Here is a 57,671-nt window from a genome sequence, read left to right as displayed (position 1 = left end):
GGCGCTTTGGCCGCAAAATTCGGCTGCCGCAGGGTACTGACGACAGCAGGGGTTCTCATGGCCCTGATGCTGCCGATTCTCTGCCTTGTGCCTTCTTTTTGGAGCGCGGTGCCGGCCTTGCTGTTTTTTGGCGCCGTGATGGGCAGCATCGATTCCGTGGTCAACATTCAGGCCGTCATCGTCGAGAAGGCTTCGGGACGCCGCCTTATGAGCGGCATGCACGCGCTCTGGAGCATCGGCGGCTTTGTCGGGGCCGGACTTTTCGGCGTCTGGGTCAGCATGCTAGGCCTCACGCCGATGGCTTCGACGCTCATCGCTTCGGGCATTATGATTCTCGTGACGGCCATCGCCGCGCGCCATCATCTCAACTTTGGCGGCGACCCGGGCGGCAAGCTGCTGGCCATGCCCCACGGCATCGTCGTCTTTGTCGGCATCATCGCCTGCATCGCTTTCCTCGTCGAAGGCGCTATGATGGACTGGGGCGGCGTCTTTTTGACGACGGTGCGCGGCTTTGACCTGTCGCTTGCGGGCACGGCCTTTACGGTCTTTTCCGCGGCGATGCTCATCATGCGCCTGTTCGGCGACCGTCTCGTGCAGCGTTTTGGCCAAAAAGTCATCATCATCGGCGGCTGCGCGCTGGCGTTTCTGGGCTTTCTGCTCGTCATTCTCACGCCGAATGCATTTTTGCTCTTTGCGGGCTTTTTCTGCATCGGCATCGGCAGTGCCAATGTCGTGCCTGTCTTCTACACGATGCTCGGCCGTCAGCATGATATGCCGATTAACCTCGCCGTGCCGGCTGTCAGCACGCTCGGCTACCTCGGCATCCTCGCAGGCCCTGCCGTCATCGGCTTTTTCGCGCATCAGACCAGCCTTTTGGCCGCGTTCTGCCTTTTGGCCGGCCTTGTCCTGCTCGAAGCCCTGATGGCCGCACTGACATTCCGGCGCATTTAAAATCAATATAGAAACGGCACAAAGCAGGCCATTGCTGAAGGTGGCCTGCTTTTTTTGCATAAAAGGCAGGATTTCTGCAGGAAAGAACGAATTGAAAGAACGAATTGTAATATATATGAATTTTATAATGAAAGAATGAAATCTTTGCCATGAGGTACGGTTTCTTTTATTTGGGGATGTTTAAGAGACTGCATGGCCTGTTTGGGGATGCGTTAACATGGATGAGATGGATAAAACAGAGGCAAAAGATAACATAGATAACATAGCAGAGAATCAGCAGGAAGAACAGAGAGCGGGGGAGACGCCCATGAACAGGCAGATTCATGAACGCGATGTCGAGGCAGAGTTCGAAGCCTTGCGCAAAAAATACGATTTAGTCCGGCTGGTGAATCCGGAGGAGTGCCATACCTTTCAGGTCGGCAAAGACCGTTCGTATCATTACGGGCCGAACTGTTACTCCGTCTGGCGCAGCACGAACCGCTGCCGCAACTGCACGAGCCTTCGGGCCCTGAAGACGGGCATGGAACTTCGCAAGACCGAAATTAAGGACGGGGACCTTTACTACATCATCTCGCGGCTCATTGAGATTCTGCGCGAGGACGGCGCGGTTTTTCCGTGTGTCATCGAGATGCTGCGCATCGAGAAGGGAAAGGGCATGACCAAGGACAATCACCATGCTGTGCTGCATGAGGGCATTGACGCCCAATCGTTTGCCGAGGCCCTGCGCACCTTGATGCAGAATCTGCCGACCGGCATGATCTGGTTTAATCTCGAGCACGAGTGCATTTACGCGAACAGCGAGGCCTTCCGCCTGTTTGGCGTGCAGGATGATTTGGAGAAGCTCGGCAAAATTCTGCGCGAATGGTTCCAGCAGGGGACGTTTTCTTCTTCGGATGCGGCGACCTGGATTCAAAAGTACGGCGGCAAGCCGGATGCCGCTGTCTTTCAAATCTGCCGGTATCCGCTCAACGATGCCCAGGGAAAGGATATTGGCACGTACTTTCTCATCAGCGACTGCACGCAGGACCAGAAGAATATGGACCTCGAGCATTTTGGCACGATGCACGACGGACTCATGGGCATTTACAACAAATACGGTTTCTACCGTCAGGCCCGCAAGAATCTCGAGCAGTATCCGGACGAAAAATACCTGATGGTCTGCTCGAATTTCGGTGATTTCAAGCTCTTGAACGGCCTTTACGGCATGACAAAGGGCAATGAGCTTTTGATGCGCGTGGGCGCGATGCTGCGCAAGCACTATGGAGGCGACACGCGCACGGCGTACGGCCGCATCCGCGCGGACCGCTTTGCCATGATGGTGCCGGATAAACTCTTTGACCCCGATGCTTTCCTGAAGGAAATTGAAAATATCGTGCACGGCCAGCGGGAAATCCGCTTTGACCTGCAGATTACCATCGGCATCTGCCGGATTGAAGATGCGCTGACGCCGATTTCCGTGCTCTGCGACCGGGCATTTCTCGCCGCGAGTATGCTGAAGGGGCAGGAGAGCAACGGCTATGTCTGGTATTCGGAGAATATGATGTCGAACAGGATTCGCGACCGCGCCATCCTGAGCCGCTTTGAAGATGCATTGAAGAACGACGAGGTGCAGATTTTCCTGCAGGCACAGGTCGACGCGAAGACGCACCGCGTGCTTGGGGCTGAGGCCCTGTCGCGCTGGCTCCGCGGGGACGGCCGCATCATTCCGCCGAATCTCTTCGTGCCGATTCTCGAAGAACACGGCAAAATCTGGCAGCTCGACTACTATGTCTGGCGCGAGGCCTGCCGCCTTTTGAAGTCCTGGCAGCATACGGAACTGGCGGACCGCTATATTTCCGTCAATATCTCGGTCAAGGATATGTATTATCTGGACCTTTATGGGATTTTCACGGACCTCGTCGAGGAATACGAGATTCCGCCTGAGAAACTCGAGCTTGAAATCACGGAGACGGTCTTCATGGACAAGCCGAAAGAGGCGATTTCCCTGATACGCCGTCTCAAGGAATACGGCTTTGTCATCGCCATCGATGATTTTGGCAGCGGCTATTCGAGCCTGAGCTTTTTAAAGGACATTCAGGCCGATATTTTAAAGATTGATATGGGCTTTCTGCACAAGACGGAGCATCAGGAGCGCAGCCGCATCATTTTAAAATCCGTCATTGCGCTGGCCAGCGAGCTCGGCATGCCGACAGTCGTCGAAGGCGTGGAGACGGAGCAGCAGGTCCGTGACCTCACGGCGATTGGCTGCGATATTTTTCAGGGCTTTTATTTCTCACAGCCCATTCCCGTTGCGGAATACATCGAACGCTTCCAAGACGGCACGGCCGATGTTTCTCAGGCAGGAAAATCCCTTTCTGCCGGCATATAATATGTAAATTTTGAAGTCCTGAAGGCCCTATGGCTTTCAGGGCTTCAGTCTTTTTTCACAGAAGGCGTGTATATATAATAGAAGAATGATTATCTTGGGGAGTGATTGTGATGCGGGTTTTGCTGGCAGAGGACGACAAGCGTCTCGGAAAGCTTATCCAGTATATGTTGGAACAGAATGGCATTCAGGTCGAATGGGTGACGAACGGCAGCGATATTTACGAATACGCGATGTACACGGATTACGACATCCTGATTCTCGATTGGATGATGCCGGGCGAGACGGGCGTCGAGGCCTGCAGCCGCCTGCGCAAGAACGGCTACGAAAAGGCCATTCTGATGCTGACGGCGCGCGATTCCGTCGAGGACCGCGTGACGGGACTCGACGCCGGTGCCGACGATTATCTCGTCAAGCCGTTTGAATTTGCGGAGCTCATGGCCCGCCTGCGCGCCCTCGGCCGCCGCAGCACGCAGAAAATCCAGCAGGATGTCGTGGAAGTCGGCGAATTCACGCTGAACCGCACGGCCAAGGTCCTGAAAAAGAAGGACAAGGTCATCCAGCTCTCGCCGCGCGAATTCCAGATTTTTGACCTGCTCGCGCAGAATATCGGCATCGTCGTGCCGCGCGACATCATCCTCGACCGTATCTGGGGCCTCGAGTCGGATGTCAGCTCGAACAACATCGATTCGTACATGAAGATCCTGCGCAAAAAGCTCGACCTCGGCGACGGCGGCACGGTCATCAAGACGGTGCGCGGCGTCGGCTATAAACTGGAGGCCAAGAGCTGATGGCGCAGAATATCTTCGGCAGCAGCCGGCGCAAACTGACTATCCTGTACTCGATCGTCATGATCATTTTCCTCGTGGTCCTGCTTTTTGCGATGCATAAGACGATGGAATGGTCCATCACGTCGGAGCAGGCCCGCGAACTTCAGGATACGGCCAGCAATGTCGCAGAGGCACAGGAGTATTTCAACCAGCATCCGGAAATCGTGCTCGACGATACGATTGCCTACAAGAGCACGAATGACCGCCTGTTTTTCTATGTCTTTGACGAGGACGGGCGGCTCCTGAACTTTGCCCGCGCATCGTTTCGCATCGAGCCCTTTATCCTCGACACGATTGCGCAGAACAAGGTGACGCCGGGCGAGGTCACGGTCTACAGCAAGCAGGGCACGGAAAACACGCGCAAGGCGCGCATCATGATGACGGCACAGCAGGTCCGCGACGATGAGGGCAATGCCACGCAGACTGTCTATGTCGGCAAGGATGTCACGGCCATGTACAACGGCATGGAAAAGGCGACGTATGCCCTGGCATTCCTCGGGGCCGTCGCCCTGCTCATCGCGATGGTCGTCGGCCACATTTTGTCAGGCAAGGCCATGATTCCCTTAAAACAGGCTTACGAAAAGCAGCGGCAGTTTGCGGCCGATGCCTCGCATGAGCTCAGGACGCCTTTAGCTGTTGTCATGGCTTCGGCCGACCTTTTGCAGAACGACCCCTCTATCCAGTCGCCGTTTTTAAAGCAGGTCATTGAGGACGTGCGCGATGAGGTCAAGAAGATGACAAAGCTCGTCAGTGACCTCTTAGTCGTGGCGCGCAGCGACAACAAGGCACTGAAGCTCAAGCCGCAGAAATTCAACCTCTCATCGCTCATCGAGCAGACGGCAAGGCTCATGCAGCCTCTGGCCGACCAGAAGAAGATTGACCTGCAGGCCGCGCGTCTGCCTAAGGTCGAGATTCAGGCCGATGAGCAGAAAATCCGTCAGCTCGTGCTGATTCTCGTCGACAACGCCGTCAAGTACACGCCGGAGGGCGGCAAGGTACGCGTGCGCTATGAAAACACGGAAAAGGGCAAGGTCCGTTTTGCCGTCAGCGATACGGGCATCGGCATCGCCAAAGAAGACCAGGCCCGCGTCTTTGACCGCTTCTACCGCGTCGACAAGGCCCGTTCGCGCGAAATGGGCGGCAACGGCCTCGGCCTCGCCATCGCGCAGGAAATCGTCCACCTGCACAAGGGACGCATCTGGATTCAGAGCGAACTCGGCAAGGGCACGACCTTCTTTGTGGAACTGCGCACAAAAATGAAATAAGCACGAAATCCGCATAAATATAAGAAAAATCCTGTCAGAAAAAGATTTCCGGCAGGATTTTTTTCATTGCAGCACGAAATAGAGAAATTGGAAAACGTTGCAAAAAAGATGATTCTGATTCATCAAGGGGAGTGTTTATGATGAAACATGCAAACTTCGATGGACGGTTGGACGGAATCATGGTACGTGCAGCAGTCCGCCTTCATGAACGCATGGCTTTTGCCTTTGCGCGCGGCGTGCTCGGAGATTATCTGCGCAGGATCGGCCTCGCGTCTGAGCTCGGCCTCGGCCGCCAGCACAATGCGAATCTCTCAGAAATCGAAGACAGGGCCCTTATGCTGCTCGCGGAGAAGCTTCGCCGTGCCCGCAAAACCGGCACCTTGAAGAGCCAGCTGCAGAAGTTCAATATGAGCGAACTCCTGCAGGCCGGCGCGGGCCGTTCTCCCCGCAGGGAGTGGGCCGACATGCGCAAAACCGCAAAATCGGCAGAAACGACAGAAACAAGAGAAACAGCAGAAGCGGAAACGCGCGGCAAGGTCATTCGAGGACCTTTTATGGTCAGCAAATGAACAGGGCCTAAAAAGTACAACAATGGAAGCAGTCTTGTAATTTATGGCGGGATTCGCTATAATAATGTGGTTATAAAAATTAGATTAATTCGAGGTGTAACACCATTGCATATCGTACTGATTGAACCGGAAATCCCTGGCAACACGGGCAATATCGCGCGTCTCTGTGCCGGCACGGGCATCGAGCTCCATCTCGTAAGGCCGCTCGGCTTTTCGACGGATGACAAGCACTTAAAGCGCGCCGGCCTTGACTACTGGCCGCTCGTGAAGGTCCATTACCATGATAATTTTGAAGAGGTCCAGAAACTTTACGCCGGCCATAATTTTTATTATCTCTCGACGAAGGCCCCGCGTTCGTATACGGAAGTCTCGTATACGATGAATGACATGCTGGTCTTTGGCAAGGAATCCGCGGGCATCCCCGAGACCATTCTCAAGGCCAACTGGGACCGCTGCGTGCGCATTCCGATGATTGCACAGGCACGTTCGCTGAACCTCTCGAACTCCGTGGCCGTCGTGGCCTACGAGGCCATGCGCCAGCTCGACTTCGCGAACCTCGCAGAAGAGGGGCCGGGACTTCATATCTAGTCTTTTCCTCGGGGATACGCTATTATAATAGAAGGAAAAGGCTTTTGTTACAGAAAAAGATAGGATGACGATAGATGATCGATAAGAATTTTGTAGAAAAATGCAGGGCCTTTGTCGAGCCGAACCGCTTTCGTCTCGATGAGCCGATGAAGCTGCATACGACGTTCAAGATTGGCGGCCCGGCGGACTGCCTGATTTTCCCCGCTTCACTTGAGGAAACAGAGAAGGTGCTTGCGCTCGTGCACGAGTACAAGCTGCCGCTGACGATTCTCGGCAATGGCTCGAATGTGCTCGTACAGGACAAGGGCATCCGCGGTGTCGTCGTGAAATTTGCGCGCCCGATGGCCAAAATCCGCCACGAAGGAAACCGCATCATCGCGGGTGCCGGCGCACTTTTAAAGGACGTCTCGGAAGCTGCCGCCCAGAATGGCCTTACGGGCCTCGAATTCGCCTGCGGCATTCCGGGCAGCATCGGCGGTGCGATTTTCATGAACGCCGGCGCCTATGACGGTGAGATGAAGAATGTCGCCGACGTCGTGCGCACGGTCGACCGCGAGGGCAAGATCCACACGTACAGCCGCGATGAACTCGAACTCGGCTACCGCCACAGCCGCTTCCAGGACAACGGCGAGGCCATCGTCGAAGTCGAGCTGCTCTTAAAAGAGGGCGACATGAAGGCCATCCGCGCGAAGATGGACGACTTCACCGAGCGCCGCGAGAGCAAGCAGCCGCTCGAGATGCCGAGTGCGGGCAGCACGTTCAAGCGCCCGAAAGGCTATTTTGCCGGCACCCTGATTCAGGAAACGGGTCTCAAGGGCCTGCAGGTCGGCGGCGCGCAGGTCTCGACGAAACACGCGGGTTTTGTCGTCAACGCGACGGGCGAGGCCACGGCAGCCGACGTCCGCGGCCTCATTCACGAGGTCCAGCAGCGCGTCTACGCCAAGCACGGCGTCATGCTGCACCCGGAAGTCCGTATCATCGGTGAAGCCTGATATGGTTCTTATTCAGAAAATCTGATAGCCCAAGCACCTAGGCAACTGAGTGGCTGAGAAGTAAGGCCATTGGGGTATAGCCATAAGCGAAGCTTCAGCCTGCTGCGCGTAGCGTTGGCTATGTCCCAAGGGCACCTCGATACATAGAAAATTTCGGAGACTGCTGCGAATCTGACTTTCGCGGCAGTCTTTTTTTGACTTTTTTTATTGTGACAAGGAAAAATGCTTGACAGAGCCTGCAGGCTCCGCTATAATAACGTATGTCAAGCAAAAAGCCTTGGCACGATATTATGATTAAGGTGGGGCAGGATGGAGCAGCTTTTATATTTGTCGGCGCTGTTTGACTTTTACGGGGCGCTCTTGACAGAGAAGCAGCAGGAATGCCTCAAGATGCATCTCTTTGAGGATTTTTCCCTGTCGGAGATTGGCGAAGAACTCGGGATATCCCGTCAGGCCGTCTACGACAACATCCATCGCTCTGAAAAGGCCATGGAATCTTACGAAGAGAAGCTCGGGCTGGTCGCGCGGTATCAGCGGGAACGCGCCGTGCTGGCCGCTGCCTGCAAGAGCATTCAAGGACTCAGGACGGAAAAAAACAGCCAGACGGTTGACGATGTCCTCGCGCGCCTTGTGCCGCTTCTCGGCAGCAGCACCGCTCTGTCGCAGGGGAATTGAGAGATTCTCCTGCCGCAAAAGTCCAGCAGTAAGTTTCAGAAGTGGCCAGGAGGTATGATTTGTGATTTTTGAAAGCTTATCGGACAGGCTTCAGGCGACTTTCAAGAAACTTCGCGGCCATGGCAAGCTGACGGAGGACGATGTCAATGAAGCGATGCGCGATGTGCGCATGGCTCTGCTCGAAGCCGATGTCAACTTTAAAGTAGTCAAACAGTTCATCAAGACCGTCAAGGAACGCGCGATTGGTCAGGATGTCCTCGAGACGCTGACGCCGGCACAGGTCGTCATCAAGATTGTCGATGAAGAGCTCACGAAGCTCATGGGCGGCACACAGAGCCGCATCAACATGAGCCCGAAGCCTCCGACAATCATCATGATGGTGGGTCTGCAGGGCGCCGGCAAGACGACGTCTGCCGGCAAGCTCGGCCTGGCCCTCAAGAAACAGGGCAAGCGTCCGCTGCTCGTCGCCGCCGATATTTATCGTCCGGCCGCCATCACGCAGCTGCAGGTCCTCGGCAAACAATTAGACATCCCCGTCTTCTCGATGGAGCAGGGCACGGATGCCGTGACGATTGCGAAAAGCTCGATTGACTACTCGCAGTCGCATGCCTGCGATGTCGTCATCATCGATACGGCCGGCCGCCTGCAGATTGACGAAAAACTCATGCAGGAGCTTAAGGACATCAAGTCCGAGGTTCATCCGCATGAAATCCTGCTCGTCGTCGACGCGATGACCGGTCAGGAATCCGTCAATGTCGCACAGACGTTCAACGAGACGCTCGGCCTCGACGGCGTCGTCATGACGAAGCTCGACGGCGATGCCCGCGGCGGTGCCGCACTTTCCGTCAAAGCCGTCACCGGCGTACCGATTAAGTTCATCGGTCTTGGCGAGAAGCTCGAGCCGCTCGAGCCATTCCATCCAGACCGCATGGCCTCGCGCATCCTCGGCATGGGCGATGTCCTGTCGCTCGTCGAAAAGGCTCAGGCGACTTTCGACATGGAAGAAGCCAAGAAGATGGAGAAGAAGCTTCGCAAGGACGAGTTCACGCTCGATGACTTCCTCTCGCAGATGCAGCAGGTCAAGAAACTCGGCTCGCTCGACAACATCCTCGGCCTGATTCCGGGCATGGGCGGGCTCAAAAAGCAGCTTGCCGGTCAGGACATCGACCTCGACGGCAAGGAAATGCGCCAGATTGAGGCCATCATCAAGTCGATGACACCGAAAGAGCGCGCCAACATCAACATCATCAACGGCAGCCGCCGCAAACGCATCGCGATGGGCTCCGGCACGCGCGTGCAGGACGTTAACAAGCTTTTAAAGCAGTTCGGCGAAATGAAAAAGATGATGAAGAAAATGAAAAAGATGCAGAAGGGCAAGAAAGGCATGCCGAATCTCGGCGGCCTCGGTCTTCCGAAACTGCCGTTCATGCATTGATTTATAATTTTTATCCCATTTGAAAGGTGGTGAATTCACATGGCAGTAAAGATTCGTCTGAACCGTATGGGTGCAAAGAAGAATCCGTTCTATCGCATTGTTGTCGCTGACTCCCGCTCTCCGCGTGATGGTCGTTTCATCGAGGTTCTCGGTAACTACGATCCGTCCCAGAATCCGGCAGTCGTCAACGTTGACGAGGATAAGGTTCTCGATTGGATGAACAAAGGTGCTCAGCCGACCGATACCGTTAAGAATCTCCTCAGCAAACAGGGCCTTATGGCTAAGTTCGCTGAAGCAAAGAACGCTAAGAACTAAGAGAGGCTTGCAGCATGAAAGAACTTGTTGAAGTTATCGCAAAGTCCTTGGTAGATCATCCCGAAGATGTTCGCGTGGAAGAAAAACAGCAGGGCCGTGAGGTCGAACTTGACCTCCACGTGGCTGAGGATGATATGGGTAAGGTCATCGGCCGTCAGGGACGCATCGCGAAAGCCATGCGTACAGTTGTCAAGGCCGCAGCCACCCGGGAGAACAAAAAAGTCTCGGTTGAGATTATTTAAAGAGAAGCGGCATCGCCCCGCTGTACATAAGTACAGGAAAGAGGGCTTTGCCGCTTTTTATATGCTTACCTATTTATATAGCAGAAAAGAGGCAGATTATGAACACGATTTCGCTCAAGATGCCGGTGACGATCAAGGCAAAAGTCACGGAAAAGCTCAAAGAGAAAATGATCAAGGACCTCGATGAGGGCATCCAGCGCGCCGAGCTCGAGATTCAGCAGCTCCGCATTCAGGAAAAACGCGTCCTCGACGAGAACGGCCCGGCTAATCCGGACGAGCCGACGCCGCAGGAAATCCAGCGTTTAGGTGCCATTCAGCAGCATTTCGGTCAGGAGCAGCAGAAGCGCGCCGAGTACCGCGAGCAGGCTCTTGCCCAGAAGGAAAAGACGGAAAAACTCAAAATCGGTTCGGAAATCGTACAGGGCACGCTCGAGCGTCAGGTCGAGGTCAAAGTTGGCGACGACATGCGCGAGCTCATGAACGTGGAAGTGCTGGTGGAAGATGACAAGATTATCGCCATCCGCGGCTAATAACAGGGGCCTCAAAGCTTCGAAAAAGGGCCAGCAGCCGAAAATCGACATGAAAAACCGCGTGACGATTGGCAAAGTCGGTGCCGCCCACGGCATCCACGGCGAGATGCGCATCATCCCGCTGACGGATTTTACGGACCGCTTTGCCGGCATGAAGGAAGTCATGGTCGGCGATGAGCTGCTGCACATCGAGAGCTGCAAATACCACAAGCAGTTCGTCCTGCTGAAATTCCGCGAATATCCGGTGCGCGAGGACGCGATGCGCCTGACGGGCCGGCTGCTGACGGTCGACCGCAGCGAGGCTGCTCCCTTGGAAGAGGGCGAGTTCTACACGTTTGACATCATCGGCCTGAAGGTCCTCGATGAAAGCGGCGAAGAGCTCGGCACGGTCGAAAATGTCCTGCGCACGGGCAGCAACGACGTCTATCAGGCACGCCGCACGGACGGCAGCGAGCTTTTGATTCCGGCACTCAAGGCCGTGGTCAAAAAAATCGATGTCAAGGGCGGTATTATGGTCGTAACGATTCCGGAGGAGGCGGACGATGCGCATTGACATGGTCACGCTTTTCCCCGAGATGTTTGCAGGCCCCTTTGGCGACAGCATCACGAAACGCGCGGTCGAAAACGGCATCCTCGACATCCACTTCACGAATTTCCGCGATTTTTCCTTTGACAAGCACAAACACGTCGATGACTCGCCGTTTGGCGGCGGGGCCGGCATGGTTTTAAAGCCCGAGCCGATGTACCGCGCTGTGCGCGATGTGCTGGCAAGGACCGAGGAATTTACGGGGAACCGCCGCGTGCTGATCATGGACCCGTCGGGGCCGGTCTTCACGCAGGAAAAGGCGAAGGAACTTGCAAAGTATGACCAGCTCGTCTTTATCTGCGGCCATTACGAGGGCTTTGACGCGCGGATTTATCCGCTTGCGGACGAGGCCATCTCGATTGGCGACTTCGTGCTGACGGGCGGCGAGCTGCCGGCCATGGTCATCACGGACGCCGTCTCGCGCATGCTGCCGGGCGTTCTCGGCGATGAGGATTCCGCACCGACTGACTCGTTCTACGACGGCCTTTTGGAGTTCCCCCAGTACACGCGGCCGCGCGAATTTGAGGGCATGGCCGTGCCTGAGGTGCTGCTCTCCGGCGACCACGCGAAAATCCGCGAATGGCGCCGTAAAGAGTCCCTGCGCATGACGAAAGAAAAGCGTCCGGACCTGCTTGAGAAAAAGGAACTCAGCGAAAAAGACAAAGAATTCCTGCGCGGTTTATAAGGGATTCTGTAACATAGAATTTACTTGTTCAGGCAGGTAAAATTTGCTAAAATAAAGCTAAAGTTAGCAGATAGGCCATGGCTTCTGAGAGCCGTGGCCTATTTTCATAAAAGACGTAAAAACAGAAACGAATGACAAAGGGAAAGGCAGGTTTTGGCGGATTGGAGGAAAAGCTGAAGCTGTACGGCTTCAATAACCTGACGAAGGCATTGAGCTTCAATATTTATGATATCTGTTACGCAAAATCGGAGCGGGAACAGCAGGATTATATCAAGTACATCGATGAGCAGTACAACTCGGAGCGTCTGACAAAAATTCTTTCGACGGTCACGGAGATGATTGGCGCGCGCATCCTAAATATCGCGAAACAGGATTACGACCCGCAGGGGGCGAGTGTGACGATGCTGATTGCCGAAGAGGAGGCCGTGGCTTCGGGGCGCAAAAAGCCCGTCGAGTCGGCCATCCTCGGCGATACGATTCTCGCGCACCTCGACAAGAGTCATGTCACGGTGCATACGTACCCCGAGTTCCATCCGGGCACGAGCATCGCGACGTTCCGCGTCGATATCGATGTGGCGACGTGCGGTGAGATTTCGCCCTTAAAGACGCTTGATTATCTGATTGCACAGTTCGACTCGGATATCATCACGATGGATTACCGCGTGCGCGGTTTTACGCGCGATGTCGACGGCCGCAAGCTCTTCATGGATTCGAAAATGCGGTCGATTCAGGAGTTCATCAAACAGGAGACGCTCGACCGTTACGATGCGGTCGATATCAATCTCTATCAGGCGAATCTTTTCCACACGCGCATGCTCATTAAGGAGCCGAAGCTGCAGAATTATCTCTTTAACACCGATATCTATGAGATTCCGCCGAAGGACAGGCTCGCGATCAGCAACAGTCTGCGGCGCGAAATGATTGAGATATACAGCGGGAAAAATCTGTACTGACATCGAGGAACGAAGGCGGCCGTAGCGGGTATCCAACGCTACGCGCGGCAGGCCGAAGCTTCGCTTATGGATACCCACTACGGCCTTGAGGCTGCACGCTGCACGCTGCCGCAACAAGGATGGCAAGGCGGCAGGAGATGGTGAGCTGTCAACGCTCCGCGCAGCAGGCTGAAGCTTCGCTTATGGGAACAGCCATTTTTCTCAGGTATTTCTCGTATGTAGATAAGGTGTTTTTCGCTAGGGAAATAAAGATATAAAGGAAGTGAAAGTTACGTTGAAAGGTTATCTTTCGCAGGAGAGTGCGCCGATTTTGGAGGCGCTGGAGCGGATGAAGCGGGCGCGGCTGGTGCCGTTTGATGTGCCGGGGCATAAGCGAGGGCGCGGGAATCCGGAGCTGCGGGATTTTCTCGGGGAGAAGTGTCTTGATGTCGATGTGAATTCGATGAAGATGCTCGACAATCTCTGTCACCCGGTGTCGGTCATCCGTGATGCCGAACAGCTCGCGGCCGAGGCGTTTGGCGCGGCGCATGCGTTTTTTATGGTCGGGGGCACGACGTCTGCGGTGCAGGCGATGGTGATGACGGCGGTGAAGCGCGGCGATAAGATCATCATGCCGCGCAATGTGCATCGGAGTGCCATTAATGCTTTGATTCTCTGCGGCGCGATTCCGGTTTATGTCAATCCGCAGATGGACCATACGCTCGGGATTTCGCTTGGCATGCGCGTTGAAGAAGTCAAGGATGCCATCAGGCGTCATCCGGACGCGAAGGCCGTGCTCGTCAATAATCCGACGTATTACGGCATCTGCTCGAATCTCAGGGAAATTGTCAAAGTCGCACATGAGCACGGCATGATGGTGCTTGCCGACGAGGCGCACGGCACGCATTTTTACTTTCACGATAAGCTGCCGGTCTCGGCGATGGCGGCGGGGGCCGATATGGCGTCTATCAGCATGCATAAGTCGGGCGGGTCGCTGACGCAGAGCTCGATGCTGCTCTGCGGGCCGCATGTCAACGCGGGCTATGTGCATCAGGTCATCAACATCACGCAGACGACGTCGGGCTCGTATCTTCTGCTTTCGAGTCTCGATATCAGCCGGCGCAATCTCGCGCTGCACGGACAGGAGATTTTTGACAAGGTCATTTCGCTTGTCGAATACGCGCGCGAGGAAATCAACGCGATTGGCGATTATTATGCCTACGGCCGCGAGTTCATCAACGGCGATTCGATTTTCGACTTCGATACGACGAAGCTCTCGATTTTCACGCGGCCGACGGGGCTCGCGGGCATCGAGGTCTACGACATTCTGCGCGATGAGTACGACATCCAGACGGAGTTTGGCGATATCGCAAATCTTTTGGCCTATGTGTCAGTCGGCGACAGGCCGAAGGATATTGAACGCCTCGTCGCGGCTCTCGCGGAGATCCGGCGCAATTACCGCAAGGATTCGTCGAAGATGCTGAAGGCCGAGTACATCGAGCCCGAGGTCGTCTACGGGCCGCAGGAAGCGTTTTACGCGGAGAAGGAGTCTTTGCCGCTTGAGGCAACCGTCGGACGCGTCTGCAGCGAGTTCGTCATGTGCTACCCGCCGGGGATCCCGATTCTCGCACCGGGGGAGCGCATTACGGAGGAGATCCTTACCTATATAAAATATGCGCGTAAAAAGGGGTGCCAGATGACGGGGCCCGAAGACATGACGATTGCACGGCTCAATGTGGTGAAATAGGGAGAGTTCGATGAAACGAGGCGGCCACTGGGGCACAGCCAACGCTCCGCGTGGTCTTCTGCTAAACTTATTTTTGCCTTTTATGGCATCCTTACGAAAGAGCTAAACGCACTTCGTTTGGACGGACGCTCTTTCGCAAGGGTTCTGGTTGGCAAAAATAAGTTCTTCACGCAGAAGACCAAAGCTCCACTTAGGGCTGTGCCCCATGGCCTCAGGCTCGCATATGCTTTTGCAAATTGAGGCGGCATCATATGGTATCCAACGCTTCGCGCAGCAGGCTGAAGCTGCGCTTATGGATACCACCTGATGCCTCAGGGCTGTGCTTCTATGAAACAATATTATTTTCAAGTTACGACGCTGTTCGTGCGATAAAGGAGGGCTTAGATGGAACTTTGGTTTACGGAGAACCATACGCCGAATGTCCGGCTTTCGATTAAGGTGGACCGGCAGCTTTATTCGGGGCGCAGTGAGTTTCAGCGCATCGATATTTTTGATTCGAAGGAGTTCGGGCGGTTTTTGACGCTTGACGGGTATATGATGCTGACGGAGATGGATGAGTTCATTTACCACGAGATGATCACGCATGTGCCGATGTGCGTCAATCCCGACGCGCGTGAGGTGCTGGTCATCGGCGGCGGGGATGGCGGGACGGTGCGCGAGCTGCTGCGTTATCCGACGATTCGCCATATCGATCTCGTAGAAATCGATGAGCTCGTCGTCGAGGTCTGCAAAAAGTATCTGCCGCAGACGGCAGGGTGTCTTGGCGACCCGCGTGTCAGCATTCATTATGAGGACGGGCTGAAGTATGTGCGTCATGCGGAAAATGCCTACGACCTCATCATCGTCGATTCGACGGACCCGTTTGGGCCGGGCGAGGGGCTGTTTACGAAGGAGTTTTACGGCAACTGCTATAAGGCCCTGCGTGAGGACGGCATCATGGTCAATCAGCATGAGAGCCCGTTTTATCAGCAGGATGCGTACGCGATGCAGCGCGCGCATAAACGCATTGTCGATTCGTTCCCGATAAGCCGCGTTTATCAGGCGCATATCCCGACGTATCCTTCGGGGCACTGGCTGTTTGGCTTTGCCTCGAAAAAACGCCATCCGGTCAGGGACGTCAACTGGGTGCGCTGGAACGCTCTCGGCCTTAAGACGCGCTATTACAACACACAGCTGCATGCCGGGGCTTTTGCCCTGCCGAACTATGTGGAGGAGATGTTAAGAGATGTTGAACCGGAAGCGTAATGTCGAGACGTTCCTCGGCTGCGAGAACGATTATGAAGAGAGCCGCATCGTGCTGTACGGCGCGCCATTTGACTCGACGACGTCGTACCGTCCGGGCACGCGCTTTGCGAGCCGCACGATGCGCGCGGAGTCGTACGGCCTTGAGACGTACAGTCCGTATCAGGACCTCGACCTCGAGGATGCGAAGGTCTTTGACGGCGGCGACCTTGAGCTCTGCTTTGGCGATACGGAAATGGCTCTGCGCGATATCGAAGCCTGTGCGCGCGATATCGTCGGGGATGGCAAGCTGCCATTTTTAATCGGCGGCGAGCACCTCGTGTCTCTGCCGGCCGTCCGCGCCGTCTACGAAAAATATCCCGACCTTGCGCTGATTCATTTTGACGCGCATACCGATTTGCGCGAGGAATATCTCGGCAACCGACTCTCGCACGCGACGGTCATCCGCCGCATCTGGGAGTTTCTTGGCGATGGCCGCATCCATCAGTTTGGCATCAGGAGCGGCGAACGTGCGGAATGGTATTGGTCGGCAGAAGGCCATACGCATATCCAGAAGTTCAGCTTTGCGGGACTTGACGAGACGATTGCAAGTCTCAAGGGCAGGCCCGTCTACCTCACGATTGACCTCGACGTGCTCGACCCTTCGTGTTTCCCGGGCACGGGGACGCCGGAGGCGGGCGGCGTGCGCTTTACGGACCTTCTTTCCGCGGCGCTGCGCGTCATCCGCGGCTGCCATATCGTCGGCTGCGACATGGTCGAGCTCTCACCGCCACTCGACCCGAGCGGCGCGTCGACGGCCACGGCCCTGAAGCTGCTGCGCGAAATGCTGCTCTGTTTGGAAAAACCGTATCTCTGACTGCAAAAACATCAGGGGTCCGTTTAAGATTTACATACATAACTACATTATTATCAGGAGGCCTTAATATGGGAAAAGCTTTAATCATCGGCTGCGGCGGCGTTGCGAGTGTCGCCATTCACAAATGCTGCCAGAATTCGGACGAGTTCAGCGAGATCATGATTGCCTCGCGTACAAAGTCGAAATGCGACGCGCTGAAGGAAAAACTCGAGGGCACGACGAAAACGAAAATCCAGACGGCTCAGATTGATGCCGACAATGTCGACGCACTCATCGCACTGATTAACGAATTTAAGCCTGACGTCGTCTTAAACCTCGCTTTGCCGTATCAGGACCTGCACATCATGGATGCCTGCCTCGCGACGAAGACGAATTACGTCGACACGGCAAACTACGAGCCGGAGGACACGGCGAAGTTCGAGTACAAATGGCAGTGGGCTTATCGTGAGCGCTACGAGAAGGCCGGCATCACGGCACTTTTGGGCTCAGGCTTTGACCCGGGCGTCACGGGCGTCTTTGCGGCCTATGCGCTCAAGCATCATTTTGACGAAATCAACTACATCGATATCCTCGACTGCAACGCCGGCGACCACGGCTATCCGTTTGCGACGAACTTCAATCCGGAAATCAACATCCGCGAAGTCTCGGCCAACGGCAGCTACTGGGAGGACGGCCACTGGGTCGAGACGAAGCCGATGGAAATCAAGCGCGTCTACAATTTCCCCGAAGTCGGACCGAAGGACATGTACCTGCTGCACCACGAAGAGCTCGAGAGCCTCGGTCTCAACATCCCGGGCATCAAGCGCATCCGCTTCTTTATGACGTTTGGTGAAAGCTATCTCAACCACCTCAAATGCCTCGAAGATGTCGGCATGACGTCGATTGAGCCGATTGAATTTGAGGGCAAGCAGATTGTCCCGCTGCAGTTTTTAAAGGCTGTGCTGCCTGACCCGGCGAGCCTCGGCCCGCGCACAAAGGGCAAGACGAATATCGGCTGCATCTTCCGCGGCAAGAAAGACGGCAAGGACAAGACGTACTATCTCTACAACGTCTGCGACCATCAGGAATGCTATAAGGAAGTCGGCTCGCAGGCCGTTTCGTACACGACGGGCGTGCCCGCGATGATTGGCGCGATGCTCATCATGAACGGTACGTGGAAGGGCCCCGGCGTCAAGAACATCGAAGAGTTCGACCCGGACCCGTTCATGGATGCCCTCAATAAATGGGGCCTGCCATGGAAGGAAAGCTTTCATCCGGAGCTCGTCGACTGATGGGCGCGCAGAAAACGTTACAGGAGCTTTACCGTCCGGAATGCCTCGAAGTGCCGACGCCGTCGTATGTCGTCGCGGAAGACCTCTTAGAGCACAACCTCGCTATCCTGCACGAGATTGAGGAGAGCACGGGCGCGCATGTGCTGCTTGCGCAGAAATGCTTCTCGATGTACCATTACTATCCGCTCATCGCGAAGTATCTCTCGGGCACGACAGCCAGCGGCCTCTATGAGGCAAAACTTGGTCATGAGGAAATGGGCAAAGAGAATCATGTGTTCTCGCCGGCGTATAAAGAGGAAGATTTTCCTGAGCTCGTGAAAATCTGCGACCATATCCTCTTCAATTCGTTTGCCCAGTGGGAAAAATTCGGCCCCGAGGCCGTGGCCAAAGGTGTTTCGTGCGGTCTGCGCATCAATCCCGAACGCTCGACACAGGAACACGCGATTTACGACCCGTGTGCCGAGGGCTCAAGGCTCGGCGTGCGGCTGCGCGATTTTGAGGAAGACAAGCTCGCAGGACTCGAGGGCCTGCACTTCCATACACTCTGCGAACAGGGCGCCGATGCCCTCGCGGTGACGCTTGAGGCCGTCGAAGAGAAATTCGGCAAATACCTTCCGCAGATGAAGTGGCTCAATTTTGGCGGCGGCCATCACATCACGCGGGAAGGCTACGATATTGCGCTCCTCAAGAAATGCATCCGCCATATGCAGGAGAACTACAATCTTACCATTTACATTGAGCCCGGCGAGGCCGTGGCGCTCAATGCCGGTTTCCTCGTCGCGACAGTGCTCGACATCCAGAAGAGCAGGGAAAGCGACGGCATTGCTATTCTCGATACTTCGGCGGCCTGCCATATGCCTGACGTCATCGAGATGCCGTACCGTCCGCCCGTTATCGGCAGCGGCGGGCCGCACGAAAAGGCCCATACGTACACCTTCGCGGGGCCGACGTGTCTGGCCGGCGATACGATTGGCACGTATTCGTTTGACGAAAAACTCGCTGTCGGCGGCCGCATTGTCTTTGGCGATATGGCCATCTACACGATAGTCAAGAACAACACCTTCAACGGCATGCCGCTGCCCGACATCATCGCGAGCAAAAAAGACGGCAGCTGGCAGACTGTCCGCCATTTTGGCTACGAAGATTTCAAGATGCGTCTGTAATTTCCCATAAAAAAAGCTCCCCATGACGGGGAGTTTTTTATTTGCGGATATGTTTCCATCCTAAATAAAGATGGCTGCCGAAGAAAAAGACCATGCCGATGAGGAAAATCCCTGCGGCCATGGGCGTGGTCACGCGCTGCCACGCGGCTTCTCCGTACGTCAGCGTGCCCGCCGCATTCATGAGCAGCAGAAAGAAAAAGGCCTTGAGTCTGTAGAGGCGCCGAATTTTGCCGAGACGCTGCAGGGCCAGCGTGAAAATCGAAAAGCCAAACGTCTGAATGATGGCGTAAGCGAAGACATGAGCGATTGTTAAGAGCATAAAATTTCCTTTTTATCTTGAAAATGAGAGATAGACCTGAGGCCATTGGAGCATAGCCATAAGGGAAGCTTCAGCCTGCTGCGCGGAGCGTTGGCTATGCCCCAATGGCCGCCTCGTTCGCACATATACACATGTCTGAAGGAAACAGATGATTCGCGGCGATTTGTCTCCATTATACGCTTTTTTCCTGCAGTTTGGCCAGAACTTTTTGGGCAAAGTCCGAAAAAACATTTTCTTCGATGAGATTCGGGATTTCTTTGAGATACAGGCGTCCCGAGAACGCGGTGTGCGGCAAAGGCACGAAAGCAGCAGCGGGCGGGCAGATGGGCCGATAGAGCGGGTCGGCGATGACGAGGTCCGCTGTCTTCAGCACGGGCACGAGCTCGGCTTCGTCGGTCAGCTGCAGGGTGTCATACGTGCAGATTTCGGCCTCGGTTTCCATCGGCACAATGACCGTGGGCAAAAAGCCGATTTTTTCTGCTAAGGCCGCGGCCAGCGACTCGGCAAAGACCGTCTCGCCAATCAGGAAAATTTTCTGAGGCTGCTTCGGCCTAGCGGCATTTGCTGAAAAAGATTTGCTGCGTTCTTTCGCGAAAGTTGGCTGTGCTGCCCGAGAGCAGGGTGATGCAGAAATAGGCAAAGCAGCGGCGCCGCAGACAGGGGAGAATTTCCCGCCGATGGGCAGACCGACTTTATACGGAACGCCGAGTTCCTGCTGCATTTTTCTTGCCGCACCGAGTCCGCCGTAACTCAGGACGAGACTGCAGTCGGCATCATAGGACGATAAAATCTCGTCAAAAGAACTGCCCATAGCCCAGCAGCTTTTTACCATATGGCCCTGACGTTCGAGCCATTTTTTGATGGAATCAACACTGCCGTTCATGGCAAAGTCAAGCGGCGTCGCGCCGAGCAAATTGATTTTAAGAGGAACTTCCTCCGTAAATGGAGGAGCCGCGGCAGGATTTTTTTTGCTGGCTCCATCCGTTCCGTTATCTTCATCGGGAAGGACCTTTTCTTTATGATTGCCCTGCTGCCGGCCGGCAAAGCCTGTCTGTTTTGCTTTTTGGCAGACAAAGTCCGCAATCTTTTCAAGTGCAAAAAATATGCCGCGCCCGTAGTAATGCATGCTGTTCGTCGGCAGCGTGAACGAGGGGATACCGGTCTTTTTTTCGATGATGCGGCAGAGGGCACGGCAGTCCGTCGCGATCATATGGGCAATCTGCGAGGGAATCAGGCAGATGAAACGCGGCTTTAGCTCGCGGGCGGCCGTGACGATATCGTCGACGAGTTTCCGGTCGTTGCCGAGAATCGCGTCCTGCTCCGTGAGGGCCGAGACGAAAATCAGGCTGTCCTCATGGAACCAGCGCGGCTCGTCGTGCGTCGTATACGTCGAATTGCAGCCCGAGGGGTCGTGGATGACGACCATGCCGCCGAGCTCATAAAGTGCCGAGCAGACGCCGAAGGTATCGGCCGAATACGTGGAGATGATGCTGGCAGTTTGTTTCATATGTTTCATAAGATACACGGCCCCCCAAGTCCCTTGCGGCTGACATTTGCTTCGATATCTTTAGGTTGCTGGTATGCAGCCATCATATCGAGGGCGAGTTTCTGCACGGCGGCAAAGCCCCAGCGCCCGCCGCTTTCGACGAGATTGACAAAATACGGCGTATTGTTGAAATAAGCGGCCTTCTGCCCGAGGGCCAGCAGAGCCGGTTTTCCGTCCTGCGGCGCGGCCGGCCTTTTGAGCACGCGCAAAAGAGGGGCCTTTGTCGGCCAGAGTTCGATATTGCCGTGGTGTTCCTTAAGCCAGTAAAAATCTTCTTCTTCCTCAGGGCTTACGGCATCGCTGTAGATTTTTGTGACGGCAAAGCCGTGCTCACACAAGAGCTTTGCAAGGCCAAACGGGCGGAACGTAAACGACAAATCGAGGGCCAGAGGCGTGCTGCCGATAAGAGCCCGTGCTTCCTGCAAAGTTTTTTCGGCTTTTGCCTGTTCGTGCGAAAAATCAGGGCAGGGCAGGCCGAGCTTTGCGGCCAGTTCTTTTAGGAGCGCTGCGATTTCTGTAAAGTCCCATGTCTGCGGCAGATAGAAAAAATCCTGCTGCAGGCGTTTTTTCATATCCTGTACGGCCGGTACGGAAAAGGGATTCGTATAAAGGTTGAGCCTTGAGGCGCCGAGTTTTTGAAATTCGTCGTAACTCTGACAGTCCGACATATCGCGTATAGCAAAACCGCCCGCCTGCAGGAGTTTCACGAAGTCACTGTCCCTGTCGGTCTTTAAATTGTTGCCGAAAATCGAGACCTGCTTTTCCTTTGGCAGCTCCGGCAGCAGGCGGCCGATGGCGCGGCGCAGGCGTTCTTCTGGCTTTAAGTGGCGCGTCTGGCGGATTGGGTCCATGAAGCATTCGGCAAACGCGATGTCAGGGAAACGCTTGCGAAGTGTCTGATAGACAAAGCGCAGATTGCAGCCGAGAAAATGATGGACGCAGGCCGGAAACAGCAGGATGGCACGCGGCCTGTAGGGCAGGCGCGCGAGAATGTCCGTGACGCCCTCGATGATCAGCATTTCGTTGTCGCGTCCCGTCAAGTCGTTCTCGTGCAGTTCAAGGGAAGAAAACCTTCCCATGAGCCCCATTTCAGCGGCCGTCAGCACGACGCCGCGCAGACAGCCCGAGGCGCAGATGAAAATCTGATGCGTCCCGGGAATCCGCATGCCCGTATGCACGATGTTCCACGTGCCGCGGCACGGCGCGGAGTACTCGAGGGCGTGCGGGAAGGGAGCAGGATACTCTGCCTCGCGCAGAAGAACGGAAACAGGCCCGGACGGCTCCGTTGCATCAGCAACTTGTGAAGTTGGCGGAAAAAGCCGCTTCAGCATGGTGACACCCCCTAGTCTTTTGGCAGCGAAAAAGCCTGCTTTGTGCCGTAGCGGTAGTAAGCGGAGCAGGCCCCTTCGCGCGAGACCATGCAGGCGCCGATTGGATGCTCCGGTTTGCAGATTTTGCCGTAGAGCGGGCAGTCCATCGGCTTGATATTCCCCTGCAGCACCTCGCCGCAGCGGCAGGCCGGATTGGCATGGCCCTCGATTTTTGGCAGCCTGAAATGTCTGCGGGCATCGAAGGCCGCGTATTTTTCGCGCAGCTGCAGGCCGCTCTTTTTGAGCACGCCGAGGCCGCGCCATTCGGAGTCGCAGGGCTCCAAGTATTCTTCGATAAGCGCGCAGGCCGCTGGATTGCCCTCAGGCCTTACGACGCGCGGATAGCAGTTGACGAAAAACGGCTTTCCCTGCCGGCTTTTTTCGATAATGACCGCGATGGCCGTCAAAAGCTCGCTGGCCGTAAAGCCCGTGACGACGCCGGAAATTCCTTGTTTTGTGAGCTCTTCCGGAAGTTTTGTGCCCGTAATTGCGCAGACATGGCCGGGGTAGAGATAGGCGTCCGTGTGGCTCGCCATGGCCTTGTAGGCGGCCGGCATGGTCTTGTTGGCCGTGAGCAGGGAAAAATTCTTGAGACCGAGTTTTGCCGCGCGTTTGACGGCGAGGCACGAAATCGGCGTGGTCGTCTCAAAGCCCACGGCGAGGAAGACGATTTCTTCCTCGGGATGCTCCGCCGCATATGTCACGGCATCGAGCGGCGTGTAGACGATTTGGACCTTGCCGCCTTGGCTGCGCGCATCGTAGAGATTGCCCTTTGTGCCCGGCACGCGCATGAGGTCGCCAAATGTGCAGATGACGGCTTTTTTCTCCAAAGCGAGAAAAATCGCCTCATCGATATAGGAAACCGGCGTCACGCAGACGGGGCAGCCCGGCCCTGAAATCAGCTCAATATTTTGGGGCAGCAGGCTGCGGATGCCGAGCCGGAATATTTCATGCGTATGCGTGCCGCAGACTTCCATAATGCGGATTTTCGGGCCCTGATAATTTTTTATGATGGCAAGCGCCCGCTGGGCAGCGTCTTTTTTCATCCGTCTATTTCCTCCTGCTCATCAAGACCCTGCAGCAGAGTATTCGTTTCTTCTTCATCATCGGCCGTGATTTTGGCGATGGCGAGACCTGCATGAACCATGACGTAGTCGCCGGGGTCGATATCCGTTAGGAGTTCGGCCGAGACTTCGCGGCGCGCGCCCGAGGCATCGACGAGGGCCATGCCGTCTTTGAGACTCACGACTTTAGCTGGCAATCCGACACACATGATAAGACTTCCTTCCTAAATATATAAAACAAATTGATCTCACGATTTGGCCTGCTTCTGCAGCGCATACATGGCATAGGCTGCCTGTCCGACACAGATGCCGCCGTCATTGGGCGGCATCAGGCTGTGCTGCAGGACCGTAAAGCCCGCCTGCTGCAGACGCTCTTTGACAAGGCGCAGCAAGAGGAGATTCTGGAAGACGCCGCCGCTTAGGGCCGCCGCATGGCAGCCGGAAATTGCGCGCGCACGCTCGCAGCCAGAGAGAATCTCTTCAGCAAGAGCTGCATGAAAGAGATAGGCAAGCATTTTGGGGGCTTCTCCCTGCCGACGCAGCCGGTAGAGCTCCGCAAAAAGGGCGTCGTTCGGCAGCAGGAAGCGGCCGTCGGCGGCTTTTTTGAGCTTTTTAGCAGGGCTTTCCTCCGCATTTATGGGCTTTGCAAAATCCGCGAGACCATGAAGTTCTTCAAAAAGTTCTTCAATAGGAGATTTTCCGGCGTCAAACTGCTCTTTTTCCCAGCTTTCCGCGGCAAACTGCAGGGCCATCGAGGCTTCGCCCTCAAATGTCGACCGGCGGCGAAGGCCTAAAAGCGCGCTGACGCCGTCAAACAGGCGGCCGGCACTCGTCGATTCGATGCAGTTGACATTTTTTTCGAGCATGAAGGACTGGGCCTTAAATTCCTGCTCGCTGCAGAGGCCAAGTTCCTGCACAATTTTCTGCCATTCTGCATGGCTGCGGCCGTTTTTGAGCAGGGAGACGGCGATGCGCCAGCCCTCGCGCGAGGATTTGTCGCCGCCCGCCTGCATGAACGGCATGATGGAGCCGAGTCTTTTGAAGCCCTCGTAACCGGCAAGCAGAAATTCGCCTCCCCAGATTGTGCCCTCCGTGCCGTAGCCCGTGCCGTCAAACGAAACGCCGATGACGGGCTCCTGCCAGTCGTTTTCGGCCATACACGAGAGAATATGCGCGTAGTGATGCTGGATTTTGAGGAGCGGCACATTTGTTTTTTCGGCAAGTTCTGCGGCTACCGTCGTTGTATTGTAGCGCGGGTGCAGGTCGCAGGCGATGACTTCGGGCTGATTCTCGAGCAGCGACTCCATGAGCCCGACAGAATCTTTGAGAGCCAGCACCGTGCGCAGGTCGCTCATATCGCCGATGTAGGGCGAGGGATAAAATAGGTGATTGCTCGCGAGGCAGAACGTGTTCTTGAGTTCGCCGCCGATGCCAAGCACCTGACCTTTTAAGGGTGCACTGAGCAAAAAAGGCAGCGGGGCAAAGCCGCGGCTGCGGCGGATCATGTAAGGTTTCCCTTCGAACCAGTCCATGACGGAATCATCGGCGCGCAGCCGGATCCGGCGGTTGTGCGAGAGGATGCAGTCGCACATGGGCAGGAGCGTTTCTGCGGCCTCGCGGTCGTTATGGCAGATTGGCGCGCCCGAGGGATTGCCGCTCGTCATGACAAGCATGGCGGGCATCTCAACATCGTCCTGACCCGGAAAATCGAATAACAGCATTTGGACAGGGGCATAGGGCAGCATGACGCCGACTTTTGGATTATCGGGGGCGACACTGGGGGCCAGAGGACTGTCCTCTTTTCTTCGCAGCAGCAGAATGGGCTTCTGGTGGCCCGTCATCATTTCTTCTTCGCCGTCTTCCACCTCGCAGGCTGCACGCACGGCGTCCATATCGTGCATCATGACGGCAAAGGGCTTCTGCGGGCGGTGTTTGAGCGCGCGCAGGCGGCTGACGGCCTCTTCGTTCGTGGCGTCGCAGCAGAGATGGAAGCCGCCGATGCCCTTAATGGCCGCGATGCCGCCTCCCGCAATCGTGCGGCGCGTCTCCGTGATGGCCTCTTTGCCGCGCACGTCCTCACGTCCCAAAAGATAAACTTCAGGCCCGCAGCTGTTGCAGCAGACGGGCTGGGCATCGTAGCGGCGGCTCTCCGGCGTCACATATTCCTCATGACATTTTTCGCACATCGGGAATTCGCGCATACTCGTGCGTTCGCGGTCATACGGCATGGCCTCGAGGATGGTCAGGCGCGGACCGCAGGCCGTACAGTTGATGAAAGGATGCAGATAGCGGCGGTCGTGCGGGTCATAGAGCTCTTTGCGGCATTTATCGCAGGTCGCGATGTCGGGCGAGACAAAGATATCGCCGCGTTCCTTGGCACTTTCGATGATTTCAAAGGAAGAAAATGGCTCCGCAGCAGGAATTTTTTTCGCATCGATTTTCAAGATGGCCGCGCGTTCCGGTGCTTCTGTGCGCAGTCCCTGCTGAAAGGCCCGCAGATTTTCCTCTGTGCCCTCGGCAAAGACTTCGACATAAGGCCCCTTGTTGCAGACGCTGCCCAAAATTTCATGAGCGGCGGCCAGTCTGCTGACAAACGGCCGGAAGCCGACGCCCTGAACGATGCCGTAAATCTTGATTTGTAAGCGTGATAGACGTGACATAAGAATTTCCTCATATATATTTATGCTTTTAGGCTGATTTATTCGTAATGGCCCGAAAGGGCAAAATGCGGCAGTTTGATGAATGTTCCTGTAAATTCAGGCGGCAGCGCGCGCCGCAGAATTTTGTCGCCGAGCACGATAGCCTCGGGACGCGCCTGAAGATAAGCAAAAAAGTCGCGCTCCCCCTTAAAATGGCAGTCGCCATTTTCCTGCAGCTGTTTGTCCATGGCAAAGAAACTGCCGACATGGACGCAGGTGTCATCGTATCCCAGTTCCGCAAGTATCGCCCTGCGAAGATTATTGGCCAAAATCTGCTGCTGGACAATCAGGATGGAAATAGACTTTTGGGGCTGCGCTTTCACGGCATCCCTGACTTTCTGCAGGATATCATGGCAAAAATCCTGCAGAAAACGGCGGGGAAGTTCGGTTTCGATGGGAATATCGCATCTTCGCTGCAGGAAGCGGGCGGCTTTGAGGCCGCTCGGCGAAACAACCATGACTTTCTGCAGGCTGCCTGCCTGACAAAAATCAGCGAGCCGGTCGAAAAAGACGGCCTTGCTGCCTGTTTTTTCGGCTGCGGCCGTCACCGCAGCGCGCAGGGATTTTTCGGCAGCGGGCGAAAAGTCAAGCGGCGTCAGGCCGAGCACGCCGACTTTGTCCGGCTGACTTTTTTCATCATGCTGCTCTTCGCCGCCCTGCCTTTTGCCGGACTGCAGCGTATTTACTCTATTTACTTTGTCAGCAGACGGCGTGGCAAATTTTTTGAGCAGGGACAAATAGGCCTTGCCCGCGCCTTCATCGTAAAGATGTGTGCCGTCGGTCTCGGCCGCGATGGCCGGCAGCCCTGTTTTGTTCTCAATCATGCGGCAGAGCGCGCGAAAGTCCGTGGCGATGACGGCCGGCACCGGCGTACTGACAAGGCCGACGAATTTCGCAGGGATTTTTTCAGCGGCATCTGCGATTTTCTCAACAAGTTTATCGTCGCGGCCCATGATGGCATCCATATCGCGCAGGCCGGCACTGAAGACAGCAGGGACATTTTGCCGGTGCGGATATTTTGCTGCTGGATAACGCTTTTCTAAATCTTCCCTTTGCCAGCGTGGCTCATCAAAGCCGCAGATATTGCCGGCGCAGCCGCCCGCGTCGACGATGACGGTAAGGCCGCCGAGCGGGAAAAGCACCGAAGCGGCACCGGCAGTATCGGGAGCAAAGGGAGGCAGGGCAAGGGAAAGGCCGGCAGGCAGTTTCTCATTTTTTTCCGCTGCCTCTGTTTCTTTGGCGAGAATTTTTGCGAGAAACACGGCCTGTGAATATGAGGCAGTTTCAGCCGCTGCATCCTGTTTCTCTCGGCAGCCGTCCGTAACCGGACGCTTTGCGTCAGTCAGGCTGTCTTTGATTAGCAGCGGGACTGCAGCGTCATGGTCCATGGCTTTGGTCATGGCGTGGAAAAGACTTTCCACGGCCTGATAGCCAAAGGGCTGCACGAGCTCATTCCAAGGCAGTTTTTGGGCCTGCGGATGATATGTGCAGGCATCGGCGCCGAGTGCGAGCGTCACGGACGTATCTTCCTCATAATAAAGAATCGTGGGCTCGAGATTCGAGTAGATGCGCGTAGCGGGCGAGAGCTCTGCCAGTCTCTTGATATAGAAAGAATCGGCCGCGGACGGCAGGGCAAAGATTTCGCGGACCGTCAGACCACAGCGGACAAAAGCCAGCGCGAGTTCAAAGGGATTGGCATTTACGCGGCTGCCGATGGCGATAACGGCATCATCATGCTGCTGGCAAAAATCATGAACGGCAGCTTCTGCCCTTTGCCGGCAGTCAGCCAGAGCCGTCAGGGCAGGAGAAGCCCCGATAATCTTACTGAGGGCCTGATACTGCCGGCTAATCTTGTCGATTTCATAAAGGCGCTGCAGGCGGATGGAGGGGATACCGAGACGCTTTTCAAGCTGCAGGGCAGCAGAAGACGCTTCTTCTGACAGCACAAGGTTGAAATTGGCCGCGGCGAGCTCCTGAAAGTCTGCGTAAGCATGGCAGCTGGCAAGTTCCCCGATTTTCCGGATGCCGGCCTGCCGCAGGAAGGCGCGGAGCTCCGAGTTTTCCGCGACAGGCGAGAAAAAGCCCATGAGATTGGCCTGAGCAGGCCTTTTTTTGCGTGGCTCCAGGAGACCGTAAATCGTCTCGCGCACGGCAATCATCGGCGGCCGGATGCTCTCGCGCGTCAGGGCGTACATATAGCAGGGCCGCACGGGCAGCCCCGCAGTTTTTTCCGCCTTACGGCAGACGCGCTCCATATCCGTACCGAGAAGGGCATCGACGCAGGTCAGGCATATCAGGACGACGGAAGGCACTTCTTCGCGGCTTTCCGCAAAAGCCCTGACGGCTGCAGGAATTTTCGCGAGATGGCGGCCCGTGACGATGTCGTTTTCGTCGAGCTCGAGATAGGCGAAGCGTTCGCCGTAATGTCCTTCGCCCTGAAGAGCCGCCGTATTGCGGCCGCAGCAGGCAGGGGAGACGAGCAGCATGATGCTGCCGGGGATGGTGAGGCCCGCGCGCTTGACGCCAAAGCCCTGCGCGCCGGGCGAGTTGAAGTCAATCGCGGCCGGCGTGTTGCAGATGAGGTGCCTATCTGTGCGCAGCTCGTCCGGCAGGCCGGCACTGCCTTTTGCCGCCATGCGGGCGGCGAGTTCTTTTATGGGGATACTGTAGGCTTCTGGCATAAGCGCTCCTTTCTTCCCTTTCTGTCCTGTCTTTCTTGTCTTTCTTGTCTTTCCTGCTTGTCCTGCTCTGGCTGGCAGAATTTAAAACGTGATGCAGCGCCGTCTAAAATTTCAGCTGTTTTCGGGATCTGCAAGAATTTTTTTAGCCAGCGCGAAAAATTCCTGACTGACCGCGTCCTCAGGGTTATCTTCCACGACGGTTTTGCCGCGTTCCTCGGCGTTGCTGATGGCGTCGCTGCGCGGGATGTCCGCGAGGATGGGAATGCGGTGCTTTTCGGCAAAAGCCTGTACTTTTTCTTCTTCATGCGGGACATTGCGTCGGTTCAGGAGGATGCCGCGGACTTTGGCGTAGCCGCGGTCGGCAAAATTCTCAACGGCCGTGGCGATGTTATTGGCCGCGTAAAGCGCCATTTTTTCGCCGGACGTCACGATCAGGACATCTTCGGCATAGCCCTCGCGGATCGGCGCGGCAAAACCGCCGCAGACGACATCGCCGAGAACGTCGTAGAGCACGACATCGGGCTGTTCCTGCTCAAAGAGCTCGAGGTCTTCAAGCAGATTGAACGTCGCAATAATGCCGCGCCCCGCGCAGCCAAGCCCCGGCGTCGGTCCGCCCGTCTCAAGGCAGAGCACGCCGCCAAAACCGCGCGCCGAAATAGCCGCGAGGTCTGAAGGCTCTTCATCAAATTCGCGCATATAGCCCATGACCGACTGCAAGGATTTGCCGCCAAGCAGATTGATCGTTGAATCTGCCTTCGGGTCACAGCCAATCTGGATGACTTTTTTCCCCATGACAGCCAGCGCCGCCGCCAGATTGCTCGTCAGCGTCGACTTGCCGATGCCGCCCTTTCCATACACCGCAATTTTCCGCATAAAATCCCTCCTAAAAATACACTACCTTCTATTATAAAGGGGAAGGGAAGTTCTTTCAAACATGTGTACAGATTTTTAGTTTGCGGGATGAGGTGAGTGGAAGCGAGGCGCCAGCGGGGCCTGCCTGACGCTGCGCGTGGCCGGTGGCTAAATTTATTTTTTGTCTTTTATGGTATCCTTACGAAAGAGCTAAACGCTCTTCGTTTGGACGACGCTCTTTCGCAAGGGTTCTGGCGGACAAAAAATAAATTCTTCACGCCAGCGGTCAAAGCTCCGCTTACAGGCAGGCCCCACTGGCTTACGTCGTGTTGCTTCATTGTTCAGCCGTATCTTGACAGGTATTTTCGAGGAACGAGCTCTGCCCTCGCTGCGAAGCAGCTTAGGGCAGGGAGCGAAGTTCTACTCTGTTTTGGCAAAGAGCAATGATGTCAACAGATCAAAACAAAGAAGCGCACAGGGGAGAAAGTCCGCCTGCCCGCGAGCAAAAAGAAACTGGGGGCGGGGGAATGTTTTTCGCCTGCAGGCGCGCAGTGACTGCCCGCAGGGCTGAGCCCCAAGAAAATCCTGCTAAAACCCGCGATGTCAGAACGCCGCGGCAGGCGGCGAACTTTCTTCAAAGTCAATCTCCAAAGTGGGGCTCATTTAACGGAGCGGCGAAGCCGAAAAACATTTCCCCGCCCCACGCTACGATGTGCGTAAAATGCATGTAACCCTGTAACATCTTTTTTGCTCACAAAAAAGGCTTTTCCCATATCATGACGAAATAAAAAATAGAAACAAGAATTTTACAGGAAGGGAGCCTTCTCTTATGAATATTGCTGTCGTCAATTCCTTTATGAACGATGCCCATCGCGAAAAAATCCGGCAGGCCGCGGCCGAGCATCAGATAAATGTGGCCTTCTACACCTCAAATGAAGAAGCCCTGCCGCATATGGCCGATGTCGACATCATCTACGCTGCCGCGACGGGCGGCGGCCATAAGCTTGCCTTGGCCGCGCCTCATCTCAAATGGTTCTGCAGCGTTTCCGCGGGCGTCGACCCCGTGCTCAAGCCCGGCGTGCTGCCCGAAGGGTGTCTCTTGTCAAATTCTTCGGGTGCGTACGGCGTGACGATTGCCGAGCATCTCGTCATGGTGACGCTGATGCTTCTGCGCCGTTATCCGGAATACGATGAAATGATTCGCCGCCATGAGTGGCGCAACGACCTGCCGCTGCGTTCCATCAAGGGCAGCCGCATCACGATTGTCGGCACAGGGGACCTCGGCACGCGCTACGCGGAGCGCATTCAGTCGTTCCAGCCTGCCGCCATCATCGGCGTGAGCCGCACGGGCCGCAAGCGCAGCCCTGTTTACGATGAAGTCGTCAAACAGGATGAGCTTGAAACGTATCTGCCGAAGACCGACATCCTCGTGCTCTGCCTGCCGGGCACGAAGGAGACGAACAATATGATTTCGCGTGAACGTCTGGCCCTGCTGCCGAAGGATGCCTTTGTCATCAACGTGGGCCGCGGCAATTCGCTTGACCAGAACGCCCTTGTTGAAGCCCTTAATGCTGACAAACTTGCCGGCGCCGCCCTCGATGTTATGGTCAAGGAGCCAATTCCGGAAGGGGACCCGCTTTGGACAGCCAAAAACGTCATTCTGACGCCGCACTGCTCGGGCAAGATGACGCTTGCCTACACGCGCGACAAGACGGTGGCGATGTTCTGCGAGGACCTCGAGCATTTTGTCAAGCAGGAGCCGCTTGCCCACGAAGTCAAGCGCAGTCTCGGCTATTAATATGACGATATTGAGGCTCTTGGTTGTTTTCCTTCTATATTATTACCGCGTATTTTTTTAAAAGGACCGCGTCAGAAAAGGGGATGCGGTCCTTTTTCTTTGCATCCCCCTGATGAAAATGATATAATTGATATCGTATATCCAAATATCCAAATCCATTCTATAAATTTGGCCGTGCTTTTTCACGGCATCAAAGGGGTTGGCTTCATTGACGCAAACGCAGTTTGACAAACGCAACATCACGATGATGATGGACTTTTACGAATTGACCATGGCCAATGGTTATTTCGCGGATCATGATAAGGATGTTCAGGTAGCTTTTGATGTGTTCTACCGTCAGAATCCGGATGAAGGCGGTTTTGCCATTTTCGCCGGGCTCGAGCAGGTCATTGAATACGTTGAGAATATGGAATTCACGGATGAAGACGTGGAATATTTCCGCCAGCAGCATATGTTCTCGGAAGAATTCCTCACATATCTCCGGAACTTCCACTTCAAGGGCGATATCTACGCACTGCCGGAGGGCACGGTCATGTATCCGAATGAGCCAATCCTGACGGTTGTGGCGCCGCTCATCGATGCCCAGCTCGTCGAAACGGCCATTCTCGCGCAGATCAATCATCAGTCGCTGATTGCCACGAAGGCACGCCGCATCTGCAAGGCAGCGGCAGGCCGCGCAGTTTCGGACTTCGGCGCCCGCCGTGCGCACAACATGGATGCCGCGACGTACGGTGCCCGCGCTGCCTACATCGGCGGCGTCGTCGGCACGGCTACGTGCTCCGCTGGCCAGATGTTCGGCATTCCGATTTCGGGCACGATGGCACACAGCTGGGTCATGTTCTACGGCGATGAGTATGAAGCCTTCAAAAAATACGCCGTGACGTATCCGGATGCGACGATTCTGCTCGTCGACACATACGATGTCATCCATTCGGGTATCCCGAATGCCATCCGCGTGGCTCATGAAGTCCTCGAGCCGATGGGCAAACGCCTCCTTGGCATCCGCATCGACTCGGGCGACCTCGCGTACCTCTCGAAGCGCGTGCGCAAGATGCTTGATGATGCCGGCCTGCCGGACTGCAAGATTGTCGTTTCGAACAGCCTTGACGAATTCACGGTCAGCTCGCTCTTCAATCAGGGTGCCTGCATCGATTCGTTCGGCATCGGCGAACGCCTGATCACGGCGAAGTCGGAGCCGGTCTTCGGCGCCGTCTACAAGCTCGCAGCCGTCGGCGTGGACGACCACTTTGAGCCGCGCATCAAGGTTTCGGAGAACGTCGAGAAAATCACGAATCCGGGCCTCAAGGACCTCTACCGCGTTTACGATGAGAACGGCCATGCCGTGGCCGACCTCATCGCCAACTGCGGCGAGAGCATCGACGGCACGGAGCCGTTCCGTTACGTCGACCCACAGAAACCGTGGAAGAACCGCTCGTTTGAGAACTGCACATTCAAGAACCTGCGCAAATGCTATGTCCGTCAGGGCAAACGCACGGAAGAGCTGCCGAAGCTCGCCGACATCCGCGACTACGTCAAACAGCAGCTCGACCATGAGATTTGGGAAGAGGAACAGCGCTTTGAGAATCCGCACCGCCATTATCTCGATATGACGCCGGATTACTATGAGCTCAAGATGGACCTTCTGACAAAGACGCGCCGCGCTCACGGCTGATGAGCTGAGAGGAACACGTCATGATCAAAGGAACGACTAAAAATCTCGGCGTCATGGGCTGGCCCATCGCGCATTCCCTGTCGCCGGTGCTGCAGAATGCGGCCATCGAAAAGGCAGGGCTTGATTACGTCTACATCTCGCTTCCCGTGCCGCCGGAAAAACTCAAAGAGGCTGTAGCTGGCCTCAGGGCCATGAACTTTACGGGATGGAATGTTACAATTCCGCATAAGCAGGCCATCATGGCTGAACTCGACGAAGTGGCTGAGGATGCCCGCATCATCGGCGCCGTCAATACCGTCGTGAACCGCGAGGGCCATTTGATGGGCTGTAATACGGATTATATCGGTTTTATGCAGCCGCTTGAGGAGCAGGGCTTTGACCCGAAAGGCAAAGAAGTCACGCTTTTAGGCGCGGGCGGCGCGGCGCGTGCCGTCATCTTTGGCCTGCTGCGCGCCAAGGCCGGACGCATCACGCTCGGCGTGCGCAATCCGCAGAAGGCTGAAAAACTTGCCAAGGAATTTTCGGCGTACGGTGATATCCGCGTGCTGCATTGGGAAGATACAGCATTCCGGGAGCATTTAGCCGCAACGGATTTGCTCGTCAATACCACGCCGCTCGGCATGTACCCGAAGGTCGAGGGCATGGCACCGGTCGACTGGGAGAAACTCAAAAAGACGGCCCTTGTCTACGACATTATCTACACGCCGGCCGTGACGCGTTTTCTGCGCGAAGCAAAGGAGCATGGCCATATCGTCATCAATGGCGAAGGCATGCTCGCAGGGCAGGGGGCCGCGTCTTTCAAGCTCTGGACCGGCGTACAGCCTGACCTCGCGCTGATGAAACAGGCCCTGCGTGCGGAACTTGCCGAGCGCCAAAAATAAAAATAAAGATAAGAAAGTTGAGGATTTTATTTGACTGCAATCACCTATGAACTCGTGAAAAAAGACGAGCGCACGGGGGCGCGTGCCGGCATCATCCATACGCCGCACGGCAGCTTCCCCACGCCAATCTTCATGCCAGTCGGCACGCAGGCATCTGTCAAGGGTGTCTCGCCCGATGAGCTCAAGGACCTCGGGGCAGGCATCATCCTGTCGAATACGTATCACCTTTTCCTGCGTCCGGGCATGGACCTCATCCGCGAGGCCGGCGGCCTGCATAAATTCATGCACTGGGACCGCGCCATACTCACGGACAGCGGCGGCTTTCAGGTCTTCAGTCTCGGCGATTTGCGCAAAATCACCGAAGAGGGCGTGACCTTCCGCTCGCATATCGACGGCTCGAAGAAATTCCTTTCGCCGGAAGTCTCGATGGAAGTGCAGATGGCCCTGGGCTCGGACATCGTCATGGCCTTTGACGAATGCGTGCCGTATCCGGCCGATTACGACTATGCAAAAAAATCGACGGAGCGCACGATCCGCTGGCTGGAGCGCTGCAAGAAGACCATGACGGCCCCCAATCAGGGCCTGTTTGGCATCGTGCAGGGCGGCATGCACAAGAACCTGCGCGAGTGGAGCGCCAGGGAAACCGTCGCCATGGACCTGCCGGGCTATGCCGTCGGCGGCCTGTCGGTCGGTGAACCGAAGGAGCTCATGTATGAGATGCTCGAATATTCGACTTCGCTTCTGCCGGAAAACAAGCCGCGCTACCTCATGGGCGTGGGCACGCCGGACTGCCTTGTCGAAGGCGTGCAGCGCGGCATCGACATGTTCGACTGCGTCTACCCGACGCGCGTCGCGCGCAACGGCATGGCCATGACTTGGACGGGAAGACTCGTCATGAAGAACGCCCAGTTCACGCACGACCATCATGTGCTCGAAGAGGGCTGCGGCTGCTACGCCTGCCGCAACGGCTACACGCGCGCCTACATCCGCCATCTCGTCCGGGCTGGTGAGATTTTCGGCCTGCGCCTGCTGTCACTGCACAATCTTTACTTCCTGCAGGAATTCATGCGCCGCATGCGTCAGGCGATTCTCGAAGACCGCTTCACGGAGTTCCGTGCGGATTTCTTCAATAATTACCAGATGCACGGCAAGCAGTAAATTCGTTCATCGTTCATTCGTTTCCATATATTATGTAGATTTTAAATTTTAGAAGGAGTGTTTTTATGAGTCCGGAAGTACTCGGGACCTGGGGTCCTATCGTCGTCATGATCGCGATTTTCTATTTTCTGCTGTACCGTCCGCAGAAAAACCAGCAGAAACGCCGCAAGAGCATGCTGGACAGCCTCAAAAAAGGCGATCAGGTCATCACGATTGGCGGCATCTACGGCACGATTGAAGAGCTCGGTGAAAAATCGCTGAAACTCAAGATTGCCGATGGCGTCGTCATCGAAGTCGTGCGCTCGAGCGTCAACGCCAACGTCACAAAGCAGGAGGCTGCCTGATGGGCCAGGCTTCATACGAAGAGCAGGTTCATAAGGAAAAACTCGCTGCTAAAAAAGAACTGCGCAAAAAAATGGTGGCTTTCCGCCGCAGCCTGACAAAGGAGCAGCGCGCAGAAAAGAGCAGGGCCATTCTCCAGAGGTTTTACGAAGAGCCGGCTTTCCAAAAAGCGAAAACCATCTTTGCCTATGCCTCGATGCCGGATGAAGTTCAGCTTTACGACCTCCTGCGCGAAGCCCTGAAACAGGGCAAGCGCGTCGGCCTGCCGCTGATTACGGGCAGGGGTCTGATGGAAGTCGTCAATCTGCCCTCTTTAGATGCTCTCGTTGCAGGCGAGTTCGGCATCCTGACGGTAAAAAAGGAGCTGCAGGAAATCATCCCTGGCTCCGATATTGACCTCATCATTGTGCCGGGCGCGGCTTTTTCCGAGAGGGGAGACCGCCTGGGCCTTGGCGGCGGCTACTACGACCGCTACCTCAGTGATAAAGCACCGCAGGCTTTTCGTGCAGCCCTGACCTTTGACGGCCAGATCACGGCGCAGGTGCCCACGGAGGCACATGATGCCAAAGTCAATCTGATCCTGACGGAAACGCGTCGGATTGAACCATAAATAGACCACGTAGAAAGGGTTGTGAAACGTTGAGAAAGAATAGTCTCATCAAACTCATTGTCTGCATCGTGGCGATCGTCGCTATTTTCCTTGCTTTTGTCAAGCCGCTGGCCAATTCCATCCGCCAGGGCCTTGACCTGCAGGGCGGCACGCATGTCGTGCTCGAAGCCGTCGATACGGATGCAGCAAAAGTCAACGATGATGCGATGAACCGTGTCGTCACGATCATGGAGAAGCGTGTCAACGCACTCGGCCTCACCGAGCCGATCATCCAGCGTGAGGGCGAACGCCGCGTCATCATCGAGCTGCCGGGCGTCAAGGACCCGGATGCCGCCATCAAGACCATCGGCAAGACGGCCATGCTCGAATTCAAGGACGAGGATGGCAATACGGTGCTCACGGGTACCGACCTCAAGGACGCTCAGGCTGCGACGAATCAGCAGAACGGCCAGAACGTCGTCAACCTCGAATTCACCGATGAAGGCGCGAAGAAATTCGCCGACCTCACGACAAAGAATGTTGGCCGTACGATTGCCATCCTGCTCGATGGCGAAGTGCTGACGGCTCCGAACGTCCGCGAGCCGATTCTCGGCGGCAAGGCTGAAATTTCCGGCCAGAAGACGCTCGAAGAGGCCCAGAACCTCGCTGTCGTCCTCCGGAGCGGTGCATTGCCAGTAAAAGTCAACATCATCGAGACGCGCACGGTCGGCCCGACGCTCGGCCAGGATTCTAAGGATAAATCGGAATTCGCCTTTGCTGTCGGCCTCGGCGCCGTCCTGCTGTTCATGATTCTCTTTTACCGCATGTCGGGCTTCATCGCCGATATCGCGCTGATGGCTTACACCATTATGCTGCTTGGCCTGCTGTACCTCCTCGATGCTACGCTGACGCTGCCTGGCGTCGCCGGTATCATCCTGTCCATTGGTATGGCCGTCGATGCGAACGTCCTGATTTTCGAGCACTTCAAGGAAGAATATCAAATTCAGGGCAAGACACTGCGCCTTTCGATGGAATCGGGCTTCAAGCGTGCGTTCACGACAATTTTTGACTCGAACATCACGACCATCATCGCCGCCGCCGTCCTGTTCTTCCTCGGCACCGGCACGATCCGCGGTTTCGCCATCACGCTGGGCCTTGGTACTGTGCTCTCGATGTTCACGGCTATCACGCTGACGCATTACATGCTCAAGCTCATGGTTGACTCGAAGATCTTCGAGAATCCAAAAGCTTATGGTGTCACGGGCTTCATGCTCTGGAAAAAGGAGGATCTGAAGAAGAATGCCTAAATTTGATATTGCAGGCCATCGGAAAATCTGGTTCCTCATTTCCGCGCTGATCATCATCCCAGGAATCATCTGCATGTTCGTCCGCGGTTTTAACTTCGGCATCGATTTCACCGGCGGCACGATCATCGACCTCAAATTCGATCAGCCGGTCGCCATTTCGCAGGTTCGCACAAGCCTTGCCAAATACGACCTCGATGACGCGACGATTCAGCTTTCCGGCGCGCAGTCGGATGTCAAGGAATCCGAAGACGTTATGATCCGCACGAAGGACCTCGAAGAGGACCAGCGCAAGGAAGTCATGGCCACACTCAAGAGCGACCTCGGCGATTACAAAGTGCTGCGTGAAGAAAAAGTCGGCGCCACAATCGGCGGCGAGCTCATCACGAACGCGCTTCTTGCCCTTGTCGTTTCGTGGGCCCTCATCATCCTCTACGTTGCGTACCGCTTTGAGCTCCGCTTCGGCATCGCGGCCGTGCTCGCGCTGATTCACGATATCCTCATCGTGCTCGCGGTGTTCTCGCTGACGCAGCGCCAGATTGATTCCTCATTCATTGCGGCCCTTTTGACCATCGTCGGTTATTCCATCAACGATACCATCGTCATTTTCGACCGCATCCGCGAGAACCTCAAGCTGCATTTCCGTCGCGGCGGCGACGTCAACCAGCTCGTCAACCGCAGTATTTATCAGACGCTGACGCGTTCTCTCTACACGGTCTTCACGGTTCTCTTCACGACCGCTTCGCTTTATTTCTTCGGCGGCGACACGACAAAGGACTTTGCCTTTGCCCTGCTCGTCGGTTTCTCCGTCGGCTGCTATTCGTCTATTTTCATCGCCAGCCCGCTCTGGATCATCTTCCGCAACTGGGGGGAAAAGAGAAAACATCAGCCGAAGCCGGAAGCTGCGGCCTGAGACTGCCTGTTCACAAGATTTTTAAAAGCTGCTGCCCTATGGCGGCGGCTTTTTTGTTTTCTTTTTTCATTTTGCCGTCCCGAAAAAGAGGAGAAGTCTGTCCTGCGAAAGAATCTTATTGCATCGAACGTCTATTTCTTGTATGATGGAAATAGGTATACAATAAAGAAGGAAAAACGATATTGATGTATAAAAAGTGGAATTTATATGAGCCCGTGCCGGAGCTTGGGACTTTTGCCGAAAGCATCGGCCGGGACAAGACGCTCGCGGCCCTGCTCTGGCACCGCGGCATCCGCACGCGCGAAGAAGCTGACGTGTTTCTGCATCCGGAAAAGCAGCCATACGTTGACCCGTTCCTGATGCGTGATATGGATAAAGCGGCATCACGCATCGAAAAAGCGCTGCGTGACGGCGAAAAAATCACGGTCTACGGCGATTACGATGTCGACGGCATGACGGCGACGTCTCTTCTCGTGCGTGCCTTAAGGCTCTGGGGCGCGAATGCTGACTTTTACATTCCGGACCGCATGACGGAAGGCTATGGCCTGAACCGCAGGGCTCTGGAAGAGCTCGCAGGGAAGACCGACCTTTTAATCACGGTCGACTGCGGCATTGCCTCGGTCGACGATGTCGCGGCCGTTACAGAGAACGGAAGTCTCGATATCATCATTACGGACCACCATCTGCCAGGGAAGACATTGCCGCCGGCTCTTGCCGTGCTGAACCCGCACCGCGCAGACTGTCCGTATCCCTTCAAGGACCTCTGCGGCGTCGGCGTGGCCTTCAAGCTCTGTCAGGCCGTCGGGAAAAAGCTGCATCCGAAGGCGGAGCTTTTTCATGAGGATTTGGAGCTTGTGGCCCTTGGCACGGTCGCGGACCTCGTGCCGCTGCGCGGCGAAAACCGCCGCATCGTCAAGGAAGGCATGGCGCGCATGGAGTCGTCTAACCTTGCCGGCGTGGCCGCTCTTATCGAAGTCGCAGGCCTTACGAACAAGAAAATCAATGCCGGCCATCTGGGCTTTCTGCTCGCGCCGAGGCTCAACGCGGCCGGACGCATCGAGTCGGCCCGTACGGGCGTGGCCCTCTTGACATCTACGGACCGCGAAAAGGCCGCGAAGCTTGCCGAAGAACTCGACATGCTGAACAGCGAACGCCGCGAAATCGAGCATGCCATCTGCGAGCAGGCAGAAAAAGAGCTCGAACCCCTCGACATGGCGGAAGAAAAGGCCATCGTCATCGCGGGCAGGGGCTGGAACCCCGGCGTCATCGGCATCGCGGCATCAAGGCTTGTCGATAAATTCTACAAGCCGACCATCGTGCTGTCGATTGGGGAAGACGGCAGCTGCCGCGGTTCGTGCCGCAGCATCGAGGGGCTCAATATGTACGAGGCTCTGACCGCCTGCCAAGACCACCTTACGCAGTTCGGCGGCCACGCGATGGCAGCAGGCCTATCGCTTCGCGAGAAGGATATTCCCGCATTCCGCGAGGCCTTTGCCGCTTATGCAGGGGCACACCTCACCGAAGAGGACTACGAGCCAAAAGTTTCTGTGGAATTTGAGATGATGCCTGAGGAACTGACCTTGGACCTTGTCGAAGAGCTTTCGCTCTTAGAGCCATACGGCATGGGCAACCCGAAGCCGTATCTCGGCTGCCGCAATGTGCGGGGCAGGGAAGCCGCCGCCATTGGCCGTGACCATAATCATCTGCGCTTCAAGCTCGGCACGCAGGAAAATCCGGTGACGGGGCTCATGTGGAATCACGCAGAGCTCTTGCCTTCTGTGAACAGCGAAGCCCTCGACATCGTCTACGCACCGGCCGTCAACGAGTGGAACGGGCAGAAGAGCCTGCAGTGCATGGTGGAAAGCCTGAGCCCCGCAAGCTCCGAGCGCATTTTCCCCGAAAGGGAGCTTCTGCGCGATGTCTACCGCTTCCTCTTTGCCTGCCAGAAGCAGCAGGGGAAAATTCCCTTCGATACAATGACGCTTGCAGATGGTTTCAGCAGGGCCTTTCATCATATTTCAGCGTATACGATGGGTGCAGCCTTGCGCATTTTTCAGGAATTGGGTATTCTAAGAGAGAATATTAGCGAAAGCAGCTATTATCTGCCGCCCGCGCACGGCAAAATGGAGCTGGAAGCTTCACCAACGTTCAGGCGGCATAAGGTCATCTGACTGCTGTATAAAAAGAGAGAAAGAAGCACAGGTGGCCGGCAGCTCTGCCATTGGCCGTGCTGCCGCATAAAGGAGTGGGTTGTATGAATGACAAAGACAAAGAACCGGTGACGATTGACACCATCATCGACGCCGTCAAAGAATATTCGCCGAAGGCCGACCTCGACCTCATCCGGCGTGCCTATGAACTGGCGAAAAAGGCACATGAAGGCCAGACACGCGTATCGGGGGAAGCGTACATCATCCATCCGCTGCACGTGGCCCAGATCCTCACGCAGCTGCATCTTGACGATGTGACCATCAGCGCGGCTCTTCTGCACGATGTCGTCGAGGATACGATTTACACGAATGAGCAGATGAAGGAAATGTTCGGCGATGAAGTCGCCATGCTCATCGACGGCGTGACCAAACTCGGCCGCCTGCAGTATAAATCGAAGGAAGAAGCCCAGCTCGAGAGCTACCGCAAGATGTTTTTGGCCATGGCCAAGGACATCCGCGTCATCATGATCAAACTCGCGGACCGACTGCACAATATGCGCACACTCAAATATATGCGCGAGGATAAGCAGAAACGCATTGCGCGCGAGACCATTGAAATCTATGCGCCGCTTGCCAACCGCCTCGGCATTTCGAGCATCAAGTGGGAGCTTGAAGACCTCTGCCTGCGCTATCTCGAGCCTGAAATCTACTACGACCTCGTCGAGAACGTCAAGCAGAAGCGCCGCGAGCGCCAGTCCTTCATCGATACGGCCATCAAGCAGATTCAGGAAAAACTCAAAGAGGCCAATATCAAAGCCGATATCAGCGGCCGCGCCAAGCACTTCTACAGCATTTATAAGAAGATGAAGCGCGACAACAAGGACCTCAGCGAAATCTACGACCTTTCCGCCGTGCGCGTGCTCGTCGATTCCGTCAAGGACTGCTACGGCGTCCTCGGTGTCATCCACGCCATGTGGAAGCCGATTCCGGGCCGTTTCAAGGATTACATCGCCATGCCGAAGTCGAACGGCTATCAGTCGCTGCACACGACCGTCATGACGCGCGGCTACCCGCTCGAAATCCAGATCCGTACGTTTGCGATGCATCAGGTCTCAGAATACGGTGTCGCGGCGCACTGGAAATATAAAGAGGCCGGCAAGGGCGCGAAGGCCACGGGTGCAGTCGACCAGAAAATGAGCTGGCTGCGCCAGATGGTCAGCCTGCAGCAGGAACTCAGCGACCCGAAGGAATACTTCGAAGCCCTCAAGGTCGATATCTTCTCCGACGAGGTCTTTGTCTTCACGCCGAAAGGCGACGTCATCGACCTGCCGAAGGGCTCCATCCCGATTGACTTTGCGTACCGCATCCATACGGAAGTCGGCCATCACTGCGTCGGCGCGAAGGTCAACGGCAAGCTCGTGCCGCTTGAATACAAGCTCAAGAACGGCGATATCGTCTCCGTCATCACGAATAAGGCCAACAACGGCCCGAGCCGCGACTGGCTCAACATCGTCGCATCGTCTGAGACGCGCAGCAAAATCCGTTCGTGGTTCAAGAAAGAAAAACGCGAAGAAAACATCGAACGCGGTCTGGAACTCATCAAGGATGAGGCCAAGCATCTCGGCTATGCGCCAAAATCGCTGCTGAAAGAGGGCAGACTGCAGCAGGTCGCGGAAAAACTCAATATCCAAAGTGAAAATGACTTGCTCGCAGCTCTTGGCTACGGCGGCCTGACCGTGCGCAGCGTCATGACGAAGCTCATCGAACTCTACAAGAAAGACCTCAAGGAAGCAACGCCACCCGACGTCTCGAAGATGCTTTCGGAGCTCAAGACGCCGCAGCACAGCGGCAAGCGCAGCCGTTCGAGCCACGGCGTGCTCGTCGAGGGCGAAAGCGGCCTTCTTGTGCGCCTGGCCCGCTGCTGCAACCCGATTCCGGGCGACCCGATCACGGGCTTTGTCACGAAGGGACGCGGCGTTTCCGTGCACCGTGCCGACTGCCCGAATGTCATGCGTGACACGGACTTTTCGCGCATGATCGAAGTCAGCTGGGATATCGGCCTCGACAAGGACTACACGGTCGAAATCGAGATTGTCTGCAATGACAAGAGCGGCGTGCTCGCCGAACTTCTCGCCGTGCCGTCGGAGATGAAGATCAACATCCGCAGCGTCAACGCGAACCCGAACCGCAGCAACAAGACCTCGACGGTCGTCATGGGCCTCGATGTCAAGAACGCCACGCAGGTCGCGCAGATCATGACAAAGATGCGCCGTCTCAAGAATGTTTACAGCGTCTCGCGTGCCCTCGGCAGCCATCCGGGCAAAGAGTGAGGCTTCGTTTTTAAATTTTTCTTTAAGTTTTATAAAACCCTGTTATAGTGAATTGTATTTTTGTGACATTTCTGTTATAATGTATGCATTTAAATCGCATAGAAACCTGTTGTTCAAATAAATCAAGTAAATTATGATAGAAAAGCAGGTATGGATAAAAGAAAAGGGGATTTTACTTATGTCACAGACGTTTACGATGGATGACCTCAAAAAAATGCTGCAGGAAAGACAGCATAAAATGACGCCGCAGCGCCAGATTGTCCTGCAGATTTTCCTTGACCATCCGGGCGAACACCTTTCCGCCGAGGATGTCCACGGCATCCTGCGCGACAATAAATCTGAAATCGGCCTTGCGACGGTCTACCGCAGTCTCGAACTGCTCTCTGAGCTCGGCATCCTGCAGAAAATGGAATTTGGCGACGGCTGCAGCCGCTACGAAGTCAACCGCACGGACCCGGCAAAGCACCACCATCATCATCTGATCTGCACGAACTGCGGCAAAGTCATCGAATTCCAGGATGACCTGTTGGAGCCTCTCGAGCAGGATATCGAAAACAAGATTGGCTTCAAGGTCAGCGACCATCAGGTCAAATTCTTCGGTCTCTGCAAGGAGTGCCAGGAGGCACAGGAACATGGCGCTCAGGATTAAGACCTTTACGCTCAACAATAAAAAGGAAATCATCTCGAAAATCGTGCGCGAGGTGCTCGTGCTCTTTAAGGTCGAAATCGTCGGCCGGCGCGGCGAGGCGGACTATCTGCAGCTGTCCGTCATCAATCACCGCCTGAAGGATACAAAAGACGGCCGCGTAGTCATCGAGTCAAAACTCATGCTTTTTGACAGGGAAGGCCATGAATGCACCTTTACGCAGCGCCGCACGGGGGCCCTTGACGAACGCGAGGGGGCGTCTGTCAACCGTCTCATCAAGCTCAATCTCTACCATATATTCCGCGAGGAACTCGGAATGCCCCAGGCGCCCTGGGGCATTCTGCATGGCGTGCGCCCAACAAAAATCGTGCATCGCTGGATTCGCGGCGGCATGGATGAGGCGGGCATTATCGAGCGCCTGCAGGAAGATTATGCCTGCAGCGAAGAGAAGGCCCGCGAAATCGTGCCGATGGCCTTCCGTCAGCTGCCGTTTCTGAAAACTTCCGACGAAAAGACTGTCAGCGTTTACATCGGCATCCCGTTCTGCCTGACGCGCTGCCTTTACTGCTCATTCCCATCGAACATTCTGCCGGGCGATAAAAAGCTGCGTCAGTTTATGGATGTGCTCAAAAAGGACATGACGGCCGCGAAGGATGCCATCTCTCATTACGGCTTCCACGTGCAGAATATTTACGTGGGCGGGGGCACGCCGACGAGCCTGCCTGACGATTTTTTTGCCGAAATGCTCGAGATGGTATATAATGATTTTCATGAGCCTTCTACGGTGGAGTTTACCGTCGAGGCCGGACGGCCCGACAGCATCACGCAGGGTAAAATCGAGACGATGAAACGCCTTCATGTCACGCGCGTCAGTGTCAATCCGCAGACGATGCAGGCCAAGACGCTTCATCGCATCGGCCGGCAGCATACGCCGGAGGACGTCGTGAAGATGTTCCACGCGCTGCGAAAGGCCGGCATCCCGCACATCAACATGGACCTGATCCTCGGGCTTCCGGGCGAGACGGCCGAAGATGTGCGCGATACGATGGAGAAAGTCACGGCGCTCGGCCCTGACGACATCACGCTGCATGCTCTTGCCCTGAAGCGCGGCTCGCGCCTGAAGCTTTTGATGGAGGAGCAGCATGTAGAGCTGCCGTCGGACGAGGAGACGCGCCGCATGTCGGAAGTCGCGATGGCCTATGTCAGAAAACTCGGCATGCGCCCGTACTATCTCTACCGTCAGGGTTATATGAGCGGCGACCTTGAGAATGTAGGCTGCTGCCGCGATGGTGCCGAAGGCATGTACAACATCCAGATTATGGAGGAACATCAGACCATCATCGGCATCGGCGGCGCGGCCTCCACGAAGGTCGTCGACTTCCGCCAGAAACGCATGAAGTCTTCCTTTAATGCGAAGGACCTCGTGACGTATCTGCGCGACATCGATATGTATATCGAAAAACGCCGCAGTCTTCTCGACGAAGTTTACGGCAAATCATGATAACAGGGGGAACGATTCATGCTCACCAATGCCCCTCGGGGAACAAAAGACATTCTGCCAGATACCGTTGGCGAATGGAATTACGTTGAAGGAAAGATCCGCGACATCTGCGGCCGCTACGGCTTTGAAGAAATCCGCACGCCGCTCTTTGAGCACACGGAGCTCTTCCATCGCGGCATCGGCGAAGGTACGGATGTCGTCGACAAGGAAATGTACACGTTCGAGGACCGCGGCGGACGCAGCATCACGCTGCGCCCGGAAAACACGGCCTCTGTCGTGCGCGCTTATCTGCAGAACAAGCTCTACGGCGATTCGTCGCTCGTCAAGCTCTTCTACATCGGCTCGATGTTCCGCTATGACCGTCCGCAGGCCGGCCGTATGCGCGAATTCCATCAGTTCGGCGTCGAATCGCTCGGTGAAGAGAATCCGATGGCCGATGCTGAAATCATCATGCTGGCCGTCGATTTCCTGCAGTCGCTTGGCCTTAAAGACCTCGAGCTCAGCCTGAACTCCGTCGGCTGCCCGAAGTGCCGTCCTGTTTACCGCAAGGTCCTGCAGGACTACTTCCGCGATAAACTCGATGACCTCTGCGATGACTGCAAGGACCGCTTCGAGAGAAGTCCTCTGCGCATCCTCGACTGCAAGGTCGATGCCGACAAGCCGTTCATGGCCGATGCCCCGAAAATCACGGACTGCCTCTGTGACGAATGCCGTGAGCATTTTGAGAAGGTCCAGAGCTATCTGACGGATGCCGGCGTTTCGTTTAAACTCGACCCGCGTCTCGTGCGCGGCCTCGATTACTACACGAAGACGGCCTTTGAGATCAAATACGCGCCGCTCGGCGCCCAGAGCGCAGTAGCCGGCGGCGGCCGCTACGACGGCCTCATCGAGGAAATCGGCGGCAAGCCGACTCCGGCTGTCGGCTTTGCGACGGGCCTCGAGCGCGTGCTGCTGGCCCTTGAGAAACAGAATCTCATCCCGGAGCAGCCAAAGAAGACGGATGCCTTTGTCGTCGCCCTTGGCGACGCGGCAAAAGCACCGGCGTTTACGCTTTTGACAAAGCTGCGCCGTGCCGGGCTCAAGGCTTCGATGGATTATGCGGGCCGCAGTATGAAGGCCCAGATGAAACAGGCAAACAAGGCTCATGCCCGCTTTGCGCTGATCATCGGTGAAGATGAAGTCAAAGAATCCTGCGTCATGCTCAAAGATATGGAAAAGAGCGAGCAGCAGAAGGTTTCTTTTGATGCAATTATAGAAAAGCTATGTGCTGAGGTGAAAGGTTAATGGAAACATTACAAGGTATGAAGCGCACCCATCATTGCGGCGTGCTTCGCAAGACGGATGTTGGCCAGGAAGTCGTACTCTGCGGCTGGGTCTCCCGTCGTCGTGACCATGGCGGACTGATTTTCGTCGACATGCGCGACCGTTCCGGTTTCGTGCAGATTGTCTTCGATGAAGCTGCCATGAACGAAGGAACGTTCCACAAGGCAGAGTCCCTGCGCAACGAGTTCTGCATTGCCGTACGCGGCAAGATCCGTGCGCGCAGCGAAGAGACGATCAACCCGAACATCGATACGGGCGAAGTTGAGGTCGTCTGCGCAGAGCTGCGCATCCTCAATACGTCGAAGACGCCGCCGTTCTACATTCAGGATGGCATTGATGTGGACGAGATGGTCCGCCTCAAGTACCGTTATCTTGACCTGCGCCGCCCGGAGATGCAGAAGAACATCATCCTGCGTCACCGCGTGACGAAGATCATGCGTGACTTCTTCGACCGCAACGGCTTCCTCGAAATCGAGACGCCGATGCTCTGCAAGAGCACGCCGGAAGGCGCCCGCGACTTCCTCGTCCCGAGCCGCGTCAATCCGGGCGAGTTCTACGCCCTGCCGCAGTCCCCGCAGATCTTCAAGCAGATTCTGCAGGTTGCCGGCTTTGAGAAGTACTTCCAGATTGTCCGCTGCTTCCGCGATGAAGACCTGCGCGCTGACCGCCAGCCGGAATTCACGCAGCTCGATATCGAGATGAGCTTCATGAGCCAGGACGATATCCTGACGCTCATGGAAGGCATGATCAAAGAGCTCTTCAAAAAGGCCATCGGCAAGGACATCCCGACGCCGTTTGAGCGCATGGAGTGGGATACGGCCATGGACAAGTACGGCTCCGATAAACCGGACCTGCGCTTTGACATGCCGCTCATGGACATCTCCGAGTACGTCAAGGGTTCGAGCTTCAAGGTCTTCAACTCCGTCATCGAAAATGGCGGCATGGTCAAGTGCATCAAGGTCGACGGCTACGCCGACATCCCGCGCCGCCGCCTCGACGACCTCGTCAAGTTCGTTCAAGTCTACGGTGCCAAAGGCCTTGCCTGGATTCAGTACACGGCAGACGGCATCAAGAGCCCGTTCAAGAAGTTCTACGATGATGAAACGTTTGCCAAGATCGCCGAAGCTACGGGCGCCAAGACGGGCGACCTGCTGCTCGTCGTCGCTGACAAGCGTCTCGTCGTCGATACGGCTCTCGGCCAGCTGCGCCTCGAGATGGGCAAAGAGCGCAATCTCATTGATCCGGATGCACTCCGTTTCCTCTGGGTCGTCGACTTCCCGATGTACGAGTGGAGCGAGGAAGAGCACCGCTTCAAGGCCATGCACCATCCGTTCACGGCACCGCGCGACGAGGATATTCCTCTCCTCAACACGGACCGCATGGGCGAAGTCAAGGCCAACGCTTACGATATGGTCCTCAACGGCGTCGAGATTGGCGGCGGTTCGCTGCGTATCTACAACGCCGACCTGCAGGAAAAGGTCTTCGAGTCCCTCGGCCTCACGCCGGAACAGGCTCATACGAAGTTTGGCTTCATGATGGATGCGTTCCAGTACGGCACGCCGCCGCATGGCGGCCTCGCTTTCGGCCTCGACCGTCTCGTCATGCTCATGGCGAAACGCCCGTCCATCCGCGACGTCATCGCCTTCCCGAAGACGCAGAGCGCCCGCGACGTCATGTCGAACGCTCCGTCGCCGGTTGACGAGAAACAGCTCCGCGAGCTGTCGATCCGCACGGCCGTCAAGAAAAAAGAGAAGAAAGAAAACTAATCCTTAAGTTTAGCAGGGTTAGTATGGAAAAGCCCCGGGCATCAAAATGGTGCTCGGGGCTTTTTGTTTTTTCCTGCCTTATTTATATTGACACGATAATTCATCTTCATACTTGTAAAATACACGAGCCCTATGATAAAATTAACCTTATATCATAAGGGCTTGCAGTATTTCAGCCTAAGGGGGTAATGATTTGCCGAAGAAGATAGATATTCTGGGCGTCAAGGTGGATTCCGTCACGATGGACGAAGCCGTGGCCCAGGTGGAGACATATATGGATGAGATGAGCGGCGTGCTCATCGCGACGGCTAATGCGGAGATGATCATGCGGGCGACGCATGACCAGGAGCTCATGAAGATTTTGAACGAAGCGGCTCTCGTCGTGCCGGACGGCGCGGGAACCGTCTGGGCCGCGCATCACCTCGGCCACGATATGCCGGAGCGTGTCGCAGGCTACGACCTCGCGCAGGAACTCATGAGACGTGCGCCGGAGAAAAAACGCCGCATCTATTTCTTCGGCTCGGCCCCGGGCGTTGCCGAACTCGCCAAGCAGAAGGCGGAACGCCTGTATCCGGGCATCGAGATTGTCGGCACGCGCAACGGCTTCTTCTCGGAAAAGGATGAGCCGGAAATCATCGAAAACATCCGCAGGGCTAAGCCGGACCTGCTCTTGGCTGCCCTTGGCGTGCCGAAGCAGGAAAAATGGCTCTACAAGCATCAGAAAGAACTCGGCGTGCCCGTATCGATTGGTGTCGGCGGCACGCTCGATGTCATGGCGGGCGTCATGAAGCGCGCCCCGCGCTGGATGCAGAAGGCGAAGCTTGAATGGCTGTTCCGCGGCATGCTGCAGCCGAAGCGCGCCGGCCGCCTCATGGCCCTGCCGAAATTCGTGCTCAAGGTCCACAAGGAAAAGGGCAAAAAATAAAAGGGATATTTTGCCCGGACTTCCGGAAAGAAGGGCGGCAGACTGCCCTCTGCTTATGGACAAAGGCTGGGCAATCCGTTATAATGATAAATTAGCAGGCAGGCCAGTAGGGGAGACTGGCCTGCTCCGTATGCGGCCGCTTCGGCAGCAGCTGCGGACTGATCACGGAAACAGGAGGTGGAGTTTTGACTCCGATCATTTCAGAAGGGTATCCGTTTATCGGGGGATGTTTTGTACTGACGCTGCTGTTGGGCTGGTCGTTTCATCCGCTGGTCGCGGTCATCCCGTTTATCTTCATGCTGTATTTCTGCTATTTCTTCCGCAATCCGAAGCGTCATATCGAAAAGGATGCCTCGGTCATCCTGTCGCCGGCCGACGGCACGGTCACGGACATCGTCGAGCTCGAGGCGGATGAAGACGGCTTTGTCAAAGGGCCCTGCACGAAAATCGTGATTTTCATGTCGGTCTTCAATGTGCATGTGAACCGCAGCCCGATGGACGGAGAAATCAAGCTTCAGAAATATTACTGCGGCCGTTTCCGTCCGGCTTACAAGGACACGGTCGGCTTTGAGAACGAACACCACCTGCTCGGCATCGAGAACGGCAGCCTGCGCATCACGGTCAAGCAGATTGCCGGCATCTTGGCACGCCGCATTGTTTCGTATGTCACGCTCGACGACAAGCTCGAGCAGGGCGAGCTCTACGGCATGATTAAGTTTGGTTCGTGTCTTGAGGTCGTCATGCCAAGGGAGGTTTCCGTGACTGTGGCGAAGGGCGAAAAAGTCGCCGGTGGTACAACGATTATCGGGAGGATGAAAGACTGATGGATTATCGCAGGTTAATACCGAATATGTGCACGTCGTCGAATCTTGTTTTCGGCATGTGTTCAATCTTGTCGACGTACAGTGGCAATCTCACGTGGGGCTCGATTTTTATCCTGCTTGCGCTCGTCGCTGACGGCCTTGACGGCCGCACGGCACGTTTCTTCGGCGTGGCCAGCGAGATGGGCAAGGAGATGGATTCGCTCTGCGACCTCGGCTCGTTCGGCATCGCACCGGCATTTCTGGCCTGGGCGTTCGTGCTGCATAACCATGGGATTCTCGGCGTCATCGTCGTGATTTTCTTTGCCATCTGCGGCATGTGGCGCCTCGCACGCTTCAATGTCAATGCCTCGGTTGTGCACGGCTACTTCATGGGCCTTGCCATTCCGGCCGGCGGCAACATCGTCGCCATGACGACGTTGCTCTTCGTGAACCTCGGCATTGACCCGATGTGTTTTGGCATCTGGTATCCTATCATTATGGCCTTGGTCGGCTGGCTCATGGTCAGCCATGTTCATTACCCGAATTTCAAGGGCGATGGCGGCGAGCCCATCTATCTCGTCTCGAAGATTGCGGCTCTCGTCATGTTCATCGCTATTCTCTGGCTCGGCCACGCGTCGCTTCTCGCAGCACTCGCTGTCGCGATTTTCTCTACGTATGCTGTGCTAGGCATCGTCAATTCTCTGCTGGCAAGTTTTGCAAAGAAAGGCTGATTGTTTTTGTTCACACATCCTTTTGACATCATCATGGTGCCAATGCAGATCCTGATTTTCCTCTTTACGCTGTACTTCTTCGTCATCGGCTTTTGCGGCATGTGGCGTAAGAAGGAAGTTAAGATCAAGACGCCGCGCAAGACGTTTGCGCTCATCGTCGCGGCTCATAACGAGCACGCCGTCATCGGCCAGCTCGTCGAGAACCTCAAGCAGCTCAATTATCCAAAGGACATGTACGACATCTATGTCATCGCGGATAACTGTTCGGACAATACGGCGGAGATTGCGGAAAAGGCCGGCGCGATTGTCGAGGTGCGCACACATCCGACGAAGAAGAGCAAGGGCTATGCCCTGCAGTGGATGTTCGACCGCCTGTTCAAGATGGACAAGCAGTACGATGCGGTCTGCGTCTTCGATGCCGACAACCTCGTGCATCCGCAGTTCCTCATGGAGATGAATAACCGTCTCTGCAAAGGCGATAAGGTCATTCAGGGCTATATGGATGCCAAAAACCCGTACGATACGTGGGTTTCTGGTACGTTCGCCATCGCGTTCTGGGTCATCTGCTACATTTCACATCTCGCGAAATCGAACATCGGCCTGTCGGCCTGCCTCGGCGGCACGGGCATGTGCTTTGATTCAGAAATCCTCAAGAAACACGGCTGGCAGGCAACGTGCCTGACCGAGGATATGGAATTCACGATGAAGTGCATGGCCGAGGGCATCAAGACGAGCTGGGCACACGACGCCATCATCTACGATGAGAAGCCGCTGACGTTCAAGCAGTCGTGGAATCAGCGCCGCCGCTGGGCGCAGGGCCAGTTCGATGTCGGTAACCGCTTCATCCCGAAGATGCTCAAGGCCGGCTGGAAGCACAAGGACATCCGCATGTGGGATGAATGCATCTACCTCATGCAGCCGCACTTCCTGATGATTTCGACCATCTTCATCATCATCAGCTACATCCAGCTCGCGTTCCCGCCGTTCTACACGAACATCTATAATTTCATGCCGTCGCAGCTCATGACGGCCATCATGCTCGGCCAGTACATCCTGCCGATGATCATCCTAATTAAGATTCGTGCCAAATGGAAATCCTGGCTTTACATGCTGCTGTATCCGGTGTTCATCTACTCCTGGATTCCGATTATCTTCCTCGGCTTCATCCACCGCAATGAACACGAGTGGAGCCATACGCAGCACACGCGTGCCATGAGTATGAACGACATCGTCGGCAACGTCAAGAACACGAAGTCTATCAAAAAGACGGAACAGGACTGATGTAAGCCCATTTTGCATGTTTTACCTCCCTTATATATGAAGGGAGGTTTCGTTTTAGTAAACCTGATATATTTGCTGCATTGAAAAGGAGATTTTTTATGTATACGTTAAAAGTAGAGGGCGCGTTTGAAGCCGCCCACCGCGTCGTCGATTATCCTGGCAAGTGCGACCGTCTGCACGGCCACAACTGGAAGGTCGAAGCCATCGTCAAGGGCAAAGAGCTCGATGAGCTCGGCATGCTCGTCGATTTCAAAGTCGTCAAGAACGTCCTTAAGGAAACGCTCGACCGCTTTGACCATCGTTTCCTCAATGAGCTCAAGCCGTTCAGCGAGGGCGTGAACCCGACGGCCGAGAATCTCGCGCGCATCATCTTCAAGGAGATGGAACACAGCAAGGCCTTTGTGCGCGACAGTTATCTCTACGCCATTACCATCTACGAGACGCCGAATTCCTCGGTCACGTACACGAAGGAATAATAGGGGGGCACGGTGATGCAGGAAAACCTTATTGAGATTTTTTCATCGATTCAGGGCGAGGGCAAATACGTCGGCTGCCGTCAGGTCTTTGTGCGGCTCGAGGGCTGCAACCTCGACTGCAGCTACTGCGATACCGAGAATACGCCCAATACGCATCCATTCTGCAATGCGGAGACGGCAGCCGGCTCGCGTCAGTTTGAGAGGCTGGCCAATCCGCTGACGGCAGAGCAGACGGCAGAACACATCCGAAAGCTTCTGCAGGAAGTCCCGCATCAGGCTGTGAGCTTCACGGGAGGGGAGCCGCTGCTGCATGCCGCTTTTATCCGCGAGGTCGCAGACCATCTGCGCAAACACGGCAGCGAGGTCAAAATCTTCCTCGAGACGAACGGCACGCTCTATAAGCAGCTCGCATCCATCCTCGATATCACCGATATCATCAGCATGGATATCAAGCTGCCGAGCATTGTCACGAAGCCGCAGTGGGAGGCCCATGCCAAATTCCTCGAGCTGGCGCGCACGAAAGACCTTTACGTCAAGCTTGTCGTATCGGACGAGACGACGAAAGAGGAATTTGAAAAGAGTGTGGAACTTCTCAAGGAATATGCACCGGACGCGCTGTTTATCATTCAGCCGGTCACGCCGTACGGCGGCTGTAAGGCCGCGAGCCCTGAAAAAATCCTCGCGTGCCATGCCTATGCCCTCAAGAATCTCAGGGATGTCCGCGTCATTCCGCAGACGCATAAGATGATTGGCCAGCTCTAAGCGGGGCCGATTGGGTATCCAGAGATGTTGAGATACATCCGCGTTAATTTTGTTGTTGATTTGCTAAGGGAGAGTCAAAAGAATCATGAAACTGTTGGAAGAGAGAATCAAGCAGGATGGCATCGTACTGCCGGGCAATGTACTCAAGGTGGATTCGTTCCTCAATCATCAGATTGACCCGGAACTTTCGCAAGCCATGGGCGAGGAATTCGCACGCCTTTTCAAGGATGCAAAGATTGACCGCGTGCTGACGGTCGAAGCCTCGGGCATTGCCATCGGCGTCATGACGGCTTTAGAGCTCCATGTGCCGCTCGTCTTTGCGCGCAAGAAAAAGTCGGCCCTGATTAACGAGCCTGTCTACACGCACCGCGTCTTTTCCTATACGAAAAAAGAGTACTCCGACATTCTCGTGCTGCAGAAATTCCTGCCGGCGGGAGAGCGTGTGCTGCTTATCGATGATTTCCTCGCTAACGGCGAAGCCGCCCTCGGCCTTGCCAAGCTCGTCGAGGATGCGGGCTCTGAGGTTGCCGGCATCGGCATCGCGATTGAAAAAGCCTTCCAGCCGGGCCATCAGCGCCTGCTTGACAAGGGCTACCGCCTTGAGGCTCTCGCCAGTGTCGCATCGCTTGCAAACGGCCAGATCCGCTTCACGAATGATGCGGATAAAGACTGAGGGGGCGGCTGACGTTGACCACTACTGCTGCTGTCCATCCCGTTGACCAAAAGCTGCCTTGGGGCAGGACGCTCGTCTATGCCTTTCAGCACGTGCTGGCCATGTACGCCGGTGCCGTCGCCGTGCCTCTCGTACTCGCCGGCGCCGTGCACCTGAGCACGGAACAGCTCATATACCTCATTAACGCAGACCTCTTCACCTGCGGCATCGCCACGCTCGTGCAGTCTTTGAGCATCAAGGGCTATATCGGTTCGAAGCTGCCAATTGTACAGGGCTGTACGTTTACGGCTGTCACGCCGATGATTATCATCGCCAATACGCATGGCGGCGGGGCAGAAGGCCTGCAGGTCGTCTACGGTGCGGCCATTTTTGCCGGCATTGCCTGCTTTGTCATCAGTAATTTCTTCAGCAAGATGCTGCGGTTCTTCCCGCCGGTCGTCACGGGCTCTGTCATCACGGTCATCGGCCTTTCGCTGATGCCTGTGGCGGTCAACTGGATTGCCGGAGCCAATCCGACGGCCCCGGACTACTGCGACCCTTCGCATATCCTTATGGCTGCCGTTGTCCTCGCCATCATCCTCGTCATTTACCGCGTCTGCCGCGGCTTCCTGCGCCAGATTTCGGTTCTCTTAGGCCTCGTCATCGGCACGATCATCGCGGATTTCTGCGGTATGGCGGATTTTCACGCCGTAGGGGAGGCTGCTTCCCTTGGCATCACGACGCCGTTTGCCTTTGGCTATCCGATTTTTGAGCCGGTCTCGTGCCTTGCGATGACACTCGTCATGCTCGTTACGATGGCCGAGACGACGGGCGACATCGTCGCCATCAGTGAGATTGTCGATAAACCGATGACCGAGGACATGCTGACAAAGGCCCTGCGCGCCGATGGTTTCTCGACGGCACTCGGCGGCATCTTCAACACGTTCCCGTACACGGCCTTTGCGCAGAACATCGGCCTCATCGGCATGACGGGCGTGCGCAGCCGCTACATCGTCGCGACCTGCGGCGTCATGCTCATGATTCTCGGTCTCTTCCCGAAAATGGCGGCCGTCGTCGCCAGCGTGCCGACCATGGTCCTCGGCGGTGCGGGCCTTGCGATGTTCGGCATGGTCGCTGCCAGCGGCTTTCAGGCCCTTTCGAAGGCTGACCTGCACAAAAAGGGCAATATCATGGTCGTTGCCATCAGCGTCGCCGTCGCCCTGATCCCGATTGGTGTGCCGAGCTTCTACAGCAAATTCCCGACCTGGGTGCAGATTATCTGCAACAGCGGCATCACGATTGGCAGTATCACAGCCATCATCCTGAACCTCCTGCTGCGCGACGCACCGGAGCCGGACGAGGGCAAACTGCCGTTTAAGGATAAGTAAGAAAGAAAAAAAGGGGGGCTTGCCCATGTTCCTGAAAAAATATCTCGACAGTCTGGAAAAGGAAAAGCGCGAAGTCCTGCTCGGCAGAGAGACGCAGGACCCGCTGCATGAAGCCTTTCGCGCGAAACGCGTCGTCCACGCGGGCCTTCTCGGCGAGCCCGTCCCAAAGGGGCAGGGGCAGGAGACTTGGGCAAAAGCCATGGAAGAGCCCGCCGACGCCAGCCGCCAACATGCCGTCTACATCCACATCCCGTTCTGCCAGACAAAATGCCTCTACTGCGGCTTTTTTCAGAATGTGAGCCGTCAGTCGGCAGAAGACGAATACATCGATGATTTGCTGACGGAAATGCGGCGCGATGCACAGAAAAAACAGCTGCAAACCGCCAAAATTGACAGCGTCTACATTGGCGGCGGCACGCCGACATCGCTTTCGCCTGCAAATGTCACCCGCCTTTTGCAGGGGATTCACGAATCCTTCCATTTGGCCGCGGACTGCGAACTGACCCTTGAGGGCCGTATCCACGACCTCGTGCCGGAAAAAATCGATGCATGGCTGAAAGGCGGCGTCAACCGCATTTCGCTCGGCGTGCAGTCATTTGATACGGCGATTCGGCGCCGCGTCGGCCGCCTCGATACGCGCGAAGAAGTCCTGCGCCGCCTGAAACTCCTGAAAGAACACGATGTCACGGTCATCGTCGACCTCATTTACGGCCTGCCGGGCCAGACAAAAGAACTTTGGCTTGACGATATCAAAACGCTGCTGACGACGGATGTCGACGGCATGGACCTCTATCAGCTCAATATTTTCCCCGGCGGCGACCTCGAGAAGGCCCTGCAGTCAGGAAAAATCCCGGCCTGCGCCGATATCGCAGGTCAGGCCGATTTGTACATAGCGGCACGTGATTTCTTAATGGGCGAGGGCATCGAACGCCTGAGCCTCTGCCACTGGCGCCGCCACAAAAGAGAACACAGCCGCTACAATACGATGGCCAAGACAGGTGCTGCCATCTATCCGTTCGGCTGCGGTGCCGGCGGCAATTTCGGCGGCCTGACATTCATGCAGCAGCGCAAACTGCAGGCCTACAGTCAGGCCGTCCGCGCAGGCCGCAAGCCCATCATGATGATGGCCCATCAGGTCGAACAAAAACTGCAGCAGACAAGCGATACCGTCATTGCGAACCTGGAGACAGGCTTCCTTGATTTTCGCCAGCTCTGCCTTACCGATTCCCGTCTTGAAGAACTTGAAATTGTGCTGGACCTCTGGAAAAAGCGCGGGCTGATGCAGGAAGACCTCGGCATCTGCCGCCTGACAAAAGCCGGTGAATTCTGGTACATCAGCCTGACGCAGAGCCTCATCGAATGCATGCAGGTCATCTGCCAGCCGGAAGAAACGGCTTCCGCGCCGACAGAAGAAGGAGAAAGCGAAGACGCCCTCGACGCCTGCCTCGCCGAGATGATGCCGGGCTCGACATTTGCCGAACGCAGTGCCATGGTCCGCAAAATTCCGCTGCCCGTGCGCATGATGCTCAAGCGTTCCTCTAAAGACGCCTTAAAAAACATGCTGGCCGGCCTGCCGCCCGCCATGCTCAAGCGCATGCTAAACAAAGCTTCCGACTGACGGCAGCCCCCAGCAAAAGAGCAAAGCGAATTTTGCGCGCAACGAAGAAAACAAAGATAAAGATAAGGAAAACGAAGTAAGGAAAGGGCTGCCACTAAGCGGAGCTTTGGCCGTCTGCGTCAAGAACTTATTTTTTGCCAACAAGGCCCCTTGCAGGGGAGCGTCGTCCAAACGAAGTGCGTTCAGCTCCCTGCAAGGCTGAGTTAAAAGGCAAAAAATAAGTTTAGCAGCCGGCCATGCGGAGCTTAGGGGCAGCCCTTTCCGTCTTCTATTGTACGCTTTTTCTCGCCGCCCCTAGACGCACGCACAAATATTGATTATAATGATACATAGACTGATTCGTATAAAAACGGGAACACCCGCTTTCATATTTAGGAGGAAATCAAATATGACGAAAAGCACGAAACCAATCTATGTCATTGGTCATCGCAATCCGGATACGGATTCCATCTGCTCGGCCATCGGCTATGCGCATCTGAAGCAGGCCCTTGGCTTCAACGCTGTGCCGGCGCGCGCAGGCAAGGTCAATGCCGAGACGAAATACGCCCTCGAGCATTTCCATGTCGAGCAGCCGCTGCTGCTGTCGGATCTTTATCCGCGTGTCAAGGACGTTACGCTTGACTGCAAGATTGTTGTCAAACAGCACGATACGCTGCGCCATCTCGGCGAAGTCATGCGCGGCCATGACCTCAAGTCGGTGCCGGTCACGGACAGCAAGGGCATCCTCGTCGGCATCGTCACGGTTTCGGACCTCGCAAAGCGCTATTTCCAGGAACTCAGCATGCAGGACCTTTCGGAAATGCGCGTGCGCTACCGCGACATTATCGCTGCCACGGACAGCGAAGTCCTCGTTTCGGGCGATGAAAGCGATTTCATCAAGGGCAAAGTCCGC

52 protein-coding genes (2 of these 52 only partly in view) are annotated in these 57,671 nt (G+C 55.8%); 44 read left to right on the top strand and 8 right to left on the bottom strand.

The window, feature by feature from the left end; translation table 11 throughout:
• The 20 genes from ACE419_RS04045 to nspC form a co-directional block, all read left to right on the top strand.
• Positions 1–951: the 3' portion of an MFS transporter gene (locus ACE419_RS04045; protein ID WP_435721093.1), read on the top strand. The gene continues 216 nt to the left of window position 1, outside the view; the window shows 951 of its 1,167 coding nt (coding positions 217–1,167); its start codon lies beyond the left edge, outside the window; the stop codon is at positions 949–951.
• A gap of 307 nt (positions 952–1,258) precedes the next feature.
• A complete protein-coding gene (locus ACE419_RS04040; protein WP_435721092.1) occupies positions 1,259–3,319 on the top strand; it encodes an EAL domain-containing protein in 2,061 nt (686 codons plus the stop codon).
• A gap of 110 nt (positions 3,320–3,429) precedes the next feature.
• Positions 3,430–4,107: a response regulator transcription factor gene (locus ACE419_RS04035; protein WP_435721091.1), complete on the top strand. Its 678-nt coding sequence runs from the start codon at positions 3,430–3,432 to the stop codon at positions 4,105–4,107.
• Positions 4,107–5,411 (top strand): sensor histidine kinase, encoded by a 1,305-nt coding sequence (locus ACE419_RS04030; RefSeq protein ID WP_432647594.1) that lies wholly within the window; start codon positions 4,107–4,109, stop codon positions 5,409–5,411. Before ACE419_RS04035 ends, ACE419_RS04030 begins: the two co-directional genes overlap by 1 nt.
• Positions 5,412–5,548: 137 nt before the next feature.
• Positions 5,549–5,980: a hypothetical protein gene (locus ACE419_RS04025; RefSeq protein WP_432647595.1), complete on the top strand. Its 432-nt coding sequence runs from the start codon at positions 5,549–5,551 to the stop codon at positions 5,978–5,980.
• A gap of 105 nt (positions 5,981–6,085) precedes the next feature.
• On the top strand, positions 6,086–6,568 hold the full coding sequence (gene trmL / locus ACE419_RS04020) for a tRNA (uridine(34)/cytosine(34)/5-carboxymethylaminomethyluridine(34)-2'-O)-methyltransferase TrmL (RefSeq protein ID WP_432647596.1): 483 nt from the start codon (positions 6,086–6,088) through the stop codon (positions 6,566–6,568).
• A gap of 74 nt (positions 6,569–6,642) precedes the next feature.
• A complete protein-coding gene (gene murB, locus ACE419_RS04015; RefSeq protein WP_435721090.1) occupies positions 6,643–7,560 on the top strand; it encodes a UDP-N-acetylmuramate dehydrogenase in 918 nt (305 codons plus the stop codon).
• A gap of 309 nt (positions 7,561–7,869) precedes the next feature.
• Complete coding sequence (ylxM, locus tag ACE419_RS04010; RefSeq protein WP_432648452.1) at positions 7,870–8,235, top strand: YlxM family DNA-binding protein; 366 nt, start codon at positions 7,870–7,872, stop codon at positions 8,233–8,235.
• A gap of 61 nt (positions 8,236–8,296) precedes the next feature.
• Positions 8,297–9,670, top strand: a complete 1,374-nt coding sequence (ffh, locus tag ACE419_RS04005) for a signal recognition particle protein (protein ID WP_432648453.1) — start codon at positions 8,297–8,299, stop codon at positions 9,668–9,670.
• Positions 9,671–9,709: 39 nt separating this feature from the next.
• Positions 9,710–9,985 (top strand): 30S ribosomal protein S16, encoded by a 276-nt coding sequence (gene rpsP, locus ACE419_RS04000; RefSeq protein ID WP_432648396.1) that lies wholly within the window; start codon positions 9,710–9,712, stop codon positions 9,983–9,985.
• Between the two features lie 14 nt (positions 9,986–9,999).
• Positions 10,000–10,227 (top strand): KH domain-containing protein, encoded by a 228-nt coding sequence (locus ACE419_RS03995; protein ID WP_432648397.1) that lies wholly within the window; start codon positions 10,000–10,002, stop codon positions 10,225–10,227.
• A gap of 98 nt (positions 10,228–10,325) precedes the next feature.
• A complete protein-coding gene (locus ACE419_RS03990; RefSeq protein ID WP_432648398.1) occupies positions 10,326–10,757 on the top strand; it encodes a YlqD family protein in 432 nt (143 codons plus the stop codon).
• On the top strand, positions 10,729–11,310 hold the full coding sequence (gene rimM / locus ACE419_RS03985) for a ribosome maturation factor RimM (RefSeq protein ID WP_435721089.1): 582 nt from the start codon (positions 10,729–10,731) through the stop codon (positions 11,308–11,310). The genes ACE419_RS03990 and rimM overlap by 29 nt, the downstream gene beginning before the upstream one ends.
• Positions 11,300–12,028, top strand: a complete 729-nt coding sequence (gene trmD / locus ACE419_RS03980; RefSeq protein WP_435721088.1) for a tRNA (guanosine(37)-N1)-methyltransferase TrmD — start codon at positions 11,300–11,302, stop codon at positions 12,026–12,028. The genes rimM and trmD overlap by 11 nt, the downstream gene beginning before the upstream one ends.
• Before the next feature lie 161 nt (positions 12,029–12,189).
• Positions 12,190–12,981 carry an adenosylmethionine decarboxylase gene (speD, locus tag ACE419_RS03975; protein WP_432648497.1) on the top strand — a complete coding sequence of 264 codons (792 nt, stop codon included), beginning with the start codon at positions 12,190–12,192 and terminating at the stop codon, positions 12,979–12,981.
• Between the two features lie 274 nt (positions 12,982–13,255).
• Positions 13,256–14,707, top strand: a complete 1,452-nt coding sequence (locus ACE419_RS03970; RefSeq protein ID WP_435721086.1) for an aminotransferase class I/II-fold pyridoxal phosphate-dependent enzyme — start codon at positions 13,256–13,258, stop codon at positions 14,705–14,707.
• Positions 14,708–15,091: 384 nt separating this feature from the next.
• Positions 15,092–15,952 carry a polyamine aminopropyltransferase gene (gene speE, locus ACE419_RS03965; RefSeq protein WP_435721085.1) on the top strand — a complete coding sequence of 287 codons (861 nt, stop codon included), beginning with the start codon at positions 15,092–15,094 and terminating at the stop codon, positions 15,950–15,952.
• The gene (gene speB, locus ACE419_RS03960; RefSeq protein ID WP_435721084.1) at positions 15,933–16,805 is read left to right on the top strand and encodes an agmatinase; all 873 of its coding nucleotides are present in this window, start codon (positions 15,933–15,935) and stop codon (positions 16,803–16,805) included. Before speE ends, speB begins: the two co-directional genes overlap by 20 nt.
• A gap of 68 nt (positions 16,806–16,873) precedes the next feature.
• Positions 16,874–18,076 carry a saccharopine dehydrogenase family protein gene (locus ACE419_RS03955; RefSeq protein WP_432647903.1) on the top strand — a complete coding sequence of 401 codons (1,203 nt, stop codon included), beginning with the start codon at positions 16,874–16,876 and terminating at the stop codon, positions 18,074–18,076.
• Complete coding sequence (gene nspC, locus ACE419_RS03950) at positions 18,076–19,239, top strand: carboxynorspermidine decarboxylase (RefSeq protein WP_435721083.1); 1,164 nt, start codon at positions 18,076–18,078, stop codon at positions 19,237–19,239. The genes ACE419_RS03955 and nspC overlap by 1 nt, the downstream gene beginning before the upstream one ends.
• 37 nt (positions 19,240–19,276) lie before the next feature.
• Here the strand turns inward: nspC and ACE419_RS03945 are convergent, their stop codons facing one another.
• The 8 genes from ACE419_RS03945 to ACE419_RS03910 all read right to left on the bottom strand — a co-directional run bounded on the left by ACE419_RS03945 (position 19,277) and on the right by ACE419_RS03910 (position 29,791).
• Complete coding sequence (locus ACE419_RS03945; RefSeq protein ID WP_435721082.1) at positions 19,277–19,558, bottom strand: hypothetical protein; 282 nt, start codon at positions 19,556–19,558, stop codon at positions 19,277–19,279.
• A gap of 172 nt (positions 19,559–19,730) precedes the next feature.
• Positions 19,731–21,074: a nitrogenase component 1 gene (locus ACE419_RS03940; RefSeq protein WP_435721081.1), complete on the bottom strand. Its 1,344-nt coding sequence runs from the start codon at positions 21,072–21,074 to the stop codon at positions 19,731–19,733.
• Positions 21,071–22,435, bottom strand: coding sequence for a nitrogenase component 1 (locus ACE419_RS03935; protein WP_435721080.1), 1,365 nt, complete (start codon positions 22,433–22,435; stop codon positions 21,071–21,073). The genes ACE419_RS03940 and ACE419_RS03935 overlap by 4 nt, the downstream gene beginning before the upstream one ends.
• An 11-nt stretch (positions 22,436–22,446) precedes the next feature.
• Positions 22,447–23,520 (bottom strand): hydrogenase formation protein HypD, encoded by a 1,074-nt coding sequence (gene hypD / locus ACE419_RS03930; protein WP_435721079.1) that lies wholly within the window; start codon positions 23,518–23,520, stop codon positions 22,447–22,449.
• A complete protein-coding gene (locus ACE419_RS03925) occupies positions 23,517–23,747 on the bottom strand; it encodes a HypC/HybG/HupF family hydrogenase formation chaperone (protein ID WP_432648521.1) in 231 nt (76 codons plus the stop codon). The genes hypD and ACE419_RS03925 overlap by 4 nt, the downstream gene beginning before the upstream one ends.
• Before the next feature lie 39 nt (positions 23,748–23,786).
• Complete coding sequence (gene hypF, locus ACE419_RS03920) at positions 23,787–26,198, bottom strand: carbamoyltransferase HypF (protein ID WP_435721078.1); 2,412 nt, start codon at positions 26,196–26,198, stop codon at positions 23,787–23,789.
• Positions 26,199–26,236: 38 nt separating this feature from the next.
• Positions 26,237–28,918: a nitrogenase component 1 gene (locus ACE419_RS03915; protein WP_435721077.1), complete on the bottom strand. Its 2,682-nt coding sequence runs from the start codon at positions 28,916–28,918 to the stop codon at positions 26,237–26,239.
• A 111-nt stretch (positions 28,919–29,029) separates the two neighbouring features.
• A complete protein-coding gene (locus ACE419_RS03910; protein ID WP_435721076.1) occupies positions 29,030–29,791 on the bottom strand; it encodes a nucleotide-binding protein in 762 nt (253 codons plus the stop codon).
• Positions 29,792–30,599: 808 nt separating this feature from the next.
• On the opposite strand from ACE419_RS03910, the gene ACE419_RS03905 reads away from it, so the two are divergent.
• From ACE419_RS03905 to ACE419_RS03790, 24 genes are all read left to right on the top strand, one after another.
• The gene (locus ACE419_RS03905; protein ID WP_432647453.1) at positions 30,600–31,568 is read left to right on the top strand and encodes a D-2-hydroxyacid dehydrogenase; all 969 of its coding nucleotides are present in this window, start codon (positions 30,600–30,602) and stop codon (positions 31,566–31,568) included.
• Positions 31,569–31,776: 208 nt separating this feature from the next.
• Positions 31,777–33,240, top strand: coding sequence for a nicotinate phosphoribosyltransferase (locus ACE419_RS03900; RefSeq protein ID WP_432647452.1), 1,464 nt, complete (start codon positions 31,777–31,779; stop codon positions 33,238–33,240).
• A gap of 20 nt (positions 33,241–33,260) precedes the next feature.
• On the top strand, positions 33,261–34,121 hold the full coding sequence (locus ACE419_RS03895; protein WP_435721075.1) for a shikimate dehydrogenase: 861 nt from the start codon (positions 33,261–33,263) through the stop codon (positions 34,119–34,121).
• A gap of 30 nt (positions 34,122–34,151) precedes the next feature.
• Positions 34,152–35,279: a tRNA guanosine(34) transglycosylase Tgt gene (gene tgt, locus ACE419_RS03890; RefSeq protein WP_432647450.1), complete on the top strand. Its 1,128-nt coding sequence runs from the start codon at positions 34,152–34,154 to the stop codon at positions 35,277–35,279.
• A gap of 65 nt (positions 35,280–35,344) precedes the next feature.
• Positions 35,345–35,623, top strand: coding sequence for a preprotein translocase subunit YajC (yajC, locus tag ACE419_RS03885; RefSeq protein WP_295631793.1), 279 nt, complete (start codon positions 35,345–35,347; stop codon positions 35,621–35,623).
• Positions 35,623–36,231: a 5-formyltetrahydrofolate cyclo-ligase gene (locus ACE419_RS03880; RefSeq protein WP_435721074.1), complete on the top strand. Its 609-nt coding sequence runs from the start codon at positions 35,623–35,625 to the stop codon at positions 36,229–36,231. Before yajC ends, ACE419_RS03880 begins: the two co-directional genes overlap by 1 nt.
• Before the next feature lie 47 nt (positions 36,232–36,278).
• Positions 36,279–37,517, top strand: a complete 1,239-nt coding sequence (gene secD, locus ACE419_RS03875) for a protein translocase subunit SecD (RefSeq protein ID WP_432647457.1) — start codon at positions 36,279–36,281, stop codon at positions 37,515–37,517.
• A complete protein-coding gene (gene secF, locus ACE419_RS03870) occupies positions 37,510–38,427 on the top strand; it encodes a protein translocase subunit SecF (RefSeq protein WP_435721073.1) in 918 nt (305 codons plus the stop codon). Before secD ends, secF begins: the two co-directional genes overlap by 8 nt.
• A 185-nt stretch (positions 38,428–38,612) precedes the next feature.
• Entirely contained in the window at positions 38,613–40,598 is a 1,986-nt protein-coding gene (gene recJ, locus ACE419_RS03865; protein WP_435721247.1) for a single-stranded-DNA-specific exonuclease RecJ, read from the top strand.
• Positions 40,599–40,681: 83 nt separating this feature from the next.
• Positions 40,682–42,907 (top strand): RelA/SpoT family protein, encoded by a 2,226-nt coding sequence (locus ACE419_RS03860; protein WP_435721072.1) that lies wholly within the window; start codon positions 40,682–40,684, stop codon positions 42,905–42,907.
• Between the two features lie 178 nt (positions 42,908–43,085).
• Complete coding sequence (locus tag ACE419_RS03855; RefSeq protein ID WP_432648312.1) at positions 43,086–43,556, top strand: Fur family transcriptional regulator; 471 nt, start codon at positions 43,086–43,088, stop codon at positions 43,554–43,556.
• Complete coding sequence (gene hemZ, locus ACE419_RS03850; RefSeq protein ID WP_435721071.1) at positions 43,540–45,054, top strand: coproporphyrinogen dehydrogenase HemZ; 1,515 nt, start codon at positions 43,540–43,542, stop codon at positions 45,052–45,054. The genes ACE419_RS03855 and hemZ overlap by 17 nt, the downstream gene beginning before the upstream one ends.
• A gap of 18 nt (positions 45,055–45,072) precedes the next feature.
• A complete protein-coding gene (hisS, locus tag ACE419_RS03845) occupies positions 45,073–46,338 on the top strand; it encodes a histidine--tRNA ligase (protein ID WP_435721070.1) in 1,266 nt (421 codons plus the stop codon).
• Positions 46,338–48,143, top strand: a complete 1,806-nt coding sequence (aspS, locus tag ACE419_RS03840) for an aspartate--tRNA ligase (protein ID WP_435721069.1) — start codon at positions 46,338–46,340, stop codon at positions 48,141–48,143. Before hisS ends, aspS begins: the two co-directional genes overlap by 1 nt.
• A gap of 193 nt (positions 48,144–48,336) precedes the next feature.
• Positions 48,337–49,068 carry a WecB/TagA/CpsF family glycosyltransferase gene (locus tag ACE419_RS03835; protein ID WP_503128868.1) on the top strand — a complete coding sequence of 244 codons (732 nt, stop codon included), beginning with the start codon at positions 48,337–48,339 and terminating at the stop codon, positions 49,066–49,068.
• Positions 49,069–49,253: 185 nt separating this feature from the next.
• On the top strand, positions 49,254–49,892 hold the full coding sequence (locus ACE419_RS03830) for a phosphatidylserine decarboxylase family protein (protein WP_295713621.1): 639 nt from the start codon (positions 49,254–49,256) through the stop codon (positions 49,890–49,892).
• Complete coding sequence (gene pssA / locus ACE419_RS03825; RefSeq protein WP_295713618.1) at positions 49,892–50,602, top strand: CDP-diacylglycerol--serine O-phosphatidyltransferase; 711 nt, start codon at positions 49,892–49,894, stop codon at positions 50,600–50,602. Before ACE419_RS03830 ends, pssA begins: the two co-directional genes overlap by 1 nt.
• Positions 50,603–50,635: 33 nt before the next feature.
• Complete coding sequence (locus ACE419_RS03820; RefSeq protein ID WP_295631847.1) at positions 50,636–51,883, top strand: glycosyltransferase family 2 protein; 1,248 nt, start codon at positions 50,636–50,638, stop codon at positions 51,881–51,883.
• Between the two features lie 98 nt (positions 51,884–51,981).
• Entirely contained in the window at positions 51,982–52,359 is a 378-nt protein-coding gene (queD, locus tag ACE419_RS03815; protein WP_435721068.1) for a 6-carboxytetrahydropterin synthase QueD, read from the top strand.
• Positions 52,360–52,374: 15 nt separating this feature from the next.
• The gene (locus ACE419_RS03810) at positions 52,375–53,121 is read left to right on the top strand and encodes a 7-carboxy-7-deazaguanine synthase QueE (protein ID WP_435721067.1); all 747 of its coding nucleotides are present in this window, start codon (positions 52,375–52,377) and stop codon (positions 53,119–53,121) included.
• Positions 53,122–53,206: 85 nt separating this feature from the next.
• A complete protein-coding gene (locus tag ACE419_RS03805; protein ID WP_435721066.1) occupies positions 53,207–53,794 on the top strand; it encodes a xanthine phosphoribosyltransferase in 588 nt (195 codons plus the stop codon).
• 14 nt (positions 53,795–53,808) lie between these two features.
• Positions 53,809–55,161, top strand: a complete 1,353-nt coding sequence (locus ACE419_RS03800; protein ID WP_435721065.1) for a nucleobase:cation symporter-2 family protein — start codon at positions 53,809–53,811, stop codon at positions 55,159–55,161.
• A 25-nt stretch (positions 55,162–55,186) separates the two neighbouring features.
• A complete protein-coding gene (hutW, locus tag ACE419_RS03795) occupies positions 55,187–56,779 on the top strand; it encodes a heme anaerobic degradation radical SAM methyltransferase ChuW/HutW (RefSeq protein WP_435721064.1) in 1,593 nt (530 codons plus the stop codon).
• Positions 56,780–57,167: 388 nt separating this feature from the next.
• Positions 57,168–57,671 carry the beginning of a putative manganese-dependent inorganic diphosphatase gene (locus ACE419_RS03790; RefSeq protein ID WP_435721063.1) on the top strand. It continues 1,149 nt past the right edge of the window, so only the first 504 of its 1,653 coding nucleotides appear in the window; the start codon lies at positions 57,168–57,170; its stop codon lies off the right edge, out of view.

The sequence above is a fragment of the Mitsuokella apri genome (assembly GCF_047974105.1).
In the GTDB taxonomy this organism is placed as follows: Bacteria; Bacillota; Negativicutes; order Selenomonadales; family Selenomonadaceae; genus Mitsuokella.
The sequence above is the reverse complement of the archived record's forward strand: the minus strand, read 5'-3'. Positions and strand labels throughout refer to the sequence as shown.

Coding starts and splice junctions, on each gene's coding strand:
- ACE419_RS04040 (WP_435721092.1), top strand. CDS start 1,259: ATGAACAGGCAGATTCATGAACGCGATGTCGAGGCAGAGTTCGAAGCC.
- ACE419_RS04030 (WP_432647594.1), top strand. CDS start 4,107: ATGGCGCAGAATATCTTCGGCAGCAGCCGGCGCAAACTGACTATCCTG.
- ACE419_RS03935 (WP_435721080.1), bottom strand. CDS start 22,435: ATGCTGAAGCGGCTTTTTCCGCCAACTTCACAAGTTGCTGATGCAACG.
- queD (WP_435721068.1), top strand. CDS start 51,982: ATGTATACGTTAAAAGTAGAGGGCGCGTTTGAAGCCGCCCACCGCGTC.
- speE (WP_435721085.1), top strand. CDS start 15,092: ATGGAACTTTGGTTTACGGAGAACCATACGCCGAATGTCCGGCTTTCG.
- hemZ (WP_435721071.1), top strand. CDS start 43,540: ATGGCGCTCAGGATTAAGACCTTTACGCTCAACAATAAAAAGGAAATC.
- secF (WP_435721073.1), top strand. CDS start 37,510: ATGCCTAAATTTGATATTGCAGGCCATCGGAAAATCTGGTTCCTCATT.
- ACE419_RS03905 (WP_432647453.1), top strand. CDS start 30,600: ATGAATATTGCTGTCGTCAATTCCTTTATGAACGATGCCCATCGCGAA.
- ylxM (WP_432648452.1), top strand. CDS start 7,870: ATGGAGCAGCTTTTATATTTGTCGGCGCTGTTTGACTTTTACGGGGCG.
- recJ (WP_435721247.1), top strand. CDS start 38,613: ATGTATAAAAAGTGGAATTTATATGAGCCCGTGCCGGAGCTTGGGACT.
- ACE419_RS03940 (WP_435721081.1), bottom strand. CDS start 21,074: ATGAAACATATGAAACAAACTGCCAGCATCATCTCCACGTATTCGGCC.
- trmD (WP_435721088.1), top strand. CDS start 11,300: ATGCGCATTGACATGGTCACGCTTTTCCCCGAGATGTTTGCAGGCCCC.
- ACE419_RS03910 (WP_435721076.1), bottom strand. CDS start 29,791: ATGCGGAAAATTGCGGTGTATGGAAAGGGCGGCATCGGCAAGTCGACG.
- ACE419_RS03955 (WP_432647903.1), top strand. CDS start 16,874: ATGGGAAAAGCTTTAATCATCGGCTGCGGCGGCGTTGCGAGTGTCGCC.
- hypF (WP_435721078.1), bottom strand. CDS start 26,198: ATGTCACGTCTATCACGCTTACAAATCAAGATTTACGGCATCGTTCAG.
- ACE419_RS03925 (WP_432648521.1), bottom strand. CDS start 23,747: ATGTGTGTCGGATTGCCAGCTAAAGTCGTGAGTCTCAAAGACGGCATG.
- ACE419_RS03810 (WP_435721067.1), top strand. CDS start 52,375: ATGCAGGAAAACCTTATTGAGATTTTTTCATCGATTCAGGGCGAGGGC.
- yajC (WP_295631793.1), top strand. CDS start 35,345: ATGAGTCCGGAAGTACTCGGGACCTGGGGTCCTATCGTCGTCATGATC.
- nspC (WP_435721083.1), top strand. CDS start 18,076: ATGGGCGCGCAGAAAACGTTACAGGAGCTTTACCGTCCGGAATGCCTC.
- ACE419_RS03990 (WP_432648398.1), top strand. CDS start 10,326: ATGAACACGATTTCGCTCAAGATGCCGGTGACGATCAAGGCAAAAGTC.
- ACE419_RS03820 (WP_295631847.1), top strand. CDS start 50,636: ATGGTGCCAATGCAGATCCTGATTTTCCTCTTTACGCTGTACTTCTTC.
- ACE419_RS04035 (WP_435721091.1), top strand. CDS start 3,430: ATGCGGGTTTTGCTGGCAGAGGACGACAAGCGTCTCGGAAAGCTTATC.
- ACE419_RS04025 (WP_432647595.1), top strand. CDS start 5,549: ATGATGAAACATGCAAACTTCGATGGACGGTTGGACGGAATCATGGTA.
- murB (WP_435721090.1), top strand. CDS start 6,643: ATGATCGATAAGAATTTTGTAGAAAAATGCAGGGCCTTTGTCGAGCCG.
- ACE419_RS03895 (WP_435721075.1), top strand. CDS start 33,261: ATGATCAAAGGAACGACTAAAAATCTCGGCGTCATGGGCTGGCCCATC.
- ACE419_RS03915 (WP_435721077.1), bottom strand. CDS start 28,918: ATGCCAGAAGCCTACAGTATCCCCATAAAAGAACTCGCCGCCCGCATG.
- ACE419_RS03805 (WP_435721066.1), top strand. CDS start 53,207: ATGAAACTGTTGGAAGAGAGAATCAAGCAGGATGGCATCGTACTGCCG.
- hypD (WP_435721079.1), bottom strand. CDS start 23,520: ATGAAAAAAGACGCTGCCCAGCGGGCGCTTGCCATCATAAAAAATTAT.
- ACE419_RS03860 (WP_435721072.1), top strand. CDS start 40,682: ATGAATGACAAAGACAAAGAACCGGTGACGATTGACACCATCATCGAC.
- pssA (WP_295713618.1), top strand. CDS start 49,892: ATGGATTATCGCAGGTTAATACCGAATATGTGCACGTCGTCGAATCTT.
- aspS (WP_435721069.1), top strand. CDS start 46,338: ATGGAAACATTACAAGGTATGAAGCGCACCCATCATTGCGGCGTGCTT.
- ACE419_RS03995 (WP_432648397.1), top strand. CDS start 10,000: ATGAAAGAACTTGTTGAAGTTATCGCAAAGTCCTTGGTAGATCATCCC.
- hisS (WP_435721070.1), top strand. CDS start 45,073: ATGCTCACCAATGCCCCTCGGGGAACAAAAGACATTCTGCCAGATACC.
- rpsP (WP_432648396.1), top strand. CDS start 9,710: ATGGCAGTAAAGATTCGTCTGAACCGTATGGGTGCAAAGAAGAATCCG.
- rimM (WP_435721089.1), top strand. CDS start 10,729: ATGACAAGATTATCGCCATCCGCGGCTAATAACAGGGGCCTCAAAGCT.
- ACE419_RS03945 (WP_435721082.1), bottom strand. CDS start 19,558: ATGCTCTTAACAATCGCTCATGTCTTCGCTTACGCCATCATTCAGACG.
- ACE419_RS03855 (WP_432648312.1), top strand. CDS start 43,086: ATGTCACAGACGTTTACGATGGATGACCTCAAAAAAATGCTGCAGGAA.
- hutW (WP_435721064.1), top strand. CDS start 55,187: ATGTTCCTGAAAAAATATCTCGACAGTCTGGAAAAGGAAAAGCGCGAA.
- ACE419_RS03880 (WP_435721074.1), top strand. CDS start 35,623: ATGGGCCAGGCTTCATACGAAGAGCAGGTTCATAAGGAAAAACTCGCT.
- speB (WP_435721084.1), top strand. CDS start 15,933: ATGTTGAACCGGAAGCGTAATGTCGAGACGTTCCTCGGCTGCGAGAAC.